This is a genomic window from Lentzea sokolovensis (genome assembly GCF_033949975.1).
Taxonomy (GTDB): domain Bacteria; phylum Actinomycetota; class Actinomycetes; order Mycobacteriales; family Pseudonocardiaceae; genus Lentzea; species Lentzea sokolovensis.
The window spans coordinates 1-57,221 of record NZ_JAXAVU010000012.1 but is presented as its reverse complement, the minus strand read 5'-3'; the positions used below and the strand labels follow the sequence as shown (position 1 = coordinate 57,221).

General features: G+C 68.9%; 56 protein-coding genes (1 of these 56 running past the window's edge). 29 read left to right on the top strand and 27 right to left on the bottom strand.

Translation table 11 applies throughout. The features are described from left to right. The 5 genes from SK854_RS28825 to SK854_RS28805 all read right to left on the bottom strand — a co-directional run. Positions 1-613, bottom strand: partial view of a radical SAM/SPASM domain-containing protein gene (locus SK854_RS28825; protein ID WP_319978257.1) — the 5' portion only. 233 nt of this gene lie to the left of the window's left edge; only the first 613 of its 846 coding nucleotides appear in the window; it begins with the start codon at positions 611-613; its stop codon lies beyond the left edge, outside the window. Positions 614-784: 171 nt separating this feature from the next. Beyond that, on the bottom strand, positions 785-1,366 hold the full coding sequence (locus tag SK854_RS28820) for a class I SAM-dependent methyltransferase (RefSeq protein WP_319978256.1): 582 nt from the start codon (positions 1,364-1,366) through the stop codon (positions 785-787). Positions 1,367-1,435: 69 nt separating this feature from the next. After that, on the bottom strand, positions 1,436-2,941 hold the full coding sequence (locus tag SK854_RS28815) for an aldehyde dehydrogenase (NADP(+)) (RefSeq protein ID WP_319978255.1): 1,506 nt from the start codon (positions 2,939-2,941) through the stop codon (positions 1,436-1,438). Next, entirely contained in the window at positions 2,938-3,765 is an 828-nt protein-coding gene (locus tag SK854_RS28810; protein WP_319978254.1) for an NAD-dependent epimerase/dehydratase family protein, read from the bottom strand. Before SK854_RS28810 ends, SK854_RS28815 begins: the two co-directional genes overlap by 4 nt. A gap of 41 nt (positions 3,766-3,806) precedes the next feature. Continuing rightward, positions 3,807-4,595: an IclR family transcriptional regulator gene (locus tag SK854_RS28805; RefSeq protein WP_319978253.1), complete on the bottom strand. Its 789-nt coding sequence runs from the start codon at positions 4,593-4,595 to the stop codon at positions 3,807-3,809. A 126-nt stretch (positions 4,596-4,721) separates the two neighbouring features. Here SK854_RS28805 and SK854_RS28800 point away from each other — a divergent pair, with 126 nt between their 5' ends. From SK854_RS28800 to SK854_RS28765, 8 genes are all read left to right on the top strand, one after another. Then, positions 4,722-6,041 carry a sugar ABC transporter substrate-binding protein gene (locus SK854_RS28800; protein ID WP_319978252.1) on the top strand — a complete coding sequence of 440 codons (1,320 nt, stop codon included), beginning with the start codon at positions 4,722-4,724 and terminating at the stop codon, positions 6,039-6,041. Positions 6,042-6,118: 77 nt separating this feature from the next. Next, positions 6,119-7,009 (top strand): carbohydrate ABC transporter permease, encoded by an 891-nt coding sequence (locus tag SK854_RS28795; protein ID WP_319978251.1) that lies wholly within the window; start codon positions 6,119-6,121, stop codon positions 7,007-7,009. Continuing rightward, positions 7,006-7,884, top strand: a complete 879-nt coding sequence (locus tag SK854_RS28790) for a carbohydrate ABC transporter permease (protein ID WP_319978250.1) — start codon at positions 7,006-7,008, stop codon at positions 7,882-7,884. Before SK854_RS28795 ends, SK854_RS28790 begins: the two co-directional genes overlap by 4 nt. A gap of 8 nt (positions 7,885-7,892) precedes the next feature. Next, positions 7,893-8,795 (top strand): 5-dehydro-4-deoxyglucarate dehydratase, encoded by a 903-nt coding sequence (locus SK854_RS28785; protein ID WP_319978249.1) that lies wholly within the window; start codon positions 7,893-7,895, stop codon positions 8,793-8,795. A gap of 13 nt (positions 8,796-8,808) precedes the next feature. After that, complete coding sequence (locus SK854_RS28780) at positions 8,809-10,068, top strand: glucarate dehydratase family protein (RefSeq protein ID WP_319978248.1); 1,260 nt, start codon at positions 8,809-8,811, stop codon at positions 10,066-10,068. Then, entirely contained in the window at positions 10,065-11,192 is a 1,128-nt protein-coding gene (locus SK854_RS28775) for a hypothetical protein (protein WP_319978247.1), read from the top strand. Before SK854_RS28780 ends, SK854_RS28775 begins: the two co-directional genes overlap by 4 nt. A gap of 53 nt (positions 11,193-11,245) precedes the next feature. After that, on the top strand, positions 11,246-11,716 hold the full coding sequence (locus SK854_RS28770; protein WP_319978246.1) for a hypothetical protein: 471 nt from the start codon (positions 11,246-11,248) through the stop codon (positions 11,714-11,716). 137 nt (positions 11,717-11,853) lie between these two features. Then, entirely contained in the window at positions 11,854-12,390 is a 537-nt protein-coding gene (locus SK854_RS28765; protein WP_319978245.1) for a hypothetical protein, read from the top strand. A gap of 182 nt (positions 12,391-12,572) precedes the next feature. Here SK854_RS28765 and SK854_RS28760 read toward each other — a convergent pair whose 3' ends face one another. From SK854_RS28760 to SK854_RS28735, 6 genes are all read right to left on the bottom strand, one after another. After that, positions 12,573-12,935 carry a VOC family protein gene (locus SK854_RS28760; protein WP_319978244.1) on the bottom strand — a complete coding sequence of 121 codons (363 nt, stop codon included), beginning with the start codon at positions 12,933-12,935 and terminating at the stop codon, positions 12,573-12,575. A gap of 74 nt (positions 12,936-13,009) precedes the next feature. Further along, on the bottom strand, positions 13,010-14,674 hold the full coding sequence (locus SK854_RS28755) for a fumarate hydratase (protein WP_406601840.1): 1,665 nt from the start codon (positions 14,672-14,674) through the stop codon (positions 13,010-13,012). A gap of 282 nt (positions 14,675-14,956) precedes the next feature. After that, positions 14,957-15,946, bottom strand: a complete 990-nt coding sequence (locus SK854_RS28750; protein ID WP_090073384.1) for a sigma-70 family RNA polymerase sigma factor — start codon at positions 15,944-15,946, stop codon at positions 14,957-14,959. A gap of 250 nt (positions 15,947-16,196) precedes the next feature. Next, positions 16,197-16,622, bottom strand: a complete 426-nt coding sequence (gene dtd, locus SK854_RS28745; protein WP_319978242.1) for a D-aminoacyl-tRNA deacylase — start codon at positions 16,620-16,622, stop codon at positions 16,197-16,199. Continuing rightward, on the bottom strand, positions 16,619-18,088 hold the full coding sequence (locus SK854_RS28740; protein WP_319978241.1) for a DUF7782 domain-containing protein: 1,470 nt from the start codon (positions 18,086-18,088) through the stop codon (positions 16,619-16,621). The genes dtd and SK854_RS28740 overlap by 4 nt, the downstream gene beginning before the upstream one ends. Before the next feature lie 28 nt (positions 18,089-18,116). Continuing rightward, a complete protein-coding gene (locus SK854_RS28735) occupies positions 18,117-19,601 on the bottom strand; it encodes a PucR family transcriptional regulator (RefSeq protein ID WP_319978240.1) in 1,485 nt (494 codons plus the stop codon). A gap of 77 nt (positions 19,602-19,678) precedes the next feature. On the opposite strand from SK854_RS28735, the gene SK854_RS28730 reads away from it, so the two are divergent. Beyond that, positions 19,679-19,993, top strand: coding sequence for a DUF3099 domain-containing protein (locus tag SK854_RS28730; RefSeq protein WP_319978239.1), 315 nt, complete (start codon positions 19,679-19,681; stop codon positions 19,991-19,993). Between the two features lie 284 nt (positions 19,994-20,277). Here SK854_RS28730 and SK854_RS28725 read toward each other — a convergent pair whose 3' ends face one another. Then, positions 20,278-21,156, bottom strand: coding sequence for a carbohydrate kinase family protein (locus SK854_RS28725; RefSeq protein ID WP_319978238.1), 879 nt, complete (start codon positions 21,154-21,156; stop codon positions 20,278-20,280). Continuing rightward, positions 21,153-22,043, bottom strand: a complete 891-nt coding sequence (locus SK854_RS28720; RefSeq protein ID WP_319978237.1) for a pseudouridine-5'-phosphate glycosidase — start codon at positions 22,041-22,043, stop codon at positions 21,153-21,155. The genes SK854_RS28725 and SK854_RS28720 overlap by 4 nt, the downstream gene beginning before the upstream one ends. 31 nt (positions 22,044-22,074) lie before the next feature. Here SK854_RS28720 and SK854_RS28715 point away from each other — a divergent pair, with 31 nt between their 5' ends. Then, the gene (locus SK854_RS28715; protein WP_090006425.1) at positions 22,075-22,326 is read left to right on the top strand and encodes a DUF3039 domain-containing protein; all 252 of its coding nucleotides are present in this window, start codon (positions 22,075-22,077) and stop codon (positions 22,324-22,326) included. A gap of 76 nt (positions 22,327-22,402) precedes the next feature. Here the strand turns inward: SK854_RS28715 and SK854_RS28710 are convergent, their stop codons facing one another. Beyond that, entirely contained in the window at positions 22,403-23,506 is a 1,104-nt protein-coding gene (locus SK854_RS28710) for a YihY/virulence factor BrkB family protein (protein ID WP_319978236.1), read from the bottom strand. A gap of 141 nt (positions 23,507-23,647) precedes the next feature. On the opposite strand from SK854_RS28710, the gene SK854_RS28705 reads away from it, so the two are divergent. Beyond that, positions 23,648-25,333, top strand: coding sequence for a DEAD/DEAH box helicase (locus tag SK854_RS28705; protein ID WP_245822203.1), 1,686 nt, complete (start codon positions 23,648-23,650; stop codon positions 25,331-25,333). A gap of 24 nt (positions 25,334-25,357) precedes the next feature. Here SK854_RS28705 and SK854_RS28700 read toward each other — a convergent pair whose 3' ends face one another. Next, positions 25,358-26,146 carry a class I SAM-dependent methyltransferase gene (locus tag SK854_RS28700; RefSeq protein WP_319978235.1) on the bottom strand — a complete coding sequence of 263 codons (789 nt, stop codon included), beginning with the start codon at positions 26,144-26,146 and terminating at the stop codon, positions 25,358-25,360. 246 nt (positions 26,147-26,392) lie between these two features. Here SK854_RS28700 and SK854_RS28695 point away from each other — a divergent pair, with 246 nt between their 5' ends. From SK854_RS28695 to SK854_RS28680, 4 genes are all read left to right on the top strand, one after another. Then, positions 26,393-27,517 (top strand): sugar ABC transporter substrate-binding protein, encoded by a 1,125-nt coding sequence (locus SK854_RS28695; protein ID WP_319978234.1) that lies wholly within the window; start codon positions 26,393-26,395, stop codon positions 27,515-27,517. Between the two features lie 77 nt (positions 27,518-27,594). Beyond that, positions 27,595-28,368 carry an ATP-binding cassette domain-containing protein gene (locus SK854_RS28690; protein WP_319978233.1) on the top strand — a complete coding sequence of 258 codons (774 nt, stop codon included), beginning with the start codon at positions 27,595-27,597 and terminating at the stop codon, positions 28,366-28,368. Beyond that, positions 28,368-29,822: a sugar ABC transporter permease gene (locus tag SK854_RS28685; RefSeq protein ID WP_455032266.1), complete on the top strand. Its 1,455-nt coding sequence runs from the start codon at positions 28,368-28,370 to the stop codon at positions 29,820-29,822. The genes SK854_RS28690 and SK854_RS28685 overlap by 1 nt, the downstream gene beginning before the upstream one ends. A gap of 4 nt (positions 29,823-29,826) precedes the next feature. After that, positions 29,827-30,981 (top strand): ROK family protein, encoded by a 1,155-nt coding sequence (locus SK854_RS28680; RefSeq protein WP_319978232.1) that lies wholly within the window; start codon positions 29,827-29,829, stop codon positions 30,979-30,981. Positions 30,982-31,052: 71 nt separating this feature from the next. Here SK854_RS28680 and SK854_RS28675 read toward each other — a convergent pair whose 3' ends face one another. The 5 genes from SK854_RS28675 to ppgK form a co-directional block, all read right to left on the bottom strand. Continuing rightward, positions 31,053-31,232 carry a DUF7455 domain-containing protein gene (locus SK854_RS28675; protein ID WP_231642793.1) on the bottom strand — a complete coding sequence of 60 codons (180 nt, stop codon included), beginning with the start codon at positions 31,230-31,232 and terminating at the stop codon, positions 31,053-31,055. Between the two features lie 417 nt (positions 31,233-31,649). Next, positions 31,650-32,192: a helix-turn-helix domain-containing protein gene (locus SK854_RS28670; RefSeq protein WP_319978231.1), complete on the bottom strand. Its 543-nt coding sequence runs from the start codon at positions 32,190-32,192 to the stop codon at positions 31,650-31,652. Between the two features lie 113 nt (positions 32,193-32,305). Further along, entirely contained in the window at positions 32,306-32,932 is a 627-nt protein-coding gene (locus SK854_RS28665) for a nucleotidyltransferase family protein (protein WP_319978230.1), read from the bottom strand. A 68-nt stretch (positions 32,933-33,000) separates the two neighbouring features. Continuing rightward, on the bottom strand, positions 33,001-34,323 hold the full coding sequence (locus SK854_RS28660; protein ID WP_319978229.1) for an RNA polymerase sigma factor: 1,323 nt from the start codon (positions 34,321-34,323) through the stop codon (positions 33,001-33,003). Positions 34,324-34,541: 218 nt separating this feature from the next. Continuing rightward, positions 34,542-35,303: a polyphosphate--glucose phosphotransferase gene (gene ppgK / locus SK854_RS28655; protein WP_319978228.1), complete on the bottom strand. Its 762-nt coding sequence runs from the start codon at positions 35,301-35,303 to the stop codon at positions 34,542-34,544. A gap of 115 nt (positions 35,304-35,418) precedes the next feature. Between ppgK and SK854_RS28650 the strand changes: the two genes are divergently transcribed. Then, entirely contained in the window at positions 35,419-36,225 is an 807-nt protein-coding gene (locus SK854_RS28650; RefSeq protein ID WP_319978227.1) for an inositol monophosphatase family protein, read from the top strand. A 104-nt stretch (positions 36,226-36,329) separates the two neighbouring features. Here SK854_RS28650 and cei read toward each other — a convergent pair whose 3' ends face one another. Beyond that, on the bottom strand, positions 36,330-37,058 hold the full coding sequence (gene cei / locus SK854_RS28645) for an envelope integrity protein Cei (protein WP_319978226.1): 729 nt from the start codon (positions 37,056-37,058) through the stop codon (positions 36,330-36,332). 421 nt (positions 37,059-37,479) lie between these two features. Here cei and SK854_RS28640 point away from each other — a divergent pair, with 421 nt between their 5' ends. Then, positions 37,480-37,779, top strand: coding sequence for a DUF4193 domain-containing protein (locus SK854_RS28640; RefSeq protein WP_030474775.1), 300 nt, complete (start codon positions 37,480-37,482; stop codon positions 37,777-37,779). A 63-nt stretch (positions 37,780-37,842) separates the two neighbouring features. Here SK854_RS28640 and SK854_RS28635 read toward each other — a convergent pair whose 3' ends face one another. Continuing rightward, complete coding sequence (locus SK854_RS28635) at positions 37,843-38,304, bottom strand: DUF3093 domain-containing protein (RefSeq protein ID WP_319978225.1); 462 nt, start codon at positions 38,302-38,304, stop codon at positions 37,843-37,845. A 24-nt stretch (positions 38,305-38,328) separates the two neighbouring features. On the opposite strand from SK854_RS28635, the gene dut reads away from it, so the two are divergent. Together dut and SK854_RS28625 are read left to right on the top strand one after the other, a co-directional pair. After that, a complete protein-coding gene (gene dut / locus SK854_RS28630) occupies positions 38,329-38,802 on the top strand; it encodes a dUTP diphosphatase (protein ID WP_319978224.1) in 474 nt (157 codons plus the stop codon). A gap of 4 nt (positions 38,803-38,806) precedes the next feature. After that, the gene (locus tag SK854_RS28625) at positions 38,807-39,424 is read left to right on the top strand and encodes a DUF3710 domain-containing protein (RefSeq protein WP_319978223.1); all 618 of its coding nucleotides are present in this window, start codon (positions 38,807-38,809) and stop codon (positions 39,422-39,424) included. On the opposite strand, the gene SK854_RS28620 is transcribed toward SK854_RS28625, so the two are convergent. Continuing rightward, positions 39,421-40,077 (bottom strand): alpha/beta fold hydrolase, encoded by a 657-nt coding sequence (locus tag SK854_RS28620; protein WP_319978222.1) that lies wholly within the window; start codon positions 40,075-40,077, stop codon positions 39,421-39,423. The two genes, SK854_RS28625 and SK854_RS28620, sit on opposite strands and share 4 nt — an antisense overlap. Before the next feature lie 69 nt (positions 40,078-40,146). On the opposite strand from SK854_RS28620, the gene SK854_RS28615 reads away from it, so the two are divergent. The 3 genes from SK854_RS28615 (at position 40,147) to SK854_RS28605 (ending at position 41,812) form a co-directional block, all read left to right on the top strand. Further along, positions 40,147-40,527: an OB-fold nucleic acid binding domain-containing protein gene (locus tag SK854_RS28615; RefSeq protein ID WP_030474780.1), complete on the top strand. Its 381-nt coding sequence runs from the start codon at positions 40,147-40,149 to the stop codon at positions 40,525-40,527. Continuing rightward, a complete protein-coding gene (locus SK854_RS28610; RefSeq protein WP_319978221.1) occupies positions 40,524-41,288 on the top strand; it encodes a DUF3159 domain-containing protein in 765 nt (254 codons plus the stop codon). Before SK854_RS28615 ends, SK854_RS28610 begins: the two co-directional genes overlap by 4 nt. 104 nt (positions 41,289-41,392) lie before the next feature. Then, a complete protein-coding gene (locus tag SK854_RS28605) occupies positions 41,393-41,812 on the top strand; it encodes a DUF4259 domain-containing protein (protein WP_319978220.1) in 420 nt (139 codons plus the stop codon). Between the two features lie 158 nt (positions 41,813-41,970). On the opposite strand, the gene SK854_RS28600 is transcribed toward SK854_RS28605, so the two are convergent. Both SK854_RS28600 and SK854_RS28595 read right to left on the bottom strand, forming a co-directional pair. Further along, a complete protein-coding gene (locus SK854_RS28600) occupies positions 41,971-44,517 on the bottom strand; it encodes a LuxR C-terminal-related transcriptional regulator (RefSeq protein WP_319978219.1) in 2,547 nt (848 codons plus the stop codon). A 43-nt stretch (positions 44,518-44,560) separates the two neighbouring features. Beyond that, positions 44,561-47,107 carry an AAA family ATPase gene (locus tag SK854_RS28595; RefSeq protein ID WP_319978218.1) on the bottom strand — a complete coding sequence of 849 codons (2,547 nt, stop codon included), beginning with the start codon at positions 47,105-47,107 and terminating at the stop codon, positions 44,561-44,563. An 89-nt stretch (positions 47,108-47,196) separates the two neighbouring features. On the opposite strand from SK854_RS28595, the gene SK854_RS28590 reads away from it, so the two are divergent. Next, positions 47,197-47,691, top strand: coding sequence for an RICIN domain-containing protein (locus tag SK854_RS28590; RefSeq protein ID WP_319978217.1), 495 nt, complete (start codon positions 47,197-47,199; stop codon positions 47,689-47,691). Here the strand turns inward: SK854_RS28590 and SK854_RS28585 are convergent. Both SK854_RS28585 and SK854_RS28580 read right to left on the bottom strand, forming a co-directional pair. Then, positions 47,688-48,344, bottom strand: coding sequence for a potassium channel family protein (locus SK854_RS28585; RefSeq protein ID WP_319978216.1), 657 nt, complete (start codon positions 48,342-48,344; stop codon positions 47,688-47,690). The genes SK854_RS28590 and SK854_RS28585 overlap by 4 nt on opposite strands. Beyond that, on the bottom strand, positions 48,344-49,006 hold the full coding sequence (locus SK854_RS28580) for a potassium channel family protein (RefSeq protein ID WP_319978215.1): 663 nt from the start codon (positions 49,004-49,006) through the stop codon (positions 48,344-48,346). Before SK854_RS28580 ends, SK854_RS28585 begins: the two co-directional genes overlap by 1 nt. An 82-nt stretch (positions 49,007-49,088) precedes the next feature. On the opposite strand from SK854_RS28580, the gene SK854_RS28575 reads away from it, so the two are divergent. The 6 genes from SK854_RS28575 (at position 49,089) to SK854_RS28550 (ending at position 56,973) form a co-directional block, all read left to right on the top strand. After that, a complete protein-coding gene (locus SK854_RS28575) occupies positions 49,089-51,077 on the top strand; it encodes an APC family permease (RefSeq protein WP_319978214.1) in 1,989 nt (662 codons plus the stop codon). Continuing rightward, a complete protein-coding gene (locus SK854_RS28570; RefSeq protein ID WP_319978213.1) occupies positions 51,074-52,279 on the top strand; it encodes a class I SAM-dependent RNA methyltransferase in 1,206 nt (401 codons plus the stop codon). The genes SK854_RS28575 and SK854_RS28570 overlap by 4 nt, the downstream gene beginning before the upstream one ends. Before the next feature lie 62 nt (positions 52,280-52,341). After that, a complete protein-coding gene (gene dxs / locus SK854_RS28565; RefSeq protein ID WP_319978212.1) occupies positions 52,342-54,246 on the top strand; it encodes a 1-deoxy-D-xylulose-5-phosphate synthase in 1,905 nt (634 codons plus the stop codon). Positions 54,247-54,470: 224 nt separating this feature from the next. Further along, a complete protein-coding gene (locus SK854_RS28560) occupies positions 54,471-55,112 on the top strand; it encodes an SPFH domain-containing protein (RefSeq protein WP_319978211.1) in 642 nt (213 codons plus the stop codon). Between the two features lie 46 nt (positions 55,113-55,158). After that, entirely contained in the window at positions 55,159-55,842 is a 684-nt protein-coding gene (locus SK854_RS28555; protein ID WP_093599437.1) for a response regulator transcription factor, read from the top strand. 3 nt (positions 55,843-55,845) lie between these two features. Further along, the gene (locus SK854_RS28550; protein ID WP_319978210.1) at positions 55,846-56,973 is read left to right on the top strand and encodes a sensor histidine kinase; all 1,128 of its coding nucleotides are present in this window, start codon (positions 55,846-55,848) and stop codon (positions 56,971-56,973) included. Positions 56,974-57,221: the final 248 nt, after the last annotated feature.

The window sequence follows — 57,221 nt, the reverse complement described above, 5'->3', positions numbered from 1 at the left end:
TGGGCTGGTCAGAACTGGGCTGGTCAGAACCCGGTGAAGCGTTTGCGCCGCGCCCGATGCGGCGCAGCCGGTCGATGCCGACCTTTGAGACGCCCAGCGACGAAAGGTCGGCTTGGGCGGCGCGGGTGCGCTGGAGGCCGATGCGCTCGGACGAGCTGACATCGATGACGCCGGCGCGCAGCGGGATGTCCCGGCGCAAAGCCTCGGCGATGTTCGCGCGGGTGCGGGCGTGGCTGCCACGGCGGCGGGTGATCGCCTCGTGCTGGGACGCCGTGTCGGAGTAGTAGCTCGTCGCGAGGCGCACGCCGGGACGGGAGAAGGTGTCCCACAGGCGTGGGCTGATGTGCACGAGATTGCTGAACACCTCGACCTCGAGTCCGGCGGTGAGCGCGCGGTCGACGAACTCCGGTAAATCGGGATGCAATGTCGGCTCTCCGCCGATGAACTGAATCGAGTGCGCGCCGAGTTCGGCGACGTCATCGATGGTCCGGAACCAATCACGAGTTCTGAGGACGCCCTCGTCGCCGCGCGGTCCGGACTCCGCGTAGCAGTGCGTGCAGCTCAGCTGACATTTGCCGGTGATCTCAAGCCATGCGAAACGCAGGTCGGTCATGTCCCGCTCCCCTGGACGACGCCGTGCGATAACCATCTTGCCCCGGCGGGCCGCGAAAGGAGCTGTCGAATTCATTTAAACATCGGTCTGCTGTTGGTGTGGTGACATGTCACCAACACGAATACGGCGTGCGCCTCGCCGTATTGGTATTAACCGACTAATCAATCCCGATCAGGAGCGTCTCATTAGGAAGCAGGCGAAACCGCTCCCGGAAGCGGGCTCCGGCAGCCTCTCGATGTCGAACGACGCCCCGAACAGCCGCTGCTCGTCACCCACGGCAAGACCGGGGAACCGGGCTCCGCGACGCTTCCACCACGGGATCTCGTCGTAGAAGCACCACATGACGAACATCGAACCGGGGTGCGACAGCTGCAGCACGGTCGCCGCCATCGCCTCCTGGGCCGGCCCGCCCAGGTCGTCCAGCACGCCGTAGTCGACGAGCAGGTCGAACGTCCCGGAGACGCCGGGGATCGAGGTGGCCGTCAGGTCCCCTGGCAGCCATTCGACCGACAACGACGGCGGCGTCGCGCGCCGGGCCTTCTCCAGTCCGACGGGGGAGAAGTCCACGCCCGTCACGTCGAAGCCGTGCTCCGCCAGGAAGATCGAGTTCGCTCCGCTGCCACAGCCGAGATCGATCGCGCGGCCGGGAGAGATCCGGCCTGACGTCACCAGTTCGACCAGTTCGGCACGGGGCCCGCCCTCCCACGGCGCCCAGGTCCGGTACATGAAGTTGTAGGCCCGACGACCGACCATCCCATGTCCTCCCAACGAAAAACGGGGCCGCCGACATGAAGTCAGCGGCCCCGCTCATAGAACGACCTTTCAGTGCACGCCGAGCACTCCGTCGATCCGGCGCGGAATGCCGAGCGGGTTCGCGTCCTGCAACTCGGCCGGCAGCAACGCGTCCGGCCACGACTGGTACGTCACCGGCGCGATCCAGCGGCGAATCGACGTGGCGCCCACCGACGTGTGCAGCGGGTTCGTCGTCGACGGCCACGGACCACCGTGGTGCTGACCCCACGCCACCGCGACACCGGTCGGCCACGCGTTGAAGATGATGCGACCCGCGACGTGCCGCAGGACCTCGGCGATCTCACCGGCCTCCGCGTGGTCCGACTCCTCCGCGTGCACGGTGCCGGTCAGCGTGCCCGGCAGCTTCGCCAGCACCGAGCGCAGTTCGGCGGGATCGGAGTAGGTCACGGCCAGGGCGGCCGGGCCGAAGTGCTCCTCGGTGAGCTTCTCGAGGTTCTCCTCGAACACCGACACAGGCACGCTGAACAGGCGTGGAGCCACGGCCCACGCCTCGTCCGGGCGCGTGCCCGCGGACACGACGGTGACCAGGTCCGACGCGGCCAGGGCGTCCGTCGACGCCGTGTAGGAGTCGCACATCCGCTCGTTCAGCATCGCGCCACCGGCCGTCGCCGCGACGGCCTCACCCAGCGCGGGCACCAGCGCCTCGGGCGTGAAGACCAGACCGGGGTTCGTGCAGAACTGGCCGACGCCCATCGTCAGCGACGCCGCGAATCCGGCGGCGATGTCCTCGCGCCCGGCCGCGCCCGGCAGGATCACCGTCGGGTTGACGCTGCCCAGTTCGCCGTAGAACGGGATGGGGTCCGGCCGGCCCTGCGCCAGGTCGAACAGCGCCCGCCCGCCACCGGTCGAGCCGGTGAAACCGACCGCGCGCACCGCAGGATGCTTCACCAGCGCGACACCCGACTCGGTGCCGTACACGATGCCGAACACACCCTCGGGCGCACCGGCTTCGCGAAGAGCGTCCACGACGACCCGCGCGGTCTCGCGCGACGTCGAGGGGTGCGCCGAATGTGCCTTCACCACAACGGAACAACCGGACGCCAGCGCGGAAGCCGTGTCACCACCGGCGACCGAGAACGCGAACGGGAAGTTCGACGCGGAGAACACCGCGACCGTCCCCAAAGGACGGAGCACGCGCCGCAGCACCGGGCGCGGCGGGATGATGTCCGGGTTCGCCGTGTCCAAAGTGGCCTCGACGTAGCTGCCCTCGCGCAGCACCTCCGCGAACAACCGCAGCTGGTTCGTCGTGCGCTTGAGCTCGGTCGTCAGCCGCGGCACGCCCAGCGCCGTCTCGCCGTCCGCCGTCTCGACGAGCAACGACGACTCGGCGTCCAGCGCGTCCGCGACCTTCTCCAGCACCACGGCGCGATCCGCCGCCGGAGCGACCGACCACGCCGAGAACGCGGTGGCCGCGGCGGAAGCGATCCGGTCCACCTCGCTGTCGGGGGTCTTCGCAACCGGCTCGCCGAACGGCTCACCGGTGCGCGGGTTGTATCCCTGAACGACGTGGCTCAACGCCCTGCCTCCTTGACTGCCGTGTCGAAATCGGGGCCACACCAGGCCCCGCCCACGTACCTCGCCGCGTACGACGAGGGATCGAGCTCACCGCCGTGCTGCTCCAGCACCGCGGCCGCGTACTCCTCGGAGTCGTCCTGGGGCTCGTAGCCCAGAGCGCGGGCCTCGTCGAGCGAGAACCAGCCGCGCTTGTTGTCCGACACGCCCCACACGATCCGGAAACCGGGGGAGGGGAAGGAGAGTGCCGCCTCGAACAGGCGCGCGCCGTCGTCCGGCGACATCCACGTCGACAGCATCCGCACGTCGCGCGGCTTCTCGAAGCAGGAACCGATGCGGATCGCGATCACGTCCATGCCATAGCGGTCGGCATAAAGCGATCCCAACGCCTCCAGCGCCACCTTGGACACGCCGTAGTAGGTGTCCGGACGCGGGAACGCGTAGTCGCCGGCCTCGCCGTCGGCGCGTTCGACGTAGCCGACCGCGTGGTTCGAGCTGGCCAGGATCACCCGGCGAACTCCCTGGCGGCGCGCGGCTTCCAGCAGCGTGTGCGTGCCGTCGATGTTGACGCTGAGGATCTTCTCCCACGGCTCCTCGAGGCTGTGGCCACCGAGGTGGATCACCGCGTCGACGTCCTTCAGCGCCGCTTCCATCGCGGCCATGTCGGTCACCGACGCCTCGACGAGTTCGACGTTCTCGCCGTCGGCGGCCGCGGGAAGCTCCGCGATGTCCAGCAGCCGCAGGACACGGCCCTCCGCCGCGAGGCGGGTACGCATGAGCGTGCCCACCCCGCCACCGGCGCCGGTGATCAGGATGCGTGCGGTCACGGGTTGGAGCCCTCCGTCTTGTTCAGGTGTGTCGGCAAAGCTCAGCGACCGAACTGGCGGAGGAGTTCGGTGATCTGCCGGGCGGCGTCGAGCAGAGCGGAGATGACCTGCCGCTCGTGCTCGGGGTCCAGTCTGCCCAGAGGAACCGAACAACTCATAGCGTCCAGAACGGGATTTCGGTAAGGCAACGCCACCGCGAAACAGCCCAGCCCGGGCGTGTTCTCCTCGCGTTCGTGCGCGTAGCCGACGTTCCGGAACCCGGCGAGCTGCTCGTGCAGCGCCGCCCGATCGATCACGGTGTTCGGCGTCAGCGGTGCCAGCTCGGCCGGAAGGATCAGGTCGACCTCCTCCGGCGTCCGCGTCGAGAGCACGGCCTTGCCCAGCGACGTCGAGTGCGCGGGCAGCCGGCGGCCGACGCGCGAGACGACCCGGAGGTGGTGCTCGGACTCGCGACTCGCCAGGTAGACGACGTCCGCGCCGTCCAAACGGGCAAGGTGGACGGTCTCGTTGATGTCCTGACGGACCTGCTCCATCACGCGGATCGCCGCGCGCACAACGGGGTCGTGGTCCAAATAGGACGTACCGACGAGCAGTGCGCGCACGCCGATGCCGTAGGTGCCGCGGTCCGCGTCGACCTCGACCCACCCGCGCGCCACCAGCGTTTGCAACAACATGTAGAGGCTGGACTTGGGATAGCTGAGTTCGCGGTGCAACTCCGTGAGCGTGAGCCTGCGGTCCGACGCGGACAACACCTCAAGCAACTCCACCGTGCGGTCGGCGGACTTCACCGCACCGGGACGAGCCGTGCCCTTGCCGATCGGCGACGCCACCTGCAGCCTCCTCGAAACAGGGAAGAAACTTTCCCTTGACACGTTGCTGTGCTGATTCTTACAGTCCTGACTCAGGTTCACAAGTACGACCCACGTTCACATATCTGAACACGAAGGGCTCCGACGATGCGCCGTAGAACAGCCACGACACTTGCCACACTCGGTGTGGCAGCGCTGCTCGCAGGATGTGGCAGCGGTGGCACCACGGCGACGTCGTCCAAGGACCCGAACAAGCCTCTCGAAGTGTGGACCCGCTCGACCGAGGCGACCGCGAAGGTCTACGAGAAGATCTTCAAGTCGTTCACCGAGAAGACCGGTGTGCAGGTCGACTACAAGCCGATCTTCAACGACTTCGACAAGCAGGTGCAGCAGCGCGCCGCGTCGAAGGACCTCCCCGACGTCGTCATCACCGACACCGGCTCGCTCGGCAACTTCGTCAAGCAGGGCTGGACGACCGAGGTGAACCGCGACGACGTGGCGGGCAGCGGCGACATCGTCGACCGCGCGTGGAACAACGGGAAGGGCGCGGACGGCAAGTTCTACGCCATCCCCTACTCCACCCAGGCGATGGTCACGCTGATCCGCAAGGACTGGCGCGAGAAGCTCGGCAAGCCGATCCCCACCACGTGGGAGGAGCTCGACGACCTCGCGAAGGCCTTCACCCAGAACGACCCCGACGGCAACGGGCAGAACGACACCTACGGCATGCTCGTGCCCGGCACGACCGACCGCGGCTACCTCGCGTGGTGGGCGGCCAGCTACATCTGGCAGGGCGGCGGCGACATCCTCGAGGACGAGGGCGACGGCAAGTTCCGCGTCGGCATCGACTCACCGGAGTCGACCAAGGCCGTCGAACGGCTGCGCAAGCTCTTCTGCGAGGACAAGGTCATGCAGCCCGGCTCGCTGACCCTGGGCACGAACGACGCGCACCCGCTGTTCGAGTCGGGCAAGAGCGGCATCTACCTCACCGGCCCGTACATGATCGGCCGCTTCGACAAGTCGGTCGGCAAGGACAAGTACGAGGTCATCGCCTCCCCGAAGGGCCCGGCCGGCGCCACGGTGCTCGGCGAGGGCGAGAACATCTACCAGATGGCCGGCTCCGCGAAGACCGCCGACCAGAAGAAGCTCGCCGAGTACCTGATCACGCCAGAGGCGCAGCAGGCCGGTATGAAGGGCGACCCGCAGCCGGTCGTGCGCCTGCCCGTCAACAAGACCGTCGACGTCAACGCGACGTACAAGGACCCGCGGTGGGCGACCGTGGCGGGCGTGTACTCCAGCGAGGCGCGGCCGTTCCCCAGCGTTCCGAACTTCGCGCCGTTCCGGCAGAAGACCTCGGAGACCCTGAACTCCATCTTCGCGAAGTGCCCCGCTGACTCCTCGGCCGAGCTGAAGACGCTGGCGGAGGCGCTGAAGAAGGAGCTCGAGAACCAGAAGGCGTCGAAGTGACGGCAGTTCAGTCACTCGGCGACACCCGAGACGTGGGCTCGACGGCTAGTGGCGGCGGTGCCGTCGAAACCCACCCCGTGAGGCGACGCCGCCGGCGTCGCCTCACGGGAGCCACCTTCGTCCCGTGGCTGTTCCTGCTTCCCGCCGTGCTGATCTTCCTGGTCTTCAAGTTCATCCCGATGGGCGAGGGCATCCGGCTCTCGTTGTTCGAGGTCCGGCCGTTCCTCGGGGACATCTTCGTCGGATTCAAGAACTACGCGACGATCCTGCAGGACGAGAAGTTCCTGACCGCCAGCTGGCACACCCTCGTGCTGGCCGGCGGTCAGACCGTTGGCGCGATGCTGATCGGCTTCTTCCTCGCGTTGCTGCTCGAAGGCCACACCAAGTCGCTGTGGTTCGTGCGGTCCGCGGTGTTCCTGCCCGTCGTGGCGGCCACCGCGGTCATCGGCGAGATCTGGCGGCTGTTCTTCTACCCGGCGCCGGAAGGCTTCCTCAACGAGCTCATCTCGTGGGTCGGCCTCGGGCCCTGGGAGTACATCCACAGCACGGACACCTCGCTGGTGTCGGTCATGTTCGTGGGCATCTGGAAGCACGCCCCGTACGACATGGTGCTGATCCTCGCCGGGCTCGCCGGCATCGACCGCCAGCAGTACGAGGCCGCCGCGATCGACGGAGCGTCGACGCCGCAACGGATCTGGAACGTCACGCTCCCCGCGTTGCGGCCCGTCATCACCATCCTGCTGACGCTGGCGGCGATCCGCGGCCTGCGCGTCTTCACCGAGGTGTACGTGCTCACCGGAGGTGGCCCCGCGGGGTCGACCGACGTCTGGATGACCCGCGTCTACACCACGGCGTTCGAACAGTCCGAAGCCGGACTCGCCTCGGCTGGTTCTGTGCTCTTGTTCCTGGTTACCTTGATTTTGACGGTCAGCGTGCAGTGGTACCGCCGGAGGAAGGAGGCGCGATGAGCGTCAACTCGAGCCGCTTCGACAGCGCCATCGGCTGGTCCACCAGGCCGGACGCGTGGGGCAGCAGGGCCACCCGCTTCCTTTTCAGTGCCCTCGCTGTAATCCTTTTCTGCGGCCCGCTGCTGGTCATCTTCTCCGGCGCGTTCGACCACAACCCGGACCCGACCAAGCTGTCGGTCATCCCGGCGAACCCGTCGCTGATCAACTTCCAGGTCGCGGCGGAGAACAAGATCTGGCACTACCTGATGAACTCGTTGATCATCGCAGGTGGTGCGCTGCTGCTGCAGCTGACGGTGAGTGTGTTCGCCGCCTACGCGTTGGCGCGCAAGAAGTTCCGCGGTCAGGCCATCGCACTGTTGGTCATTCTCGCCACGATGATGTTGCCGGAGGAGGTCATCGCGATCCCGCTGTCGCTGGTGATCGGAGACCTACCGCTGGTGCACGTGAGTCTCAAGGGCACCCTGCTCGGCGTCATTCTCCCGTTGGGGGCTTGGGGTTTCTCCATCTTCGTCATGACGGAGTTCATGAAGGAGATCCCCAGCGAACTGGAGGAGGCGGCCAAAGTGGACGGTGCCGGGGAGCTGCGTCTCTTCGCGCAGATCATCCTCCCGCTGTGCAAACCCGCGCTCGGCGTCATCGCCGTGTTCGGCTTCAACATGATTTGGGAGCAGTACCTGCTCCCCCTGATCGTCGCCGCTGACCCCTCCGATTACACGCTCACGGTCGCACTTCTCGCGCTTCGATCCGACGACCAGGTCGGAACGGGCATCGTGCTGGCCGGAGCGTTGCTGGCGCTGGTACCGAGCCTGGTCGTGTACCTGTCGCTGCAGAAGTCCTTCCTGCGTGGGATCACCACCGGAGCGATCAAGGGATGAGTCTGGTTATGCAACTCGATGGTGTGCTGTTCTTTCCGGTGACCCCGTTCGACAGCGAGGGGAACATCGCGTACGACGTGCTCGCCGAGCACGTCAAGCACGGTGTCTCCGCCGGGCCGGGCGCGGTGTTCGCCGCCTGCGGCACCGGCGAGTTCCACGCCCTGGGGCTGGAGGAGTTCGAGCGCGCGGTGGCCGTCGCGGTCGAGGCGACCGCGGGCAAGGTGCCGGTGTTCGCCGGTGCGGGCGGCTCGGTCGTGGCGACCAAGCAGTTCGTCCAGGCGGCCGAACGTGCTGGTGCGCAGGGCATCCTGCTGCTGCCGCCCTACCTGGTGACCAACCCGGCCGCCGGACTCGTGCGGTACGTGGCCGAGGTCGCGGGCGTCACCGAGCTGCCGATCATCGTGTACCAGCGCAACAACGCGCGGTTCACGCCGGAGACCGCCGTCGAGGTCGCGCAGATCCCGAACGTCGTGGGCTTCAAGGACGGCATCGGCGACCTCGACCAGATGCAGCGGATCGTGCTTTCCGTCCGTGCCAACGTTGACAAGCCGTTCCAGTTCTTCAACGGCCTGCCCACCGCGGAGATGACCCAGCTCGCGTACCGGGGCATCGGCGTCGAGCTGTACTCGTCGGCGGTGTTCTGCTTCGCGCCGGAGATCTCGCTCGGCTTCTACAACGCCGTGCAGTCCGGTGACATCGAACTGGTGAACCGCTTCCTCTTCGAGTTCTACAAGCCCCTCGTCGAGCTGCGGGACAAGGTGCCCGGCTACGCGGTCGCCCTGGTGAAGGCCGCGGTGCGCGCGAACGGGCTCGATGTGGGCGGCGTGCGGCCGCCGCTGATCGACCCGCTGGACGAGCACCTGGCCGCTCTCGACAAGATCATCGCTGCGGGCAAGGCTCTGCTGAGCTGAGAGGGCGTTCGGAATGAAGATCACCGAGATTGTTCTGACACCGATCGCGTTCCGGGACCCGCCGCTGCTGAACTCGGCCGGTGTCCACGAGCCGTGGGCGCTGCGCACCATCGTCGAGGTGCACACCGACGAAGGCATTTCGGGACTGGGGGAGACCTACGGCGACCTTGGGCACCTGGAGCGCTCGAGGTCCGTTGTGGACTCTCTGATCGGCCTCGACGTGTTCGCGTTGAACGAGATGCACGCGCGGGTCTCCGCCGTTCTCGGTGGCAAGGCCGGGCAGGACAAGCACGGCCTGACCGGGAAGATCACGGCGGAGAGCACCGTCGACCGCGTGTACTCGCCGTTCGAGGTCGCCTGCCTGGACATCCAGGGCAGGGCGCTGGGCCGTCCGGTGCACGACCTCCTGGGTGGCGCGGTTCGCTCCGCCGTCCCGTACTCGGCGTACCTGTTCTACAAGTGGGACGGGCACCCCGGGGCCGAGCCGGACGAGTGGGGCGAGGCGATCGACCCCGCCGGCGTCGTGGCGCAGGCGACCAAGATGATCTCGCGGTACGGGTTCGGGTCGATCAAGCTCAAGGGCGGTGTCTTCCCTCCTGAGCAGGAGATCGAGGCCATCCGCGCCCTGCGTGAGGCCTTCCCGGAGCACCCGCTGCGGCTGGACCCGAACGCGGCCTGGTCTACGGCGACGTCGCTGAAGGTCGCCGAGGAGCTCGACGGCGTGCTGGAGTACCTGGAGGATCCGACGCCGGAGATCTCCGGGATGGCGGAGGTGGCCGCGAAGGCGCCGATGCCGTTGGCCACCAACATGTGCGTGGTCGCGTTCGAGCACCTCAAGCCGTCGGTGGAGCAGGACGCCGTGCAGGTGCTCCTGTCCGATCACCACTACTGGGGCGGCCTGCAGCGGTCGCGTCAGCTGGGGATGATCTGCCAGACGTTCGGCATCGGCCTGTCGATGCACTCGAACTCGCACCTCGGCATCTCGCTGGCCGCGATGACGCACCTGGCGGCGGCGACGCCGAACCTGAACTACGCGTGCGACACGCACTACCCGTGGAACGCGGCCGACGAGGTCGTTGAACCAGGGGTTCTGTCCTTTGTGGATGGTGCGGTGCCGGTGCCCGTCACGCCGGGCCTCGGTGTGACGCTGGATCGGGACGCGTTGGCGCGCATGGCCGAGAACTACGTTCGTTGCGGCATCACGGCTCGTGACGACACGGGCTACATGCAGAAGTTCGACCCGAGCTACGAGAGGAAGCGTCCCCGGTGGTGAAGTCGGTTGTCCACGCCTATCCGTGGGACCTGATCGGAGACCCTGAGGCCGTCACGCGGTACCAGGAGCTCGGAGTCGACGCGATCGCCGTTGCCGCGTCGTATCACACGGTGCGGGCCGCGACGCCTCTGCACCCTTCGCATCGGATGGTCGACGCACGCCACGCGGCGTTCTACCTGCCGGTGCGTTCGGAGAAGTACGGCCGTCTGGTGCCCGCCGAACCGTCCTGGATGGACGGTTCGGACTCGTTCGGTGCCGCGGCGGCGTTGGTTCGTGCCGCCGGACTGCCGGTGTACGCGTGGACCGTGCTGACGCACAACTCGCGGCTGGGCGACCTGCATCCCGATGTCACCGTGGTGAACGCGTTCGGGGATCGCTACCCGTACGCACTGTGCACCGCGCAGCCCGACGTCGTCGAGTACGCGTCGGTGCTGGTGTCCGAGGTGCTGGAGCTCGGCGCGCCGGACGGGATCATCCTGGAGGCCTGCGGGCCGCTGGGGTTCTTCCACGGCGGGCACCACGAGAAGACCGACGGCACGGACTGGAACGCGGTGCAGCAGAAGCTGTTGTCGCTGTGCTTCTGCTCTGCCTGCACCGCCCTGTACGCCGACCCGGATGCCCTGCGTGAAGCGGTCCGGGCCGGGGTCGATCGCGGTGCACCCAGCGTTGAGGAAGCGTTGGGTGCGCTCGCGGACGACGTTCAGGCCGTGCGCACCGGCGTGGTGCGGTCGTTGCGGCAGAAGCTGGTCGGCGAGATTCGTGCCGCGGCGCCTTCGATCCGGGTTGGAATGCACGTGACGGCAGACCCTTGGGGCACTGGGCCGTTCGCGACCGTGGCCGGGGGAGTCGGCGCCGATGTCGACGTCCTGACGACGATGTGCTGGCCTGGCCCGGAGATCGCGGTTCCCGGCATCGAGGCTCTTCGTTCCGCCGCACCGGACACGCGGATCGCCGCGTACGTGCTGGGGCTGCCGCCCAAACCTGCCGACGGCGCGGCGTTGTCGAAGGAGTGGCTCGCCTATCTGGATGCCGGTGTGGAGGAGTTCCACCTCTACCACGGAGGCCTTGCGTCCGCGGCACGGTTGGAAGCTCTGCGAGAGGCTGTGGCGGCCGTCAGCCGCTAACTGTGAAGAGAAGTCACTGCAACCCGCTGTGAGCGCGGTTCCGTCCTTTGAACATGAGGCACATAGGAACCGTAGTTGGCACTGGCGTCCTGCTGCTCGTCATCTCGGCCTGTGGCAGCGCGCAGAACGCGGGCACCGGGGCAGGTGGCGGTCAGGAGTTGCCGACCGCCACCTCACCCTCAGAGCTGCCCCCGAACATCGCACCCGGAGAAGTGCCGCCGGACGGCAAACCCGTGACGAAGCTCGATGCCAACGGTCTGACGCCGGACCATCCGCGCACCGTCTGGACACAGGGCGACGGGAAGACCGTCGGAGTCGTCGCCCAGGAGGGCGGATGCGGCAAGGCGAGCGCGTCCGTGCTGGAGCAGAACGCTTCCACGGTGAAGATCGAGCTGCTCGAGACGCTGCCGCTGACCAAGCAGATGTGCACCATGGACATCCGCTTCCCTCCGCTGACGATGCAGCTCTCCGAGCCCCTTGGTGAGCGCACGGTCGTGCTTACGTCGCGGCAGGAACAGAAGTAGACCTTCCTCCCCGCGGTGCCCGGCCGGCATCTGCCCCGCCGGCCGGGTACCTCTTTCCTTCCCGGTGAAAGTTCGACCGGACAGGTCGCAGGACATTTGACAGGGACTTCCCGTCCCGGTTTGCGAGGATGGTCCGCATGAGAAACGCCGTCGCAGCCGTTGCTCTCGCCGTCGTGCTCGTCGGTTGCTCGTCCGGCACGCAGTCCGGCGCACCCGGCTCCAGCTCGTCGGGCGGGGCGCCCACGGGCACGACCGCGCCCGGTTCGAGCGGCACCCCCGGCACGGGCTCGTCGAGCGGGAACCCCACCGCTCCCGTCCAGCCTCCGGTCTCGATCTCGGAGCAGAAGCCCGTCGTGCCGCCCGGCGTCACGTCCGTGGCGAAGGACAAGGTCGACACGACATCGTTGTCAGACACCTACCGCGACGAGGCCTATGTCTTCGGAGACGGCCGTGACATCGAGGTCTTCGGCGTCGGCGGCGGCTGCAAGGAGGCCCGTGCCGAGATCACCGGCCAGTCGGCCGACGTCGTCCAGATCACGCTGGTCACGATCACCAAGCAGCCCTCCGGCACCGTGTGCACCCAGGAGATCCGTGAGGTGCCGCTGACCGTCCGCCTGGACGCGCCGCTGGGCAACCGCCGTCTGGTCCTCGAAGCCCGCGAGGAAACCGGCTGAGCGTCCGGCACCCCGCAGTTCGCGGTCGTCCGGCACTGAGGTGGCGCACCACACGCCCTCGCGTGCGCCCCCAGTGCTCGGCCGCCCCTCTCACCTGCTGCTTAGCAATGACTCTTTGGACTTCGTTCGCAAATGACTCGTTGCAAAGGCCGGGAAGCGACCGGCATGACCGAGCCGATATATCAGTTTCCGGCGTGGGCGAGGAACTCCACGCGGTTGCCGGCGGCGTCGAAGGTGTGGAAGCGGAGACGGCCGGGGATCTCCGCGGGATCGGCCCAGACGACCGGGTGGCCCGCTGCCGCCACGGATTCGGCCACCGCGGTCACGTCGACCACGAACGCCGGGTGTGCCTTGCGCGCGGGGCGGAAGTCGTCCTCGACGCTGACGTGGATCTCGCCGCCGCCGGGTACCGCGAACCAGCAGCCGCCTCGCGCGGCGAGCAGTGGTGGCTTGGGCAGTTCGGTCCAGCCCAGCACGCCTGTGTAGAACGCGCGCTGCTCGTCTTCGGCTCCTGGCGGACAGGTGACCTGCACGTGGTGGATCAACGCGAAACCCCCGATCGAAACGAATACGGGACAACCGTACTGTTTGATCGGGGCTTCGGGGTTGCTGAGGGAACCTAGCGGCGGAAACTGATCTGCAGGGTCGGGGTCGACGTCTCCGCGAAGAAGTCGTTGCCCTTGTCGTCGACGACGACGAACGCGGGGAAGTCCTCGACCTCGATCTTCCAGACCGCCTCCATGCCCAGTTCGGGGTACTCGAGCACCTCGACCTTGCGGATGCAGTCCTGCGCCAGCCGCGCCGCCGGGCCACCGATCGAGCCCAGGTAGAAGCCGCCGTGCGACGAGCAGGCGTTGGTCACCTGCTGGGAGCGGTTGCCCTTGGCGAGCATCACCAGCGATCCGCCCGCCGCCTGGAACTGCTCGACGTAGGAGTCCATGCGGCCGGCGGTGGTCGGGCCGAACGACCCGGAGGCGTAGCCCTCGGGCGTCTTGGCCGGGCCGGCGTAGTAGACCGGGTGGTCCTTGAGGTACTGCGGCATCTCCTCGCCGGCGTCGAGGCGTTCCTTGATCTTGGCGTGCGCGATGTCGCGGGCCACGACCAGCGGACCGGTCAGCGAGACGCGGGTCTTCACCGGGAGCTTGGTGAGGATGTCGCGGATCTCCGCCATCGGGCGGGTGAGGTCGATGTGGACGACCTCGTCGGACAGGTCCTCGCCCTCGATCTCGGGCAGGAACCGCGCCGGGTCGCTTTCCATCTGCTCCAGGAACACGCCCTCGGCCGTGATGCGGGCCTTGGCCTGGCGGTCCGCCGAGCACGACACCGCGATGCCGACCGGGAGGGACGCGCCGTGGCGGGGGAGCCGGATGACGCGCACGTCGTGGCAGAAGTACTTGCCGCCGAACTGGGCTCCGATGCCGAAGTTGCGGGTCAGTTCCAGAACCTGCTGTTCGAGGTCCGTGTCGCGGAACGCGTGGCCCAGCGCCGAGCCCTCGGACGGCAGGTTGTCCAGGTAGCGGGCGGAGGCGAGCTTCGCGACCTTCAGGTTCTGCTCGGCGGACAGGCCACCGACGACGACCGCGAGGTGGTACGGCGGGCACGCGGCGGTGCCGAGCGAACGGAGCTTCTCGTCCAGGAACGACGCGAGGCGCTTCGGGTTCAGCACCGCCTTCGTCTCCTGGTAGAGGAACGTCTTGTTCGCGCTACCGCCGCCCTTGGCCATGAACAGGAACTCGTAGACGGGCTCCTGGCCGGGCTTGTGGAACACCTCGATCTGCGCGGGCAGGTTCGTGCCGGTGTTCTTCTCGTCCCAGAACGTCACCGGAGCCATCTGCGAGTAGCGCAGGTTGAGCTCCTGGTAGGCCTCGTAGACGCCGCGGGCCAGCGCCTGCTCGTCGTCGCCGCCGGTCAGGACGGTCTCCGAGCGCTTGCCCATGATGATCGCCGTGCCGGTGTCCTGGCACATCGGCAGCACGCCACCGGACGAGATGGCGGCGTTGCGCAGCAGGTCCATGGCGACGAAGCGGTCGTTGCCGGAGGCCTCGGGGTCGTCGATGATCTTGCGGAGCTGGGCGAGGTGCGACGGGCGCAGCAGGTGCTGGATGTCCCGGATCGCTTCCTTCGCGAGCAGCGTCAGCGTCTCGGGCGCGATCTGGAGGAACTTGCGGTCACCGGCCTCGATGAGCTTGACCCCGTCGGAGGTGACGAGGCGGTACTCGGTCTCGGTGTCCTTCGCGAGGGGGAGGACGTCGGTGTACTCGAATGTGGTGGGCACGGGGTACACAACTCCAACGGTGTGCAGTTCGGATCAGAAAACCGTACCGCCACCAAAGGGACGTACTGGTCCCCGTCCACCGTGTTCTTCGCAACCGTTTTCGCAGGGGTCCCGCAAACGCGGAAGGCCGAGGCGGCCCCCGGCCGTCCCGACCTTCCTTCGCGTGCTAACCCGACTCACGACGGGCGTCGCGTGGCTCTGGTAACGCCCGACCGTGCCGTGAGTTGAGTCACAAGTCAATACTGCTCGGCGGGTGAGACCCGACCGTAACGCCACCAGGGACGATTCCGGCTACGAGGCGTAGGCCCGCAGCTTCGCGGCGCGTTCGCCCTGACGGAGCTTGGACATGACCTCGCGCTCGATCTGACGCACTCGCTCGCGCGACAGGCCGAACCGCTTGCCGATCTGGTCGAGCGTGCGCGGCTGGCCGTCCTCGAGGCCGTAGCGCAGCCGGATCACGGCCTGCTCGCGCGGCTCCAGCGTCGCGAGAACGCGGCGCAGGTCGTCCTGCAGCAGCCCGGAGATGACGGCGCTCTCGGCGTCGGTGGCGTCCGAGTCCTCGATGAAGTCACCGAGGGGAGCGTCCTCCTCCGTGCCGACCGGCATGTCGAGCGATACCGGGTCACGCGCGTGGTCGAGCAGGTCGGCGACCTTGTCGGGGTTGAGACCGGCTTCCTTCGCGAGCTCCTCGTTCGTCGCCTCGCGGCCGAGCGTCTGGTGCAGGTCGCGCTTGATCCGCGCGAGCTTGTTCACCTGCTCGACGAGGTGGACGGGGAGGCGGATGGTGCGGCCCTGATCAGCCATGCCGCGGGTGATGGCCTGGCGGATCCACCACGTCGCGTACGTCGAGAACTTGAAGCCCTTGGTGTAGTCGAACTTCTCGACCGCCCGGATCAGGCCCAGGTTGCCTTCCTGGATCAGGTCCAGCAGCGGCATGCCACGGCCCGTGTAGCGCTTGGCCAGCGACACGACGAGGCGCAGGTTGGCCTTGAGCAGGTGGTCCTTGGCGCGGCGGCCGTCGCGGACGAGCGCCCCCATCTCGTCGCGGCGGGTGGGGGTGAGGCGCTTGGCCGTCTCGAGGACGTGCTGCGCGAACACACCTGCCTCGATGCGCTTCGCGAGCTCCACCTCCTCCTCAGCCGTGAGGAGCGCGGTCTTGCCGATTCCGTTCAGGTAGACTCGAACGAGGTCGGCTGCTGGTCCCTGCGCGTCGAGTTCGTGCTCGACGACGGTGGGCGTGTTCTCTCCGACTTCACGGTCGGAGATCCTCGTGACGGTCATGGATCTCCCTCCCCCTGGTGCGGGCGACGCTGCTGTCGGTCAGGACAGTCGCGCGTGGCGGTCAAGGCGGCGCGGCGCTGCGCCCTGGTTGCCGGTTGCGGCGGGCCCGCTCGGGATCCCATCGCTAGCTGGCTGATACCTGGGTAACGAAGACGATTCCGAATTCGTTCCCGACTTCCATGACCTGAAGACGTCATCGCTGTCACAGCGGTTGCGCGACTAATCTGAGGATTGCCTGAGAACCGTTTAGTCAGAGCTCGACGATCACCGTGAACGGACCGTCGTTCACGCTCCGTACCTTCATCTCGGCTCTGAATCGTCCCGTTTCGACGCGCGCGCCCTTTTGGCGTAGTTCCTGCACGACGGCGTTCACCAAGGGTTCCGCGTGCTCGGGCCGGGCGGCCGCCGTCCAGGACGGACGGCGGCCCTTGCGAGTGTCCCCGTAGAGCGTGAACTGGCTGACGACCAGCAGTGGAGCACCTGTGGACTCACATGACTGCTCGTCGTCGAGGATGCGCAGACCGTGCAGCTTCTGCGCCATTTTGCGAGCGTGCTCGGCCGTGTCGTCGTGATGGACGCCGAGCAGCACCAGCAATCCGGGCTCGTCGATCGCGCCGACGATGTCCCCTTCGACTTCGACACTCGCTTCTGTGACGCGCGCCACAACTGCTTTCACGCGGGAATCAACATTCCGTGCCGGATGAGATCACGAACGATCGGCAAGGCGGCTTCCGCGTCGATTTCTCCGTAAGCGAACTCGAGCAGCGCGAGCAGGTCCTCCAACGGCAGAGAGCCGTTGCAACCGGCGACGAGCTTGGCGGTCGCCTCGTCGACCTCGTGCTGCCAGCCGGGCCCGTCGGTGCGGTGCAGACGCGCGACGACCTTGCGCCAGCCCTCGTCGCCCGGCTCGGACACCTCTTCGAGCAGGACGGTGTCGGCGACCCGGAACCGGCGGCTCAGCAGGTCCGGGTTCGCGCGCAGCCACGCGACGTTGTCGAGCCAGCGCGCCGCCTCCGGGCCCAGCGGGTCGTCGTAGGCGTGGCGCAGGTCTTCACAGATGACCTGGGAGTGCATCTCGTCGGTGCGACGCAGCGTCACGTACCCGAAGCCGACGCCCTGGACGTCGTTCTCCTCGAACCAGTCCAGCCACGCCGCGGCCTTCTGCCGCCCCTCGGGGCTGCGCGGGTCGACGCCCGCGTCCTTGAGCCACGTGCCGACGTACAGGGCGGGCTCGGCGATGTCGCGCTGCACGAACCACGCGTCGATGCCGCCGCGAGGAAGCCAGCCGGAGACGCGCTCCTCCCAGTCCTCGCCCCTGCGGTGCACCCACGACGCGAGGAGCTGGCCGACGCCACCCTCGTTGAGGAACGCGGGCAGCTGCCGGATGACCAGTGCCGACGCGTCGTCGCCGCCCAGGCCGGAGTCGCGGTAGACGAAGTCCACGCGCGGCGGGCCGACGACGAACGGCGGATTACAGACGACCTGGTCGAACCGCCGGTTGCGGACCGGGCCGAACCACTCGCCCTGCAGCGTCTCCACGTCGAGCCCGTTGATGCGGAACGTGCCCTGCGCGAGCCTCAGCGCGCGCTCGGACAGATCGGTCGCGGTGATGCGCTCGGCGTGCGTGCTGGCGTGCAGCGCCTGGACGCCGCAGCCGGTGCCGAGGTCCAGCAGCGTGCCGACCGGTGTGCGCTTGGTCGCGCGGGCGAGGCTGATGGACGCGTGGCCGACGCCGAGCACGTGGTCCTCGGGGACGGCGCTGCCGCGCAGGTCGGAGTCGAGGTCGGCGATGACCCACCAGTTGTCCTCGTACGGCCGCACGTCCAGGCCGGCCTTCAGGTTCGCGGCGTCGAGGGCGGGGGCCAGGACCTCGTTGGCGACCAGGTCGTCGATGCCGACGCCGTCGAGCGCCTTGCGGACGTCCTGCTCCGGCTCGTGGTCACCCAGCAGGAAGAGGCGGATCAGCGTGCCGAGCGTCCCGGCGTCCTTGCTGGCGCGGCGGGCCGGTTCGGGCTCACCTCGGCCGAGGGCGGAGTGGGCCTGGGCGCCGAGCGCCTCCACGACGCCGTCCGCGGTGTAACCGGCGGTCTCGAACGCCCCGCGCAAACGGGCGCAGAGGTCAACAGAAAGATCGGGGTGCACGGGTGGAGATGCTTTCACGCCGCCTGGGTCATCGCGTGATCTGGAGGGCGATGGCCATCGCGAGCCGCTGGTCGGGGTCGTCGAGGGGGAGAGGCGTCACCTCGGACATCTTCTGCATGCGGTACCGCAACGTGTTCGGGTGCACGTTGAGCTCCTTCGCGGCCGCCCGCACGTCGCCCTGAGCCGCGAGCCACGCCCTCAACGTCGTCGCGTACTGCGTCCCGTACTCGGCGTCGTAGCGCAATATATTGGATATCGGCCCGCGGGTCGGCAGTCGCCCGGCCTCGGCGACGGCGGCGAGCCGGTGCAGCAGGACCTTCGCCCAGGCGTCGTCGTACACAACGGGTGTACCGGTGGAGAGCGCGAGGCATTCATCCGCTTCCTGCCGTGACGTCGGCAGTTGCGTCGCCTCGGCCGGACCTCCGATTCCCGCCAGCACCGTCGCCTCGGCGGGCAGCTCGCGCACCAGCGAGCGCACCCATCCGGCGGCGTCGTCGGCGGCCGGGATGACGGTGTAGAGGACGTTGCCGAACAAGGCGCTGCGCCCAGGCCGCGACCAGCCGAAGCCCGCGGTGGCCCGCTGGAACGCGAGCACCGCTGCCCCGTGCTCGCCCTCGCCCGCGTGGGCCTGGACCGCGATCACCCGCAGGTCGGCCGTCGGCAGACCGAGGCGCGCGACGTCGGCGGACTCCGGGTGTTCGAGCAGCCGGATCACCAGGTCCGCCTCGGCTTGGCGTTCGAGGTCGGTCGACGCCCGCGACCGCAGCAGGTGCAACGCCGCCGTGCGTGCCCCGTCGACCAGCGCGGCACTCCGGGCGGCGTCGACCGGCCCCGTCACCTCGACCCAGACCGAGCCGAGAAGTTCACGACCCGCCCGCACCGCGGCGACGAGCCGGTTGCCCAGCTGCGGGGTCAGCTTCGGCACGAAGATCGGCTCGTCCGACGACGCGAGGTGCGTGAACACGCCGAACTCGTCCAGCGCCCGCCGCGCCTCCTCCGGAACACGCCGCCCCAGGATGGTCTGCACCCGGACGGGGTCGACGTCCTCCTGCCGGTAGGAGTAGGCGAGCACCCGTGACTGCTGGTCCTCGATCGTCACCGGCCCGCCCACGACACCCGCGATGACGTCCGCCAGACCGAACAGGTCGCCGGTCCGCGTACCGCCGTTGACCAGCGTCTGCGTGACGTTCGCGAGCTGCCCCCACGGCACCGACGGATCCACGAGCAACACCGCCGCGCCGGACTTCTTGGCGGCGGCGATCACCCGCTCGTCGAGCGGCGGCTTCCCGTGCAACACCACGGCGGAAGCCGCGGTGGAGGACACCAGACGCGCGGCGGCGGCCACCGACGGCGTGCCCAGCCCCAGGAGCACATCGCCCGCCGCGGCCGGCGTGTTCTCCGCCGGATCGTGCAGGGCCACCCCGCGCAGTTCGGCGTCACGGCCCCTCGGCGCGCAGGCCAGATGCGTGCCCAGACTGCCGAGCACGTCCACGAGGCGATCAAGGGCGACCACCCGCGGATGCTAACCGCCGACCGGGTGTCCCGGCGGTCACTCGGACGTGGGACCATGAGACACGTGGAGGTGGTGTCGTGAGCAGTCCCGACCGGAACGACACCCCGGTGTTGATCACCGAGGCGGCCCCGTCCTACGAGCAACAGCACGCCGCTCGGCGCCGCAAGTACGCGATCATGATGAGCCTGCGCTTCCCGTGCCTCATCCTCGCGGCGCTGTTCGCTCAAACCTGGTGGCTCGCCCTGTTCTTCATCGTGCTGTCCGTGCCGTTGCCGTGGATGGCCGTGCTGATCGCGAACGACAGGCCGCCGCGCAAGACCGAGAAGGCCAACCGCTACGAGGTCGAGCGCCGCGCCATCACCCAGAAGAGCACCACCGTCATCGACGGCTGATCCGCCGCCGACTCCCGCACGATCAGGGCGTCGCCGGACGCCGCCCATCCCTGTGCAATGACTCTTTGGACTTCGTCCGCAAACGAGTCATTGCTAGGGCTGCACCCGCGCCGCCCCGCCTTTGCAATGAGTCTTTTGCGGACGTCCGCAAACGTTCTTTGCATCCGGCTGGGCCGAGGAAAGCGTGGTGAACTGGGCTGATGGCCTCGGCGGCGAGGTCGGCGGGCATGCGGAGGTCGCCGATATATCAGCTCGCGAGCTGATATATCGGCTGGACCGAAGGGCTAGCGCGGTGGTTGGGCGCCTACGACGCTGACCGCGCGGGAGCCTGCCCGGACACCGCCGAGGAGCGCGTCACGCTCCGACGCACCGGACAGCCAGGCCGCGAGGAAGCCCGCGTCGAAAGCATCGCCGGCGCCGGTCGAGTCGACGCACTCGGTGACTTCAGCGGGGACTGAGACCAGCTCGTCGGCGTCGACCCATGCCGCGCCGTCCGGGCCTGAGGTGACCACGACGGCACCGACGTGGGACAGCAGGGACTTCGCCGCGGCCGGTTCGGAGGAGCCGGTGAGGGCGAGGAGTTCGTCGGCGTTGGGGAGCAGGAAGTCGACGCCGCGCACGTCTTCGAGGAACGCCTCGGCCGAGTGGATCAGGACGGCCGCCTGGGGGTCCACGGACGTCGTCCAGCCGGCGGCGCGGGCGGCTTCGAGCACGGCCAGGCCTGCCGGGCGTGAGGTGGCGTCGAGCAGCACGTAGCCGGACAGGTGCAGGTGGCCGTCGGTGCCGGTGAGCAGGCCCGGGTCGAGATCGGCGGGGGAGAAGCGGGCGTTCGCGCCGCGGTCGGGCAGCATCGAGCGCTGGCCGTTCTCGTCGACCAGGACGACGACGCAGCAGGTCGCCAGGTCCTGGTCTACCGCGAAGGCGCACTGGACGCCGGCGTGGGTGAGTTCGGCGTGGACCTGGCGTCCGGCCGAGTCGGCGCCCACGCGGGCCACCAGGACCGGTGAGGCACCGCACGCGGCCAGCCACACGGCCGTGTTGGCGCCGGCACCGCCTGGCTCGATGGTGACCTTCGCGCGCACGTCGCCGCCGTGGGCGATGGGGCCGGAGTGGCGGGCGACCACGTCGAGGCCCGCGTCACCGACGACCACGATCGGCCTCATCGGAACAGCTCGACGGCGACAGCGGCGGCGACCGAGGCGTTGTTGACGACGAGTTCCTCGTTGGCGTCGAGGCTGACGCCCTCGCTCGCGGTGTGGAAGTGCTCCAGCAGGACGGGCGTGACGTCCTTGCCGCGCACGTCGCCGTCGACGAGCTTCTGCAGGCCCTCGGCGAGCAGGCGGTCGTGCAGGGCGGTGTCCATCTCGAACGCGGCGGGGATCGGGTTCGCCAGCAGCATGCCGCGACCACCGGCCGCGAACACGGCGGCGGCCTCGGCGGCGGTCTCGACGCGCCACGGGACGTCGAACTCCGACTCGCGGCGGTAGAAGGCGGGGAAGCGGGACGTCCGGTAGCCGACGACCGGCACCGAACGGGTCTCGAGGACCTCCAGGGTCGCGCCCATGTCCAGGATCGACTTCACGCCGGAGCAGACGATCAGCACCGGCGTCGTCGCCACCACGTCGAGGTCGGCCGACACGTCCCACGTCTCGCGTGCGCCGCGGTGCACGCCGCCGAGGCCGCCGGTCGCGAAGACGCGGATGCCCGCCTGGTGGGCCAGGGCCGTGGTCGAGGCCACGGTCGTCGCGCCGCTGCGGCCCAGGGCGTAGGCGGGGCCCAGGTCGCGCAACGAGAGCTTCACGAGGTCGCCCTGGTTGCAGACGCGGTCGAGCTCGGCGGAGGTGAGGCCGACGTGCGGTACGCCGTCGAGCACGGCGATCGTGGCGGGAACGGCACCGGCCTCCCGCACGACCTTCTCCAGGCGTGCGGCGACGGTCAGATTGCGCGGCGCGGGCAGGCCGTGGGACAGGATGGTGCTCTCAAGAGCGACGACGGGCCGGTTCTCGGCCAGTGCGGCGGCAACTTCATCGGCGATGTGCAGCGTGGTCACGAGGGGACATCATCCCAGGTACCCTGGGCGCGTGAGCACCCAGACTCTTCCTGAGGTCGACGTACGGCCGGACGAGACCGACCAGTCTTCGGACGACACGCCGAAGATGTTCCACTACGTGCGCAAGGCGAAGATCGCCGAGAGCGCCGTGATGGGCACGCACGTGGTCGCGCTGTGCGGCGAGGTCTTCCCGGTCACGCGGTCGCCGAAGCCCGGTTCGCCCGTGTGTCCGGACTGCAAGAAGATCTACGAGAACCTGCCTCCCGGCGGAGACGGCGACTGAGCCTCGCCCCCAGAACTTCACCCGCCCGGCGTCTCGAGTCGACTCGAGACGCCGGGCGTTGCTGTTCTCGTGCCTGCTAGCCCCGCTGTTTCTCTTCTTCGGAGTGCTGGCGCTGCTCCTGGATCTTGAGCGGCGTCGTCAGCTGCGTGTCGGCGGGGGAGGGCGCGGAGTAGACCGTGTCGTCCGTTTCCGGTGCGGGCTGCGCGGTCTCCTCGCGGATGCGGGACGCCGCGCGTTCCATCTCGAGCCTGCGCCAGCGGCGGCGCTGACGGCGGGTCATGCGGGCGGGCCACATGTCCTGGATGGCGCTGTTGAAGTACGCGCCGATCGTGATGGCCAGGCCGATGAAGAACACGAACAGCAGGAACGCGATCGGTGTCGCCAGCGCGCCGTAGGTGTACCCGGTGGTGGTGATCCACTGGATGTACAGGCGCAGGCCGATGGACGACAGGATGAACACCGCCATCGCGAGGATCGCGCCGGGCAGCACGCGGTGGTACGGCAGCCTTCGCGGCAGCGCGACCTTGTAGAGCAGTGACAGCGACAGCACCAGCAGCAGGGCCACGCCGGGGTAGTAGAACCGGCCGACCCACGTCGCGATGTACGGCTGCCAGGACGTGGGGAAGAACTGCGGCAGGACGTCCGGGCCGAGTGCCAGCACCGGCAGGCCGATCACCAGCGCCACCAGGGACACCATGTAGAGCAGCAGGGCGAAGATCCGCTGCCACAGCTCGTTGCGCACGCCGTACTGGCCGTGGGCGACCGTGATCGCGTCGACGAACGACGACATGGCCGACGACCCCGCCCACAGCGAGATCAGGAAGCCGATGGAGACGATCTCGCCCTTGCCGGTCGAGAGGATCTCCGCGACGGTCGGCTGGATCACGTCGTTGACTACGTCGCCGCTGAAGATCGTCCGGGTGAATCCGATGATCTTCTCCTGGACGGAGAGGACGATCTCGGGGCCGAACCAGGTGCCGATCCAGCCCATCGAGCCCAGCACGCCGAGCAGCAGTGGCGGGAACGACAGCGTCTGCCAGAACGCGGCCTCGGCGGCTTCTGAGAAGATGTTGCCTTGCCACGCCTTCGACAGCGTGCGCGCGAGTAGACGCAGCGGCCCTTTGCGGCCGGACCTGCGTGCGTCGTTGTCGGAAGGCGAACCCATCGCAGTGACAAGCATGGTGCATACCGCCACGTTTCGCGGCATCGACGCTCGGAACAGGTACAGTCGCGGTGCCCTCGGCCATCGTCCGCCTGAGGGTATTGCCTTGTTTGACCTGCATAAATGAGGAGAAACACGTCTGTGACAGCGACAGCAGCAATGCGACCGCTGCGGGCATGGCAGCGCCGCGCGCTGACCAAGTACCTGGCCGTGAAGCCGAAGGACTTCCTCGCCGTCGCCACGCCGGGCGCGGGCAAGACGACGTTCGGACTGCGCGTCGCCGCCGAGCTGCTGGCCGATCGGACCATCGAGGCCGTCACGATCGTGACACCCACCGAGCATCTCAAGCACCAGTGGGCGAAAGCGGCCGCCGAGCAGGGCATCCACATCGACTCGAACTTCCGCAACACCAACGCGATGACCTCCCGCGACTACCACGGTGTGGCCGTCACGTACGCACAGGTCGCCGCCCATCCGACGCTGCACCGGGTGCGCACCGAGAACCGCAAGACGCTCGTGCTGCTCGACGAGGTGCACCACGGCGGCGACGCCAAGTCGTGGGGTGACGCGATCCGTGAGGCGTTCACGCCTGCCGTGCGCCGCCTCTGCCTGACCGGCACGCCGTTCCGCTCCGACGACTCGCCGATCCCGTTCGTGCAGTACGAGGAGAGCAACGGCGGCTTCAAGACGTCCAAGGCGGATCACACTTACGGGTACTCCGACGCGTTGCGCGACGGCGTGGTGCGGCCCGTGCTGTTCCTGGCGTACTCCGGTGAGGCGTCGTGGCGGACGAGTGCGGGCGAGGAGTTCACCGCGCGCCTGGGCGAGCCTCTGACCCAGGAGCAGACCGCGCGGGCGTGGCGCACCGCCCTGGACCCGGCCGGCGACTGGGTGGCGTCCGTGCTGCGCGCCGCCGACCAGCGGCTGACCCAGAAGCGCGAGAACGGCCTGCCCGACGCGGGCGGCCTGGTGATCGCCACCGACCAGACCGTCGCGAAGGCCTACGCGCAGGTGCTCCAGCGCGTCACGGGCCACATCCCCACGCTCGTCCTCTCCGACGACCCGAAGGCGTCCGGCAAGATCGCCGAGTTCGCCGCGACGAACGAACGCTGGATGATCGCCGTCCGCATGGTGTCCGAGGGCGTCGACGTGCCGCGGCTCGCCGTCGGCGTCTACGCCACGTCGTCGTCGACGCCGTTGTTCTTCGCCCAGGCCATCGGCCGCTTCGTGCGCAACCGGAAGCCCGGTGAGACCGCCTCGGTGTTCCTGCCCTCGGTACCGGTGCTGCTGGCGCTCGCGTCCGAGCTGGAGGCCGAGCGCGACCACGTCCTGGGCAAGCCGCACCGCGAGAAGGACGGCTGGGACGACGAGCTGATGGCGGCGGCCAATCAGACCAAGGACGAACCCGGTGAGGACGAACGCGCCTTCACCGCCCTGGGCACCACCGCCGAGCTCGACCAGGTGATCTTCGACGGCTCGTCGTTCGGCGCGCCGACCCTCGCGGGCTCCGAGGAGGAGCAGGAGTACCTCGGCCTGCCGGGACTGCTGGAGCCCGACCAGGTGCGGACCCTGCTGCTGCAGCGGCAGGAGGAGCAGATGGCGACCGCAGCCAAACGCCCCAAGCCCGAGGTCGCGGTGCGGGAGGCGAGGCCCGTCGGCGTGCAGGAACGCCTCGCGTCACTGCGCAAGGAGCTCAACACTCTCGTCGCGATGCACCACCACCGCACGAAGAAGCCGCACGGCAAGATCCACAACCAGCTGCGCGAGTACTGCGGTGGGCCACCGACCGCGATGGCCACCATCGAGCAGCTCGAAGAGCGGATCTCGACCCTGCGCTCCTGGTAGAACAGGTTCCCGATATCCGATATATCAGTTGCGGGTGACGGCGACGGCCAGCGTGTCGTAGTGCGTCGTGAAGCGGCCGCCGATCGCGTCGATCGCGCCGCCGACGTCGTCGAGGAGTCCGGTGACCTGCTCGGTGCCGAGCAGGGCCATCGGGCCCATGGTGAGCATGAGGTCGAGGTAGTCGGCCGTCGTGTAGGTCTGCTCCCAGCTCGCCCGCCACTGGTCGGTGTGGGAGAACGCACCGGTGCCGACGAACGCCTCACCGGTGCGCACGCAGCCCGCCTGATAGGCCTCGAACGCCTCGTCACGGCTCTGGCCGACGCGGAACGGGATGTCCGGCGCCGCCTTCCGGTAGGCGTCCATGAAGGCCTGGGCGATCGGCTCCGGCGGCGCGAACACGTGCCAGAGCGCCACGAACACCCCGCCGGGCCGCAACGCCCGTGCCACCTGACGGGGGCCCGCCTCGGGGTCGACCCAGTGCCACGACTGCCCGGCGACGACGGCGTCGAACTCGCGGCCGGCGGGATCCCAGGTCTCGAACTTCGACACCTCGACGGGCACCCCGGTGCCGCGGGCGAACTCGGCCATCCGCTCGTCGTGCTCGACGCCGAGCACCTCGCACCCACCCGCGAGCAGCGGGCGGGACAGGACGCCGGTGCCGCAGCCGACATCGACCACGCGGGGCCCCGGACTGACCTCGATGATCTTCCGCACCAGCTCGTCCGGGTAGGCCGGGCGGGTGCGGTCGTAGCGAGCCGCGTCGGCACCGAACGAGTTCGCCAGCCTTTCGGCGGCTTCCTTGTCGACGGTCATGCACCCAACCTAGGGATGTCCGGGAGGTGACAGGCGAGTGTTCGCCGCGGGCGATATCCGATATATCGCCGCTGGAATCAGTAGCGTGGTGGTAACGCTCTCACGACTCTCAGTGACTAAATTTCGCCAGGGTTACCGCATCGTTGCGACTTAATCGATCCAGTGTGGTTCCGGTCACGCATATGTCAGGCATACGTTGTGCGCCACAACATTCTCTGTGACACAGCGCAGTGAAAGGGATGGCGGATGCGCAGCAAGACTCTCGCTTCCATCGCTGTTACCGCGGGCCTCGCCCTGGCGGTTACGGCGTGCGGCGCCAACACGTCCTCCAACACCGGAGGAAGCACCGAATCGAACTCTGGCAGCGGCACGGGCGCGAAGGTCGGCGTGATCCTGCCCGAGACCAAGACCTCCGCCCGCTGGGAGGGCTTCGACAAGCCCCTCCTCGAGGCGGCTCTGAAGGCCGAGGGTCTCGACCCCGACATTCAGAACGCCCAGGGCGACGTCCAGAAGTTCAGCACCCTCGCCGACGGCATGATCAACAACGGCGTCAAGGTCCTGATCATCGCCACGCCCAACAGCGAGGTCGGTGCCTCCGTCGCCAAGAAGGCGCAGGCCCAGGGCATCCAGGTCATCGACTACGACCGCCTGAACCTCGGTGGCTCCTCGTCCTACTACGTGTCGTTCGACAACGTGAAGGTCGGCGAGCTGCAGGGCCAGGGTCTGGCCGACGCGCTCAAGGACAAGCCGCAGGGCGCCAACGTCATCGAGATCGAGGGCGCGCCGACGGACAACAACGCGACCCTCTTCGCGGACGGCCAGAAGAAGATCCTCAAGCCGCTGTACGACTCGGGCAAGCTCAAGCTCGTCCAGTCGCAGCCGATCGACGACTGGGACAACCAGAAGGGTGGTCAGGTCTTCGAGCAGATCCTGACCGGCAACGGCGGCAAGGTGGACGGCGTCGTCGCCGCGAACGACGGCCTCGCCGGCGCTGTGATCACGGTCCTCAAGAAGGTCGGCCTCAACGGCAAGGTTCCGGTCACCGGTCAGGACGCCACCCCGGACGGTCTGCAGGCCGTGCTCCGCGGCGACCAGTACATGACGGTGTTCAAGCCGATCAAGGAAGAGGCCGAGGCCGCCGCCAAGCTGGCCGGTCTGCTGGCCAAGGGCGACACCGCCGGCGCCGACAAGCTGGCCTCAGGCGTCACCAAGGACGCCAAGGGCAACCGCGACGTCAAGTCCGTGCTGCTCACGTCCCAGCTGATCACGAAGGACAAGGTCAAGACCGTCGTCGACGCCGCCTTCGTCAAGGCCGCTGAGATCTGCGTGGCCGACACCCAGGCTGCCTGCACCGAGCTCGGCATCAAGTAAGACCGCTCGCGGTGAAGGCGGGGTGCGCATCTGACGCACCCCGCCTCTCGCCGCGTGGTAACCACGGAGGAAACCCAGTGAGCGAGCCGATTCTCGAGCTGCGCGGCATCAACAAGAGCTTCGGTCCCGTGCACGTCCTGCACGACATCGACCTCGACGTCCAACCCGGCGAGGTCACCGCTCTCGTCGGAGACAACGGCGCGGGCAAGTCGACGCTGGTCAAGTGCATCGCGGGCATCCACCCGACCGATTCGGGCGAGGTCCTGTTCGCCGGCGAGCCGGTGCACATCAAGGGCCCGCGCGACGCCGCGGACCTCGGGATCGAGGTCGTCTACCAGGACCTGGCCCTGGCGGACAACCTCGACATCGTCCAGAACATGTTCCTCGGCCGAGAGCGCACCAAGGGTGGCCTGCTCGACGAGACGGACATGGAGCAGGCGGCGCGCAAGACGCTGGCGTCGCTGTCCGTGCGCACGGTCAAGTCGGTTCGCACGCAGGTGTCGTCGCTGTCCGGCGGTCAGCGCCAGACCGTGGCGATCGCCAAGGCCGTGCTGTGGAACAGCAAGGTCGTGCTGCTCGACGAGCCCACCGCCGCACTCGGCGTCGCCCAGACGCGGCAGGTGCTCGACCTGGTCCGCAGGCTCGCGGAGCAGGGCCTGGGGGTCGTGCTGATCAGCCACAACATGAACGACGTCTTCGAGGTCGCCGACAAGATCGCGTGCCTCTACCTCGGCCGCATGGCCGCCGTCGTGTCGTCCAAGGACGTCACCCACGGCCAGGTCGTCGAGCTGATCACCGCCGGTCGTTCCGGCGACCTGGGCATCGCCCGCCCCGAGGCGGCGACGATCTGATGAGTACCGAAGAGGCGAAGAGCATGACCGACACCACCGAAACGCACGAGTCGGAGGCTGCCCAACAGGGCGCCATCTCCGACTTCGGCATCGACACGACCTCCCGTTCCACCAGCGAGGCCGTCAGGGACTACTGGGCCAGCGTCCGCGGTGGCGAGCTCGGCTCACTGCCCGCACTGCTCGGACTGATCGTGCTTCTCATCGTGTTCAGTTCGCTGTCCGAATCGTTCTTCACCCTCGGCAACCTCGCCAACCTGCTCCAGCAGGGCGCCAGCATCACCATCATCGCGATGGGCCTGGTGTTCGTGCTGCTGCTCGGCGAGATCGACCTGTCCGCCGGCACCGCGTCCGGCGTGACGGCCTCGGTGATGGCGCTGGACCTGATCCACGGCGGCAACCTGCTCGGTGGCATGGGCGACGGGGTCTTCTACGTCTTCTGCGGCTGGCTGGTCCTCGCGGTCGGCCTCTCGCTGCTGATGCGCCTGTGGACCGGCGTCGTGCTGTCCGGCATCGCGCTGGTCATCGCTCTGCTCGGCGTGCCCGCGAACGCGTGGATCGGCATGCTGCTGGCGATCTGCGTCGGCGCGTCGATCGGCTGCATCACCGGCTACCTGGTCGCGAAGATCGGCATCCCGTCGTTCGTGGTGACCCTGGCGCTGTTCCTCGTGTGGAGCGGTGTGGTGCTGCAGTTCATCGGCCAGGGCGGCACGCTCGGCCTGCGTGACGACACGATCTTCCAGGTCGCCAACGGCAACATCGGCACCGCCGGGTCGTGGATCCTGTGCGTGGTCGCGGTCGGCGGCTACGCGGCCCTCGTGCTCAACCGTCACTTCACCCGGCTGCGCAAGGGACTCGTCGCCCAGCCGACCGCGCTGGTCCTGACCAAGATCGGCGGCCTCGCGCTGCTGGCCGCGGTCGCCACGTTCGCGCTGACGCAGAACCGGTCGCCCAGCACCCTCGTGGTGATCGCGGGCGTGCCGTACGTCGTGCCGCTGGTGCTCGTCCTGCTGGTGATCGGCACGTTCGTGCTCGACCGCACCAGCTACGGCCGTCACCTCTACGCGGTCGGCGGCAACAAGGAGGCCGCGCGCCGCGCCGGCATCAACGTGGAGAAGATCCGGATGAGTGTCTTCGTGATCGCCTCCTCGGCGGCGGCGATCGGCGCCATCGTCTACTCCTCGAAGGTCGGCTCGGTCGACCCGAACGCCGGTGGCGGCAACACCCTGCTGATGTCGGTCGGTGCGGCCGTCATCGGTGGCACGTCGCTGTTCGGCGGCAAGGGCCGGCTGCGTGACGCCGTCATCGGTGGTGCGGTACTGGCGGTCATCGCGAACGGCATGGGCCTGCTCAAGCAGCCCTCCGCCGTCGTGTTCATGGTGACCGGCCTGGTCCTGCTGCTCGCCGCGAGCGTCGACGCGTTGTCCCGCCGCCGGGCGGCCACGTCGGCTCGCTGACGAGGTGACAGGACCTACGTCCGGCACTCGTCCCGACGAGATCCGCAGGCACAACAGGACGGCGTTGCTGCGCCGCCTGCACATCGACGGACCGTCCACCAGGGCGTCGCTCGCGGCTGAGCTCGGTCTCAACCGCAGCACGATCAAGGCCCTGGTGGACGGCCTCGCCGAAGCCGGTGTCGTCGCCGAACGCGTGCCCGCTCTGCGCAGCGGAGCGGGCCGCCCGTCCCTTCTCGTGCTGCCCCAGCCCAGCGCCGCCGTCGTCATCGCGATCGACGTGCGCGTCGAGCACGTCGCGATGGGGTTCGTCGGCCTCGGCGGGGAGATCCTCGGGCGGGACAGCTGGAACCTGCACCGGACGCGTGATCCGGGGGAGGTCATCACGCACATCGTCGAGTCGGCGCGCCTCATGGCCGACGACCTCGACGCCACCGCGGTCGGGGTGGGCGTCTCGGTGCCCGGTGTCGTGCGACGCGCCGACGGGCACGTGCACGAGGCACCCAACCTGCACTGGACCGGTGTGGCACTCGGCAAGCGCCTGGAGGCGGTGCTGAAGCTGCCGGTCCAGGTCGGCAACGACGCGGAGCTCGGCGCACTCGCGGAACACGTGCGCGGGGCGGCGCGGGAGTCCGCGGACATGGTCTACATCTCCGCGGACGTCGGCGTCGGCGGGGGAGTGATCCTGTCCGGGCAGCCGTTGCGCGGCTCCGGCGGCTACGTCGGCGAACTCGGGCACATGGTCGTCAACCCGCGCGGCCTGCGGTGCTACTGCGGCTGCGACGGCTGCTGGGAGACCGAGGTGGGCGAACCGGCGTTGTGCCGGGCCCTGGGCCTTCCCGACGACGCACCACGCGGCGCCGTCGTCGCGGCACTGCGGGCGCTGGACGACCCGTCGGTGCTCGACGAGTTCGCCGACTGGCTCGCACTGGGGCTCGCGAACATCGTCAACGTCCTCGGCCCGGAACTCGTCGTGCTCGGCGACCTGTACACGGCGCTGCCGGCGTCGGTGGTGGACTCGGTGAGCGCGGCCGTGCAGGTGCGCAGCCTGGTCTCCCGCGCGGTGGGCGGAACCCAAGTCGTGACCTCTCCGCTGGGCCGCGACGCGAAGCTCGTCGGAGCGGCCGAACTGGCCTTCGAACCCGTCCTGGACGCTCTGTGAAGCACTGGAAAAGCGAAGGGGGCGGAGATCCCTGGAGGATCTCCGCCCCGAGCGGCTAGGTGGGGTGGAAGTCAGCCCTGCTGAATTTCAGCAGCGAGTTCGCGCAATTTCTCACTGTGCGCCCGGGCGTGGTGCCCGCAGAACAGCAGCTCGCCCCCGGACGGGAGCAAAGCGCGAACCTGGGCAGCAGCCCCGCAGCGGTCGCAGCGGTCGGCAGCGGTCAACTCGGGGCGGGTGAGTGCTGCAGTCATGATGAATCTCCCTCCGTCCCGGCAACGGAACTGAGGTGTTCCGGTGCCCTCTTACCAAGCTGCGACCACAGCGCCCCTGGCAGGTGCGCGGTGCTCGCTGGCTCCACTCTGACAGACGTTTCGGCGATAGTCAGTGTTCCCGTGTACGTGGCGACTCGCGTCACTATCGGATTTACCCGCCTGCAGCAGGACTACACCTGGGTTTGCCACCGGTTCACCGTCTTGACACGCACGCTGAGCAACCAGAAACCCGCTGGTGGAGCAGCACGTTCGGGCCATCCGGTCGGTTGCGTGCGGCCGGGAGTGTGATATCGGTTGCCCTTGTCCGCCCTCCGCGAACAGGTCACGAACGTCCCACGATTCGGACGCGGAACCGTGATCAAAATCCCGATCGAGCGCTTGTTCAGGCCTGTCCGATCAGCTCGCGAGGGCTGCGCTGATCGCACGTGCGGCGTGTCCCACGGCCTCCCTCAGAGCCGTGGCGCTGTGTCCGTTGTCGAGCACCGCGCACACCGTGCCGATGACGCTGCTGGACGGCGTGCGCACCGGAGCGCTGACGAACTCCATGCCCGCCGGCACCGTCGCCCCAGGCCGCAACCGGGCCACGTCCTCGGCCCGCACGATGCTCGCCGCCGCGACCAGCACCCGGTCCCGCCGCGGCACCGCGAGGATCGTCGACGTCCTGATCGTCGCCGACAACGCCCGCAACGGCTGCCGAGCCACCAGCAGAATGCCCGGCGCGGGTTCCCAGGCCTGTCCGAACCGGAACATCTGTGCGCCGATGCGGTAGCGGCCACGCACGTTCTCCACCGCGCCGAGGACTTCCATCTGCTCCAGAAGGCGATGCACCGTCGTCTTCGGCATGTCGCAGCGATCAGCGAGCTGCGTGAGCCCCAGCTCACCGTCGTCCGTCAGCTTGTCCAGCAGGGAGAAAGCCCCTTCGAGTACCGACCTGCCCATGTTTTCCCGCCCCCTCGTTCCGTTGTCCGGAACTGCCCCTGTGCACCCCTCCGGCACAGCCACACACTTGATGGTGTCGCGGACGCATGGGCGGCACATGAGTACAGGGGTACTCATCTTTCGGATGCGTTCGATCTCGGCTGCTCAGGCCAGGGCAGCACGGTGAGCTCCGGCCACTGCCCGCGCCACCGCGCGGTCTTCGCCTCGTAGACGTCGCGGGGAGCGAGCACGGGGTTGGGGCGGACGACGAGGTTGAACACGTCAGCGAGACCGTGTGGCGCGTAGACACGCCACTTGCCGCTGGATTCGAGACGGATGCCCAGGCAGCACGTGGTCGCCGCGAACGAGTCGATGGCCGCTTCGGTGGACGTGTGGGGCGCGCAGGGAACGCCGAAATGATCCTCGTACCAGAGGTGCACCCGTGCCTCGTTGCGGATCTCGACGACCGCGGGCAGATCGGTGAACGCGCGCTCACCGGCCTGGATGACCTCGTTCTCGGCGTCCCAGCCGAGATCGGAGTCGTCGAAATAGAACAGGTCGTAGTCCCTGATGCCTTCGGCCGGTGGACGGCCGGTGACCACGTTCCACACCGTCTGGAACACGCACCCGGCGGTCAGGTACCACCTGGGGAGGTCCAACTCCGCGGCGCCGCGCAGCACCTCCACGAGGACCTCGTTGTGCGCGAGGGTGGCACACAGCGCGTCGACCTGTTCGTCCACCGGCAGCCGGCCGAGAATCATGCCGCAGCAAAACACAACAGCCCCGCACCGAACCGGTGCGGGGCTGTGTGCGTATGACTGGGTAAGACCTAGTCGAGGTAGTCGCGCAGAACCTGCGAGCGCGACGGGTGACGCAGCTTCGACATCGTCTTGGACTCGATCTGGCGGATGCGCTCACGCGTGACGCCGTAGACCTGACCGATCTCGTCCAGCGTGCGCGGCTGGCCGTCGGTGAGGCCGAAGCGCAGCCGGACGACGCCCGCCTCGCGCTCGGACAGCGTCGCGAGCACGGACTGGAGCTGGTCCTGCAGCAGCGTGAACGAGACGGCGTCGACAGCGACGACGGCCTCGGAGTCCTCGATGAAGTCACCGAGCTGGCTGTCGCCCTCGTCGCCGATCGTCTGGTCCAGCGAGATGGGCTCACGCGCGTACTGCTGGATCTCCAGCACCTTCTCGGGCGTGATGTCCATTTCCTTGGCGAGCTCCTCCGGGGTGGGCTCGCGGCCCAGGTCCTGGAGCAGTTCGCGCTGGATGCGACCGAGCTTGTTGATGACCTCGACCATGTGCACCGGGATGCGGATGGTGCGGGCCTGGTCGGCCATCGCGCGGGTGATCGCCTGCCGGATCCACCAGGTGGCGTACGTGGAGAACTTGTAGCCCTTGGTGTAGTCGAACTTCTCGACAGCGCGGATCAGACCCAGGTTGCCCTCCTGGATCAGGTCCAGGAACGCCATGCCACGGCCGGTGTAGCGCTTGGCCAGCGACACGACGAGACGGAGGTTCGCCTCGAGCAGGTGGTTCTTGGCGCGCTCGCCGTCACGGACGATCCAGCGCAGGTCACGGCGCAGCTGCGGGGTGAGCTTCTCCGCGTCCTCCTCGGAGCGGCGCACGCGCTCGGCGGCGTAGAGACCCGCCTCGATGCGCTTGGCGAGCTCGACCTCCTCCTCTGCGTTGAGGAGGGCGACCTTGCCGATCTGCTTGAGGTAGGCGCGGACCGAGTCGGCCGAGGCGGTGAGCTCCGCGTCCTTGCGCGCCTGGCGCAGGGCCTCGGACTCCTCCTCGTCCCAGACGAAGTCGCCCGTCTTGCTGTCGGCGGTGTCCTCCGCCTCCTCGGGCTCGTCCACGACGGGCTCGTCGACGATCTCGACGTCCTCGACGAGGTCCTCGGCGCCGGGAGCGCCTTCGATGTCATCAGGCTCGTCGCCGCTCTTGGCGGCGCCCTTCGCGGCAGGATCGGCCTTGCCGGCCGTCTTGCGCGGGGCCTTGGCGGCGGCTGCGGGCTTCTTCGCTGCCGCAGCGGTCGTCTTGCGCTTCGGCTTCTCCTCGGCCTCGCCGGCCGCGGTCGCCTTGGTGGTCCTGGCGGCGCTCGCGGCGGAGCTGGAGCGTCGGGTTGCGGATTCTGCGGCTGCCACGTACGCCCTTTCGCGACGGTCGTTCACGGCAAACCAGAGGGCGCGAAACCTCGGTCGCCAGAGTTCGGGGGATCTCCCCGCCGATCTTGCTTGGCGGGTGTGCGTTCCATTGTAACGACGTCCGTGACTCGGTGTTGCGCCCCGAGGTGCTTCGAGGCGCTCTCACCTGCGTTCTCGCAGCTAGATCGAGTCGGACACGTTTCGGTGTCGAACGCTCGTCAAGGCCTGACGCCGTGCGCGGCGGCCCACGCGGCACCGACGATGCCCGCGTCGTTCTTGAGCGCTGCGGCGACGACCTCGGTGCGGACCTCGAGCAACGGCAACCACTTGTGCGCCTTCTTGCTCACGCCACCGCCCGCGATGACGAGGTCCGGCCAGATGAGGTCCTCGAGCACATTGATGTACCTGGTCACCCTGGGCGTCCACTCCTCCCAGGACAGGCCCTTGTCCTCCTTCACGGAGGCGGCCGCGCGCGATTCCGCGTCGTGCCCGTCGACCTGGAGGTGGCCGAACTCGGTGTTCGGGACGAGCTTGCCGTCGAGGAACACCGCGCTGCCGATGCCCGTGCCGAACGTCAGCAGCACCACGGTCCCGTTCTTGCCGACGCCCGCGCCGAACGACATCTCCGCGATGCCGGCCGCGTCCGCGTCGTTCATCACGACGATGTCCTCGGGCTTGCGCTTGAGGCGCTCGGCGAAGAGCTGCTGGGCGTCGCAGTTGATCCAGCCCTTGTCCACGTTCGCGGCGCTGAGGGCGACACCGTGCTTGACCACGCACGGCAGCGTGACGCCGACCGGGCCGTCCCACTGGAACTTCTCGACGATCTCCGCGACGACCTCCGCCACCGCCTCCGGTGTCGAAGGCTGGGGCGTGGGGATCCGCAAGCGTTCGCCGTCCAGTGCTCCTGCTTCGAGGTCGACCAGGCCGCCCTTGACGCCCGAGCCGCCGATGTCCACACCGAACCCGCGGGTGATGCCCATCCCCGTGGTCCTTCCTACTCGATCCTGCTTGCTTCGATTCAGTACCTGTGGTGCGCAGACATTAGCCTGACGGTCTCCGATAGTCCCGTGCTAGTGACGCAGGAGGGAACCGGTCGTGTTCGATCCCCGGCCACTCGTCGACATCGCGACGGCCATCGGACGGGAAGCGGGCGCTCTTGTTCAGCGCATGCGTGCTTCCGCCGTCGTCTCGTTCGACACCAAGAGCACATCGACGGACGTGGTGACCGCCGCGGACCGCGCCTCAGAACAACTCGTCCGGACGCGTCTTTCCGAGTTGCGTCCCGGCGAGCCGGTGCTCGGCGAGGAAGAAGGCGGTCCAGGAGACGGTGCTGCCGTCGAGGGCCTGACCTGGGTGGTCGACCCCATCGACGGCACCGTCAACTACCTCTACGGAATCCCCTGGTACTCGGTGTCGATCGCAGCGCAGCTCGACGGCGAGTCCGTCGCGGGCGCCGTGGTGGAACCGGCGACCGGCCGCGTGTGGACCGCCGCACGCGGCTACGGCTCCTACTTGGACGGTGCGCCGTTGCGCGTCTCCGCGACGACCGACCTCTCCCTGTCGTTGCTGGGGTACGGGTTCGCCTACCGGCCGGAACGGCGTCAGCGGCAGGCGGACGCGTGGGCGCGGATGTCGACTCGGGTGCGTGACCTGCGCCGGGCCGGTGCGGCGTCGCTGGACCTCTGCTCGGTGGCCGCCGGAAGGCTCGACGCCTACACGGAGCACGGTCTCGGCCGGTGGGACTGGGCGGCCGGCGCGCTGATCGCCGCGGAGGCCGGCGCGGTCGTGCGGCTGCCGGGTTCCTCTCCCGAACTGGGGGAGGACGCGACGTTCGCCGCCGCGCCCGGCATCGCCGACGCCCTGTACGGCGCACTCTCCGAGTCGGGCTTCGGCGAGGTCTGAATCAGCAGGTCAGAGCGCTAATATACTGGTTGTGCAAGGAACGTTTGCGGACGTCCGCAAACGTTCCTTGCATGAAGGGGTGGTGGTGCGGTGCTCGCAGATGATCAGGAACAGGTGACGTCGCGCGCGCCGGCCAGGTTGTCGGCGCTGAGCGTCGGCGGGGCGGCCGCGGCCACCTGACCGCCCTGCTGCTCCGGCTGCTGCTCGGCCCACTCCTTGAGCTGGTCGAGCACCTTGCGGGCGTCGCTGTTCGGCTTGACCTCGTCGAACTTCTTGCCGATCGCGATGTCGAGAGTCGCGTCCTGGCGGTCGTCGCGCACCAGTTCCAGGCACGGCTCCAGCAGCGACAGCGTCCTCGCGGCCGACGCACCGGGCGCGCCGAAGCGGATCTGGCCGCGGCAGTTCATGTCGCCCGCCGGGTACACCAGGTCGTTGCCGGGGTCAGCCGCCTGCTTCAGGCCGAGCTCGGTGAACATCGTGGCGACGGCCTTGGCGTGGTTGCGCTGCGTCGAGGCGTTGACGACCTTGAAGTTGACCTCGCCGACCGGCACCGGGTTCGTGCGGTCGAGCGCGTCGTGTTCCAGGACGGTGCCGAGCGCGGGCGGCGGTGCCGTCGACGTGGCGCCGGCCGGATCGGCCCCCGCGACCGCCGAGGTCGTCGTCGCGACGTTGCCAGGCACGTTGCACTTGATGGCCGCGTCCACGTCGCTCGCGTTGCCGAGCACCTTCACCCACACGAACACGGAACTGACCAACAGCACCGCGAACAGGACGAGCGCGGGCACGGGCCGACGCCTCTTGTAAGGCGTCAAGCTTCCCGATGCGGATCCCACGTTCGAGTCCTCCCCGTGATCCGTCCCCTGAGGTCAGCCTAGGCCCTGCCCGGCTGTTGCGCGCCCTGACGTGCGTGACCGAACGCACCGGCCTGATTGCTCACAGTCAGGACGGTATCGGCCCGGCGTCAGGTTGCACGCCAGAGCACACGTGCTCCCGCACAGGGTATCGGTCCAGCGTAGAAAGGTCGTGTCACCCGTCCGGTCGGTAAGGGGTAACCCGATGACGAGCCACCTGGACAATGAGCTACCCTCTGCGCGCTCCGCACACATTTCGATCAAGCCGACGGTCACGTCAAGGGGGTTGGCTTGCCCGCCGGGTGTGCGAGACCTACGTCACCTTGACGTGGGGCACAAAAGAGGTCGCTGGAGCGTTAACCAGCGACACGAACAGTCTCCGTAGACCGCAGGGGTGAAGAAGATGGCGACCGACTACGACGCGCCGCGTCGCAGCGAGGCGGACGAACTCGCTGAAGACTCCCTCGAGGAGTTGAAAGCCCGGCGGAACGAGACGCAGTCCGGCGTCGTCGACGTCGACGAGGACGCGAGCGCGGAGAACTTCGAGCTTCCGGGCGCCGACCTGTCCGGCGAGGAGCTCACGTTCAAGGTCCTGCCCAAGCAGGCCGACGAGTTCACGTGCTCGAAGTGCTTCCTGGTGCACCACCGCAGCAGGCTCGCCGAGGACAACGGCGGCACGTACATCTGCCGGGACTGCGCCTGAGTTCAGTCCTCCGAAGAAAGAACTGGGCGCTCACCCTCACGGGTGGCGCCCAGTTGTGTTCTTTCAGGACTTGATCGCGGCGGCGAGCTCGTTCGGATGCCGTGTGCTGATCACCCAGTAGGGCGTCGGGTCCTCCGGGTCGGTCACGCGCACCCGCACGAGCGGCTTGACCCAGCCCCGGTGCACGACGAACGCCGCCGGGTCCAGTTCGCGGCCCATGACCCTGCGGCGGTCCTCGGCGGCGATGATCTCGACCTCGCCGAGCAGTTCCAGCGGGATGTGCGCGTCACCGGCGCGCAGTTCGCCGTCCGCGACCTCCACCTTCGTCGATCCCATCCGCACGATCAGCACGATCGTCAGCGGCAGCAGGATCACGTAGGGCAGCCAGGAACGGACGCCGGGAAAGCCCATGTGCACCTCGGCGGCCAGCAGCGCGGCCGCGAGCAGCGGCAGCGGCCAGATCCACCACGTCACGTACAGGCGTTCGCGGAAGGTCGTAGTGGCGGTCACGGCAGTCTCACTCACGTCGTCAGGGTAATCTCGGCCGCCGTGTCCAGCGTCGAGGTGTTGCTGACCCGGCTCGATCCGGGGGTTCCCGTGCCCGCCTACGCCCGTCATGGCGACGCGGGCGCTGATCTGGTCACCACGTCGGACGTGGTCATTCCACCAGGTGAGCGCGCCGTGGTCGGAACCGGTGTCGCGATCGCGCTGCCCGACGGGTTCGCCGGGTTCGTTCACCCGCGGTCCGGACTGGCCGCGCGGGTCGGCCTGAGCGTGGTGAACACGCCGGGCACGATCGACTCCGGCTACCGCGGTGAGATCCGCGTTTGCCTCGTGAACCATGATCTTCGTGAGCCGATCGCGCTGTCGCGTGGCGACCGGATCGCCCAGCTCGTCGTGCAACGCGTCGAGCACGCGGTGTTCCGCGAGGTCACCGAGTTGCCGGAAACGGAGCGCGGTGCGGGAGGCTATGGCTCGACCGGCGGGCACGTGGTGCTCGCCCGGATGAAGGCGGAGGGGTAGGGGCATGTTCGGAAGGCGCCGCAAGCGCGGTCGTCACTCCTCGGGGGCGGTCGAGACCGGTCCCGAGCACGACGAGGTCTTCGACGACGTCGACGGCCCGTGGGACTCGACGGTCGCGCCCCAGGACGACGTCGAGCGGCTCGACCTGGGCTCGGTGCAGTTGCCGATGCCCGACGAGGCCCAGCTGCAGGTCGAGATGGACCAGCAGAACGGCTCTGTGCGCGCCGTGCACGTCCTCACGTCCGTCGGCCAGCTGACGGTCAGCGCGTTCGCCGCGCCGAAGTCGGGCGGCCTCTGGCGCGAGGTCGGCGCCGAGCTGATCGACGGCCTCAAGGAGGACGGCGCCCGCATCAACCGGGAGAACGGCGAGTGGGGCGAGGAGATCACCGCGCGCAACCAGGGCGTGCGGATCCTCTTCGTCGGAGTCGACGGCCCGCGGTGGATGCTGCGCGGCGTCGCGGCTGGCCCCGAGGAGCACTTCGAGCAGAACGCGCAGGCGCTGCGCGAGATGCTGCGCGGCACCGTGGTCGTGCGCGGCGAGCAGCCGATGCCGCCCCGCACCCCGCTGCCGGTCGAGCTTCCCGAGGCGATCGCCCGGCACATCCAGCAGCAAGAGGGCTAACGAGCCCGCTGCCACGCCTGCACCGCGCGCCCCAGTGCGTGCGGGTAGGCGTTCAGCGTCGTTGTGACGAGCACGGCGCGCGGGATGGCTTCCGCCCAAGCCCGCGCGACCGCGATCGGGTGCACCGGGTCATCGGTGCACCCGACGATTCCCGTCGGCACGTCCAGCGACCTCAGCTCGTCCAGCGTGGGCGCGAGCGACTCGGCGGCTTCTTCGAGGTGCGGCACGAGCTGCTCGCCGTAGCCGCGCCAGGCCCGGTTCAGCTCGTCGTGCAGCCAGCCGGTCGTGCCCGCGAGCGCCGTCGTGAGGCCCTGCGTCCGGACGATCTCCGCGCTGGCTTTGGCCGCGAGCGCCGCCGGTGCCTCGTCCGGGGCCCCTGACCACGCCGGCAGCGCCAGGATCAGCCCCGCGCACCGGTCCGGGTTGGCCACGGCCCACCGCGCGGCGACGTGCGCGCCGAGTGAGACGCCACCCACCACGATCGGGTGGCCTGCCGGGGCATTTTCGAGTGCCGTCAACCGTTCACCGAGTGTGCGAACGCGTGGTGCGTTGAGAACGGCACCGACCTGCGACAACGGCTCGGTGAACACGGATCGGACGAACACCTCGTCGGAGGCGGTTCCGGGCAGCAGGAGGACGGTCTCGGCAGGCACGCCCGAGATTGTCGTTGCCCGTGCGTACCCTCACTGTCAGACGGCCCACACCACGGGGCCACCAGAGCAATGCAGGAGTCGGGGATGAGCGGCTATTGGCGCCGCTTGGTGCGTCGCTTGACCAGCGACGTCACCGAGCTCGACGCGGACGACCTCTCGCGAAAAGCGGAGGCCGTCGGCGCGGTGAAGGCCTGCGACTGCAAGTCCGGTGAGGAGGTCACCGTCCTCGGAAGGCTCCGCAGCGTGGAGCTCTGCCCCCGGGACGCGGCCGCCACCCTGGAAGCCGAGCTCTACGACGGCACCGAGGGCGTCACGCTCGTCTGGCTCGGTCGCCGCCGCATCGCGGGAATCGAGCCTGGTCGGACGATCAAGGCCCGGGGCCGCATCGCCGTGCGCGACGGGCGCAAGGTGCTCTACAACCCCTATTACGAGTTGCAGAACGCTTCATGACCTCAGCTGAGACCGAAGAAAAGCAGCCCACCGTCCTAGAGCAGATGGGCGGCGTGAGCGGAATGCTCTACTCGTCGCTGCCCGTCCTGGTCTTCGTGATCATCAACTTCGCGACCAAGAACCTGATGGCCGCGATCATCGGCTCGCTCGCCGCCGCCGTCGTCATCGGCGTGATCCTGGCCGTGCGCAAAGGCACCATCCAGCCCGCGATCTCCGCAGTCTTCGGCGTGGGCATCGCGGCGTTCATCGCCTACAAGACCGGCGAGGCCAAGGGGTTCTTCCTCTTCGGCATCTGGCAGAGCGTCGTGTACGGCAGCGCCTTCCTGCTGTCGATCGTCGTGCGCCGGCCGCTCGCCGGCGTGATCTGGACGTTCCTCAACGGCAGAGACCGCTCCTGGCGCGAGGACAAGGCCTCGGTCCGCGACTACGACATCGCGACCTTCGTGTGGGCCCTGGTCTTCTTCGCCCGCTTCGTGGTCCAGCGCTGGCTCTACGACGAGGACCAGGTCGGCTGGCTCGCCGTCGCCCGCCTCGGCATGGGCTACCCGTTGATGGCCATCGCCCTGCTCGCCACGGTCTGGGCGGTCCGCCGCGCCGACAAGCGCCTCAAGGCGGCCGAGGAGGCCGCCGAGGCCAAAGCCACGGCGGAGGCCGAGGTCGAGGACGTGCTCGCACGTACGGCCGACGACCTGCTCACCCCGGACATGGACGAGCTCAAGCGCGTCGTCGACGCCGAGTCCCGCGACAAGTCCAGAGACTGACCCGCTCCACTTCGAACGCGGCCGGCGCCTCCCACTGGGGGCGCCGGCCGCGTTTGTTCTGGGCGTGACACAGCCGGCCACAACGCAAAGGAGAAGACGGAGTCATGGGCACCTTCGGCACCGGCCCGTTCGACAGCGACGGAGCCCTGGACCTGCTGGACGACCTCGCCGCCCGGCCGGCGGACAGCCGCGCCGACGTGCTCGCCGCGCTACTCGGCCGGCCGATCGCCGACCCGGAGAGCATCGGCCGCGAGTTGTTCGCCGACGAAGTCGTCGCAGCGGTCGCCGTGGTCGCGTCCGGACTCTCCGGGCATCGCGCCGGCGAGCAGTGGTGGCACGACGTCGCCGGGAAGGCCGCCGCGGTTCTGCCCATCCCCGACCTGGACCGGTTGGTGCCGACGGCGACGGCCGCGCTGGCGATCGTCGCCGAGCCGTGGGGCCGGGACTGGACCTCGCCGGACTACGCCGTCGCCGCCGAGGAGACCGCGCGGCGACTGGCCGAGGCGCTGTCCGCGGCCGACTGAACGCCTGGCCCGTCGCTCGCTCCGCTGCCCACCCGGATGCAAAAGACGTTTGCGGACGTCCGCAAAAGACTCATTGCAAAGGTGGTCCGAAGGGCGGGCGGAGGCGTAAGTCCAGGTCGGGTGCGCGATATATCGGATATTGGGGTATCGGCGAGGCGTCAGGACGGGCCGAGCACGGTTCGCAGTTCGTCGCGCCCCGTCACGCCGAGAACCCCGTAGATCGCGTGCAGGTGGTTGTCGACCGTGCGTTTGGACGTGTGGAGCTGTTCGGCGATCTGCTGGTTGGTGAGCCCGGACGTGGCGAGGCGGGCGACCTCGGCCTGGCGCCGGGTCAGGTGGGTGAGGTCGTCGGCGCACAGGGCCGGGGTGCGGACGCCGTCGAAGTCGCGCATCAGCAGGGCCTGGCGGGCGGAGGCCTGGGAGGCGGCGCGGGCGTTGCCCTGGGTTCGGTGCAGGCGGGTGGCGGCGGCGAGGGCTTCGGCGGCGTAGAGGGTGGCGCCCAGGCGCTGGAAGTCCGTTGCCGTGGCCTCCAGCGCGGTCGGTGCGGCGTGCGCGAGGGCGGTCGCGTGTGCCGTGTAGGCCGCTGTCATCGGGTCGTCCATCGTGGACGTGAGGGCGGTGAGGCGCTGGGACGTGTCCACGCCGAGACGGGCGGCGTTGTGCAGGGCCATGGCTTCGTTGCCGTGCGCGCCCAGTTCGGCGCATTCGTCGGCGGCGGCCATCGCGGCGTCGGCGGCGGCGCGGAGGTCGCCGGTGCAGGCGAGCACCTGGGAACGGGTCACCGAGACCGTGGTCCCGGTCAGGCGCCACGCCGGGCGGCGGGCCTTCTCGGCGCGGGCCAGGGCTTCCTGGGCCAGGGTGGCCTCGCCGCAGATCGACGCGGAGCCGGCCAGGTTCGCCAGCGCGATGGCGTCGAAGATCAAGGGACGCGACGGGGATTTCGGGCTGCCTTCGCGGGCCAGGCGCAGGGCTTGGGAGCCGTGGCCTCGCATGCGCGCGCAGAACGACAGCACGCCGTAGAGCGACGTCGCGCCGGTGAAGGCCAACTCGTCGAACGCCCGGTCGTGCATCGTCAGCGCGAGGGCTTCCGCTTCGGCGAGGTTGCCGGCGAACGCCAGCGCGAAGCAACGCATGCGCAGAGTGCCGTCGTCGGGCTCGGACAAGTCCTCCAACGCCTCGTAGGCGGCGATCTCCTTCGAAACCTCGCGATAGCGGCCCGCGTGCAGGAGGCACAACGCTCTGGTGCGTCGCAAATGGACGCTCAGATGCGGCGCCACGGGCTGATAGGTGCTCTCCAGCACTGTCGTCACGTGGCCGTGTTGCGCGGCCTCGATCACCCGGACGACCTGAAGCCAGTCGCGCAGGTCGGCGGGGAGGCCGGGCACGTCGACGCGGTCGAGCACCGCGGCGGCGGCGTTCGCGTCGCCCAGACCGAAGTGGAGGTTCATCGACCGGGTGGCGCCGAGGCGGCTCAGATCCTCCGGCGACAACGGGCCCGCCATGACGTCCGCCAGTGTCGCCTCGGCCTGGTCGGGTGCGCGGCCGTGCATCAGGACCTGGCCGAACACGTGCCCGACGCGGGTCAGCCCGCCCGCCTCGACGGCGCCGCGGCACAGGCGTTCGGCGAGCGCGACGTCCTGTGCGGCCCAGGCCTGTTCGGCGGCCGCGGCCAGCAGGTGCACCGAGATGGGCGAACCGCCGTCCAGTCGCCAGGTGGCGATGCGCATCAGGTCTTCACGGCGGCGTGCGCCTGTTGCTTCCAGAGCGGTGGCCAACGCGCGTTGGTGTGACTGCGCGCGCAACGTCGGGCACGTCGTACGAAGCAGGCTGCCGTACAACGGGTGCCCGAGCCGCACGACCATGCGGCGCCCCGACGGCACGACCCGGATCAACCCGCGCGTCTCCAGGTCGTCGAGTGTCTCCTCCCGCACCAGTGACGCCAGCAGGTCCAGTTCCACCGGCTCGGAATACGCGAGCAGTTCCAGCGCGTGCCGGTGCGGCGGTTCCAGCCGGCCGAGGTTGGACTGCACGAGTTCCGCGAGCCGTCCGCCGAGCTCGATCGCGCCGTGCCACGACCAGATGCCGTCCTCCGCGCGCAACACCCCCACCGCGCGGCCCGACACGACGAGTTCCCTGAGGTACAAGGGGTTTCCCGCGCTGCCCGACCACAGCAGCGACGCGGACCGGGTGTCGATCGGCCCGTCCAGCGCGCGTTCGAGCAGCAGATCGGATTCGGCCCGTGACAGGTCGCCCAGCGGGTAGCGCCGCAGCAACCCCTCCTGCCACAGCTCCGTGCGCTCACCGGGCCGCGAGGTCACCAGCACCCGCGCGTGTCCGTGCCGGATCACGTGGTGCAGCAACGCGATGGAGGCGTCATCGAGCAGATGCGCGTCGTCCACCACGATCGTCAACGGCCGCGGTGAAGCCAGAAGGTGCTCCACGGCGCGACCGAGCGGGTTCGCCGTGCGCATGTCGGCGGGCAGCATCGCGGCCATCGCCCCGAACGGGATCGTCGACGTCGCCACCGTCGCGTAGCAGCGCCGCACGGTCAGACCGGTGTGCTCCAGCCGTGCCACGACCTCGTCCGTGAGCCGGGTCTTGCCCACACCGGCGGGACCGACGAGTGCGGCGCCTTTCTCGTCGGCTCCGGTGAGCGCGGACATCACGTCCTCGAGCTCCCGCACTCTGCCCACGAACGGCCACACAACTCGCAGTGTGCCGAAGGTCCGGCTCACCGCGCACATCGATTTACGCGCCTTGGCCGAACAACGCGCGCAAGCCACCCCGTCCCGTCACGCCCACCGCCGCGTACGTCGTGTGCAGATGGTTGTCCACGGTGCGTTTGGCGATCGCGAGCCGTTCGCCGATCTCCACGTTCGTCAGCCCGGCCACGGCCAGCCGCGCGATTTCCAACTGGCGTGGCGTCAACGCGGCGAGCGTGCTCGTCACCACCAGACCGGGCGTGGTCGCGCCGTCGAACGACTCCGCGAGCGCCGCCGCCTGCCGCTCCAGCCGGTCCGCGTCACGAGGCCGGTCGTGCAACCGCGAGAGCCTGCTGGCCTCCGCGAGCGCCTCGGCCGCGTACAACGTGGCACCGCACGCCGTGAACGCCGCCGCCACCTCCTCCAACCCCGCCGGGTCACGCAACGCGCGCGCCTGGGCGTGCGAGGCGTACGCGGTCGTGAGCGGATCCTTACGCGACTTCGCGAGCTCCAGAAGGCGAGGCGAGGTGTCCGCACCGAACCGTGCGGCGTCGTGCAGCGACCCGATCTCCTCGGAATAGGCACCGTGCGCCCGAGCCAAGGTCGCGTTGTCCAACGCGGTTTGCATCGCCTCGTTGACGCGCCCGGCGCCCGCGAGCACCCACGACCGTGCAGCACCCACGGCGAACTGCGCGATACGCCACGCGGGACGCAACCCGGCTTCGGCGCGAGCCAAGGCACGGAAAGCGCGATCCGACTGCCCCTGCAACGCCGCACCGGCCGCGAACTCGGCCAGCAGCAACACGTCCCACATCATCGGCTGCGCGGCCGGGTCCGGAACGCCCTCGGCGGTGATCCGCACCGCCGACGCGGCCCTTCCCCGCAACCGGGCGCTCTGACTCAGCAGCACCCGCGGCGGCACCTGCGTGACCGACCAGCGGTCCTCCTCGATCACCTCGGCCAACGCCTGCGCGCCACGCTTCTCCGCACCTACGAGATCACCGCACCGCAGAGTGCTCTCGTTGCGGACACCGTTCGCCGCGCTCATCAACGACGGGAACCGTCCCGCTGTCGCCAGCACGGCCTCATGGTTGTCCTCGACCCGTGCGATGGCCTCGGTGTAGCGGCCCGCAAACTGGTCGGCGAACGCCAGCACCTGTCGTCCCGCCGTCGCCGCCCAGCCGCCCTCGGCGATCAGCAGCTCGGCGCCGAGCCGTGCGATTCCCAACGGCGCGGCCTCCAGCGCGAACGTCAGCGCGAAGAACAGCACCGCGTGCTCCGACTCGGCCGGCAGCTCCCGTGCGGTGACGAGATCCAGCACGGCCACGGCGGCGTCCTCGTCACCGAGGCCGAAGAACAGGTTGTACGCGCGCGCACAGCCGACCTGGATCACCGTCAGCACGTCGCCGCCCGCCGCCATGGTCTCGGCGAGCACTTCCTCAGCCTGTGCGCACTGACGTTGGTACATGAGCACGAGACCCAGCACGAGCCCCACTCGTGATGTCGCCCCACGCGCCATGGCGGCGCGCGAGAGCCGTTCCGCGAGCTCCCAGTCCTGAGCGGACAGTGCGTGCTCGGCAGCCCGGGCCAGCACGTCCGGCGACTCGGCCGTCCCGCTGTCGAGCCGCCACGTCGCGACGCGCACCGCGTCATCAGGCCGGTTCGCGCCTTCCGATTCCAGCCGATCGGCCAACGCACGGCGGTGCGCTCGCGCCCGTAAAGTCGGGCACGTCGCTCGTAAGCGCGCGCTGTAGAGCGGATGCGCGACGCGTGCGCGTCCGTCGTCACCGACGCGCACGAACCCCATGTCGACGAGGTCCTGCGGAACTGGCAGCAACCTGGGTTCGAGCGGTTCGCCGTACGCGAGCAGCTCCAACGCCCGCCGCTGCGGTTCCGCGAGCCGTCCCAGCGTCAGGTCGACGAGCTCGGCGAGCCGCCCGGACAGCTCCAGCGGTCCGCTCCAGTTCCACCCGCCCACGGTCTCCGTCAGCGCGCCGGAGTGCCGGCCCGCGGCGACGAGTTCCTTGAGGTACAACGGATTTCCCTGGCTGTTCGCCCACACCAGGTGCCGCGTCGAGGTGTCGGCAGGTCCGCCGAGAGCCGTCGCCAGCAACGCGCCCGCACGTTCCTGGTCCAGCGCGTCCACCCCGACGACGGCCAGCCCCTCCATGCCCCAACCGGGCCTCGCGGTGCAGATGACCCGCGTCAGCCGGTGACGCACAAGATGCTGCAACACCAACAACGACGCGTCATCGAGCAGATGCGCGTCATCGACCGACAACACTCGCCGCCCGCCACGAGAGAGATGCTCAGCGGCCGCGCGCACGGACGACGACGGCAGGATCGACCCCCGCGAGGCAGACAGATCGGTGGGCACGAGCGACGCGATCGCGCCGAGTGGAATCCGGGACGTGGCGACCGTGGCGTAACAACGCACCACCGGGTGCGGCACGGCGGTGAGAGCCTCGGCGGCCAGACGTGTCTTGCCCACGCCCGGAGGGCCGGACAGCAGCACCGCGCCGTCCACGGCCAGCGCACGCAACGCGGTCCGAAGCTCTCTCTCGCGCCCGACCAGGGGCAGCTGATCGCTCACAGGTGGTAAGTGCTCGCTTCCGATGCGCAGATACCGGACCGGACGAGCATGCCCTGTATCAGGCGGTGAGCGGCAGGCGTCGAAAGTCCATGAACCTTCTCAAACGCAAGGCCGCGATCCTGGCGGCACTGACCCTCGTCGCCGGTGGCGTTTTTGTGACGTCCTCCGTGGCGCAGGCACAGAACACCATCTACGTCCAGTCGAAGTTCAACGGCCGGTGCATGACGGCGGCGACCGGGCAGAACGGTGCCGGCGTCATCATGGTCGACTGCCAGAACGCCCTCACCCAGCGCTGGTACTGGGACGGGCTGAGACTGCGCAACGCCGACGGCGGCAGATGCCTCACCGCCGCCTGGGGTAACCTCGACAACGGCGCCCACCTGCAGATGTACGACTGCCAGGCGAGCAACAACGCCTTCCAGCTGTTCTACCGACCCGCCTCGACGACCGCGGAGGTCGGCCGGATCCGGTCGTGGCAGTCCGGCAACCGGTGCGTCGAGATCGCGGGCGCGAACTGGTGGAACGGCGCCTCCGTGCAGCTGTGGGACTGCCACGGAGGCGGCAACCAGTACTGGTGGGCCTAGTACCCCAGTGCGGTCTTGATGTCCTGCTCGACGGCGGCGGTGGTGACGAACAACAGCTCATCGCCGCCTTCGAGCGTGTCGTCCGGCTGCGGCACGATGACCCGCCCGCCACGCAGGATCGTCACCAGAGCGGCGTCACGGGGCAGCTCCAGCTCCGAGACCGCACGGCCGGCGAACGGCGTCGACTCGTCGAGCGTGATCTCCACGAGGTTCGCCTGGCCCTGACGCAACGTCATCAGCCGTACGACGTCACCGATCGTCACGGACTCCTCGACCATGGCGGCCAACAGTCGTGGCGTCGACACGGCGACGTCGACACCCCACGACTCGGTGAAGAGCCATTCGTTCGTCGGGTCGTTCACACGCGCGATGACGCGACGGACCGCGAACTCCGTCTTGGCCAGAAGCGACACCACGAGGTTGACCTTGTCGTCACCGGTCGCGGCGATCACCACGTCGCACAGGTGCATGCCCGCGTCCTCCAAAGAGGACAACTCGCACGCGTCGGCCTGCACCCATTCGGCCTGCTCGACCGAGTTCGGGTCGAAGTGCTTGCGGTCCCGCTCGATGAGCATGACCTGGTGCCCGTCCGAGACGAGCTCCTGCGCGATGGACCGCCCCACCGCTCCCGCACCAGCGATAGCGATCCGCATCAGCTCTCCTCCGGTGCCTGCAGCGCCGCCGCCGCGACGTCGGTGATCGTGCCGGACAGCGCCGCCACGTAGATGGTGTCGTCGGCCTGCACGACGGTCTTGGCGTCCGGCAGCACGCCCGTGCCGAAGCGCATCACGAACGCCACGCGCGCGCCGATCGCCTCTTCCAGCTCGCGCACCGGCCGCCCGACCCAGGCCTCGTCGACCTCGATCGGCAGCACCGCCACGGTCCCGGACGGGTCGCGCCACGCCGTCGCCGCGCCTTCGGGCAGCAACATCCGCAGGAACCGGTCGGTCGACCACGGCACCGTCGCCACGGTCGGAATTCCCAGTCGCTCGTACACCGCGGCACGCTTGTGGTCGTAGATGCGCGCGACGACGTGCTCGACTCCGAACGTCTCGCGCGCCACCCGCGCCGAGATGATGTTCGAGTTGTCACCGCTGGAGACCGCCGCGAACGCGCCCGCGCGCTCGACACCCGCCTCGATCAGGACATTGCGGTCGAAACCATTGCCGACGACCTGCTGCCCGTGGAAGTCGCTGCCCAGCCTGCGGAACGACTGCGGGTCCTTGTCGATCACGGCGACCTGGTGTTCGAGTCGCTCCAGAGCCCTGGCCAGGGACGCCCCCACCCGGCCACACCCCATGATCACCACGTGCACGACATGCCTCCTCAGGCGAACTCTCCGCAGAACCTACCGAGCATTAGCCCGTCCCGGTGAGCGGACCCCTTACGCTCTGCCGGTGTCCAAGCTCGCCACCGCTGCCAAACGCCTCCTGGTAGGACGGCCGTTCCGCAGTGATCGCCTCGCGCACACCCTCCTGCCCAAACGCATCGCCTTGCCCGTGTTCGCCTCCGACGCCATGTCGTCGGTCGCGTACGCGCCCGAGGAGATCTTCCTGATGCTGTCGGTGGCGGGCCTGAGCGCGTACACCATGGCGCCGTGGGTCGGGGTCGCGGTCGTCGTGGTGATGCTCACCGTGGTCGCCAGCTACCGGCAGAACGTGCACGCCTACCCGTCCGGCGGTGGCGACTACGAGGTCGCGACCGTCAACCTCGGCCGCAGAGCGGGACTCACCGTGGCGAGCGCCCTGCTCGTCGACTACATCCTCACGGTCGCGGTGTCGATCTCGGCGGCCGCGGCGAACATCGGCTCCGCGATCCCGTTCGTCGCGACCCACAAGGCGGAGTTCGCGGTCGCGGCCATCGTGCTGCTGACGGCGGTGAACCTGCGCGGCATCCGCGAGTCCGGCAGCGCGTTCGCCGTGCCGGTCTACGCCTTCATGATCGGTGTCTTCGGACTGATCGGCTACGGCCTGTTCCGCGGTTTCGTGATGGGCGACGACATGCGGGCGGAGAGCTCGGGCCTCGAGATCCACGCCGAGCAGGACCACCTGATGGGACTCGCGTTCGTGTTCCTGGTGCTGCGGGCGTTCTCGTCCGGCTGCGCCGCCCTCACCGGTGTCGAGGCGATCAGCAACGGCGTGCCCGCGTTCCGCAAGCCCAAGTCCCGCAACGCCGCGACGACGCTGCTGCTGATGGGCACCATCTCGGTGGTCATGCTGATGGGCCTGATCATCCTCGCCCAGCTGACCGACGTGCGGATGGCGGAGTTCCCGGCGCAGCAGATCACCAACGCCCCGGCGGGCTACGAGCAGAAGACGATGGTCGCGCAGATCGCGCACGCCGTGTTCGACAACTTCCCGCCCGGCTTCTACTTCATCGCCGGCGTCACCGCGCTGATCCTGGTGCTCGCCGCGAACACCGCGTTCAACGGCTTCCCGGTGCTCGGCTCGATCCTCGCCCAGGACCGCTACCTGCCGCGGCAGCTGCACACCCGCGGCGACCGGCTGGCGTTCTCCAACGGCATCATCTTCCTGGCCGGGTTCGCGGTCGTGCTGGTGATCGCGTTCGACGCCGAGGTCACCCGCCTGATCCAGCTCTACATCGTCGGTGTGTTCGTGTCGTTCACGCTCAGCCAGCTCGGCATGATCAAGCACTGGCACCGGCTGCTCAAGACCGAGACCGACGAGCAGGCGCGCCGGCGGATGCGGCGTTCGCAGGCCATCAACACGTTCGGTCTCGCGCTGACCGCGACCGTCCTGATCATCGTGCTGATCACCAAGTTCACCAAGGGCGCGTGGATCGCCATCGCCGCGATGGCCGCCATCTACGCGTTGATGACCGCGATCCGCAAGCACTACGACACCGTCGCCGAGGAGCTCCGCAAGCAGGAGCGCGTGCGCACGATGCCCGCGCGCAACCACGCGATGGTGCTGGTGTCCAAACTGCACATGCCGACGCTGCGGGCGTTGTCCTACGCCAAGGCCGTGCGTCCGGACGTGCTGGAGGCCGTCACCGTCAACGTCGACGACGGCGACACGCGCCGGCTCGTCGCGGAGTGGGAGAAGGAGAACTTCAAGATCCCGCTCAAGGTGATCGAGTCGCCCTACCGGGAGATCACCAAGCCCGTTCTCGACTACGTCAAGCGCGTCAAGTCGGACAACCCGCGCGACGTTGTTACGGTGTTCATCCCCGAGTACGTCGTCGGCCACTGGTGGGAGCAGCTTCTGCACAACCAGAGCGCGTTGCGGCTCAAGGGAAGGCTGCTTTTCCAGCCGGGTGTGATGGTGACCAGTGTCCCGTGGCAGCTCGAGTCCTCGGTGAAGAAGGTCAAGGACAAGGACGTCATCGCGCCCGGCGCTGTCCGAAGGGGACTTGACGACCGATGAGCACCACCAAAGAAGACTGGACCGGACGCAAGTTCGAAGTAGAAGTAGGACCTGTCGCCCACGGCGGGCACTTCGTCGCACGGCACGAGGGGCGCGTTCTGTTCGTGCGTCACGCGCTGCCCGGCGAACGCGTTGTGGTGTCCGTGTACGAGGACAACGGCGGCTCGTTCTGCCGTGCGGACGCCGTGGAGATCCTGCAGCCGTCACCGGACCGCGTCGAGGCGCCGTGCCCGTTCAGCGGACCGGGGATGTGCGGCGGCTGCGACTTCCAGCACGTCTCGTGGGACGCGCAACGGGAGCTGAAGGCCGAGGTCGTCCGCGAGCAGCTGTCGAGGCTCGCCAAGATCGAACGCGACGTGGTCGTGGAGGCGCTGCCGGGCGGTCCGCTGGAGTGGCGGACCCGGATCCGGATGGCCGTCGGCCGCGACGGGAGGCCGGGCTTCCGGGGCCTGCGTTCCCACGATGTGATCCCGATCGACCACTGTGTGATCTCCAAGCCGGGCATGGTCGAGTCGGTGACCGACCGAAAGTGGCGGGCACAGGAGCTCACGATCGTCCAGGACGGTGACGGCAACCGTCATGTGGGTGAGGTGCGTGGCCGACACACCACGCGACGCGCCGGAACCGGTACGGCCGTCGAGACCGCCGCCCAACGAAAGTGGCGAGTTTCGGCGGATGGTTTCTGGCAGGTCCACCCGGCCGCCGCGGACACGTTCGCGTCCGTCGTGGGGGAGTGGGCCGCGGCCGAGCCGGGGCAACGCGCGTGGGACCTCTACGGCGGTGCGGGGCTCTTCGCGTCCGTGCTCGGACGGCAGGTCGGCGAAAACGGATCCGTGCTGGTCGTGGAGTCCTTCCCCGGTGCCGTGGAGGACGGCCGGCGCAACCTCCGCCGCATGTCCCAGGTGGAGTGGGTGGCGGACAAGGTGGAGCTCGCCGTGACCCGCAAACTGCCCGTCGAGAACCCTCATGTCGTGGTCCTCGACCCCCCTCGCAAGGGGGCGGGCAAGGTCGTTGTGGCTGAAGTCGCACGACGCCGTCCCGAACGGGTCGTCTACGTCGCCTGCGACCCCGCCGCTCTGGCCCGCGACCTGGCCGAATTCACAGTTCAGGGGTACCGGCTCGCGGAGCTGCGGGCGTTCGACGCGTTCCCCATGACCCATCACATGGAGTGCATCGCCCTGCTCGTGCCTGAGACGAGCTGAGGCAGCGTCTCAGTCGCGTCTCCGTAGACTGAGCCGAAGTCTTCAGGAGTGAGGTGGGCGTGGTGACCCTGCTGGAGTCCGTGCACGGACCAGCTGATCTGAAACGGATGGACGAGGCGCAGCTGTCGCGCCTGTGTGAGGAGATCCGGCGTTTCCTGGTCGACAAGGTGTCCAAGACGGGCGGGCACCTGGGCCCCAACCTGGGTGTCGTCGAGCTGACCGTGGCACTGCACCGGGTCTTCGACTCGCCGCAGGACCCGATCGTGTTCGACACCGGTCACCAGTCGTACGTGCACAAGATCGTCACGGGCCGCCGTGACGGATTCGACCGGCTGCGCAAGATGGGCGGCATGTCGGGCTACCCGTCGCGGTCGGAGTCCGAGCACGACGTGCAGGAGAGCTCGCACGCCTCGACGGCGCTGTCCTACGCGGACGGCCTGGCGAAGGCGAAGCAGATCAACGGCGCCCACGGCCACGTGGTCGCGGTCGTCGGCGACGGCGCGCTGACCGGCGGCATGTGCTGGGAGGCGTTGAACAACATCGCGGCGGACAAGACCCGTCCCGTCGTGATCGTGGTCAACGACAACGGCCGCTCGTACTCACCGACGATCGGTGGTCTCGCGGACCACCTGTCGTCGCTGCGGCTGCGTCCCGGCTACGAGCGCGTGCTGGAGAAGGGCAAGAGCGCGTTGCAGCAGACGCCGTTCTTCGGCAAGCCTCTCTACGCCGCGTTGCACGCCGCCAAGCGCGGCATCAAGGACGCGCTGGCGCCGCAGGCGATGTTCGAGGACCTCGGCCTCAAGTACATCGGCCCGGTCGACGGTCACGACATGGCGACGCTGGAAGCCGCACTGCAGCGCGCGAAGTCGTTTGGCGGCCCGGTGATCGTGCACGCGGTCACCCGCAAGGGCATGGGGTTCGCACCGGCCGAGAACCACGAGGCCGACCAGATGCACGCCACCGGCGTCATCGACCCGATCACCGGCGAGGACGTCAAACCGTCCAGCCGGACCTGGACGCACGTGTTCTCCGACGCGCTGGTGCAGGTCGGCCGCGAGCGTTCCGACATCGTGGCGATCACCGCCGCGATGCAGGGGCCCACCGGACTCGACCCGTTCGCCAAGGCGTACCCGGAGCGCTTCTTCGACGTCGGCATCGCCGAGCAGCACGCGCTGACGTCCGCCGCCGGTCTGGCGATCGGCGGTCTGCACCCGGTCGTGGCCGTCTACGCGACGTTCCTCAACCGAGCGTTCGACCAGTTGCTGATGGACGTCGCACTGCACAAGCAGGGCGTCACGGTCGTGCTGGACCGGGCCGGCGTCACCGGTCCGGACGGTGCGTCGCACCACGGCATGTGGGACATGTCGATCCTCGGCGTCATCCCCGGCGTCCACGTGGCGGCGCCGCGTGACGCCGGCACGCTGGTCGAGGAACTGCGCGAGGCCGTGGCGATCTCGGACGCGCCGTCGGTGATCCGCTACCCGAAGGCCTCGGTCGGCCCGGACCTGCCCGCGTTGGAGCGCGTGGGTTCCGTGGACGTGCTTCGGCGTTCGGGCAACGACGTGCTGCTGGTGACCGTGGGCGCGTTGGGCGGGCTTGGTCTCGAGGCCGCGCAACGGCTGGAGGACCAGGGCATCGGCGTGACGGTCGTCGACCCGCGGTGGATCTACCCGATGTCGGTGGACCTCGTGGAGATGGCCGCGTCGCACAAGCTCGTGGTGACGGTCGAGGACGGTGGCCGGCACGGTGGCTTCGGCTCCTCGCTCGCGGCCGCGCTGCGCGATGCCGATGTCGAGGTGCCGTTGCGCGACATCGCTCTGCCGCAGCGCTTCCACGACCACGGTGACCGTGGCGAAGTGCTGGCGTTGTGCGGCATCACCGCGCAGGACGTCGCACGGCGCGTGACGGAGTGGGCTGCTCGCCTGGAGTGCCTGCCTGTGGAAATCGACGCGCCCGCGGAGAAGTAGTTCGGCTAATCTCCACCTCGCGCCGCCTTCCGCGGCCCGGCAGGACTTCCTCGCCGGGTTCCGCTGTCGGGGCGAGCGCATGGCGCTGAGAGGCACCAGGTTCAACTCCTGAGCGCCACGACCCCGGTCGCACACGGGGGCGACGAGCTTTGCGAGTCCCTTGTGGACTCCCGTTCGCCGCCCCGCCGGCCGGGGTCGTGGTCTGTCCGGACGAGGTGGAGACGATGAAGCACACGTTGTACCCGTGGGAGCGGGGTGTTCGGTTCGATCGCGGTGTTCTGGCGGGTGAGGTGGAGCCCGGCCAGCACAAGTTCCCGCGGCACGTCGTGCTGCACCGTGTCGACGTTCGTCCGCGCACGATGACTCCTGCCGCACAGGACGTACCTACTTCTGACGGCGTGCTGGTCCGTGTGACCGTTGTCGTGCGCTGGGCCGTGTCCTCGGCGACGACGTTCGTGGTGGCGTCCGCTGGACCTGAGGCGGAGCTTTACACGGCCGTGCAGCTGGCGTTGCGCGGTGCGGTCCTCACGCGCGCACACTCCGCAGTTGACGCTGAGCGTGACGCCATTGCTGCCGAGGTACTGGCCGGTGTGGCCGCACGGGCTGCTGAGCTGGGTGTATCGGTTTCCGATGTGGCCGTGCGCGATGTCGTGATGCCCGGTGAGCTGCGTCGAGCCGCTCTGGCGGAGTTGGTGGCCGCGTCGGAGGGACGTGCGGCGTTGGAGCGGGCACGCGGGGAGACGGCGGCGCTGCGCTCGTTGCTCAACGCGGCCCGGTTGGCCGAGGAGCACCCGGCGTTGCTGGAGATTCGTGCGCTGCAGACGGCCTCTACCGTCGTTGTCGATCGGCCTGCACGGAGGTCGTGAAGGTGTCGTTAAGCGCCTTCTCAGGTGAATGTGGCACCTTTGAGGCGTGCGGATTCTGGTAGTCGAGGACGAGGCGCCTCTGGCCGACGCGATCGCTCGCGGCCTGAGGCGCGAAGGCATGGCCGTGGACGTCGCCTACGACGGCGAGAGCGGGCACGAGAAGTCGACCGTCACGCGGTACGACGTGGTCGTGCTCGACCGCGACCTCCCCGGGATGTCCGGCGACGAGCTGTGCAAGGAGATCCTCAGCTCCGGCGCGCTCACCAGGGTCATGATGCTGACGGCGAGCGGGTCCATCGAGGATCGCGTGTCCGGCCTGTCGCTGGGCGCGGACGACTACCTCGCGAAGCCGTTCGCGTTCCCCGAGCTGGTCGCGCGCGTGCGGGCGCTGGCCCGGCGCGCCACCCCGGCGACGCCGCCCGTGCTCGCTGCTCAGGACGTCGAACTGGACCCGGCGCGGCGCACCGTGTCGCGCGGCGGGCAGCCGATCGAGCTCACCCGCAAGGAGTTCGGGGTCCTCGAGGTGCTGCTCGCGGCCAAGGGATCGGTCGTCAGCAGCGAGGAGCTGCTTGAGCGCGTGTGGGACGAGAACGCCGATCCGTTCACCACGACCGTGCGCGTCACCGTGATGACGTTGCGCAAGAAGCTGGGCGAGCCGGGCATCATCGACACCGTCGTGGGCTCGGGCTATCGGGTTCCCAGTGCCTCGAACGGCTCTGCAGAGGACTGACCTGTGCGACGACGCGGGCCAGGACTGCGTCTCCGGATCACGCTGCTCACCACCGCGCTCGTCGCCGTGGTGAGTGCTGTCCTGCTCTTCCTCGGCTGGACGCTGGTCGGGCGGGTCTTCGACTCGTCACCGTCATTCCCCTCCGACACCCAGGTCACGGTCGACGGCGTCACCGTCACCGTGAAGGTGCTGACCGACGCGTTGACGGCCACCGCGCGTCAGGACCTGCTGCGCGCCGGGTTGATCGCGTTCGCGTGCATGGTCGTAGCTGCTGCTGTCCTAGCGTGGACGTTCACCGGCCGTGTCTTGAAGCCTCTGCACGACGTGACGGGTGCTGCCCGCCGGTTGTCGGCGGAGTCGCTGGGGTCGCGGCTGCGGCTGGAGGGTCCGCGTGACGAGGTCGCGGAGCTCGCGGACACGTTCGACTCGATGCTCGACCGGCTGGAAGCGGCCTTCGACTCGCAGCGCCGGTTCGTGGCGAACGCATCGCACGAACTGCGCACTCCTCTCTCGGTGGTGCGCACGGAGCTGGACGTGACTCTGTCCGATCCGGACGCCGACGTCGAAGAGCTGCGACGCATGGCCGGTGTCGTGCGTGCGGCGGGGGAGCGTGCCGAACAGTTGGTGTCGGCGCTGCTGCTGCTCGCACGTACGGACGGGATCGGGCTTGCTGTGCGTGAGCCGGTGGATCTGTCCGCTGTGGTCGAGTCCGCGTGGAAGGCGACACGGGCCGAGGCCGAGGCACGGAACCTGCGCGCGGTGTTCCGGTGCGTACCGGCGCTCGCGGTCGGGGATCCCGCGCTGCTGGAGCGCATCGCCGGCAACCTGCTGGAGAACGCCATCCGGCACAACCACGTCGGCGGATGGATCGAGACCGTGGTGGAGACGGGGCCGCAGTGGTCGGTGCTGCGGGTGTCGTCGTCCGGTCAGCTGATCCCGCCGGATCGCGTGGAGGAGCTGTTCGAGCCGTTCCGCCGCGGGGGCAAGGACCGGACCAGCCAGTCCGGCACGGGGCTCGGACTCTCGATCGTGCGTGCCGCGGTGGCCGCTCACGGCGGGTTTGCGCAGGCAGTGGCCGTGCCGACCGGTGGTCTGTCGGTCTCCGTGCACCTGCCGGCCGCACCCCGCTGAGCCTGGATACAAGATTGTCGGCGTGGTCCCGGTCACACTCTGCGTCGATCTTGGCAGGTTTGGGCCGTCCGCGTAGTGCCTGACCTGCGGTTACGCCGTTAGTGACCCCCGATTTGGATCTCCTGGGGGCCCCGTGTAAATTTCTCCATGCCAGCACGGAACGGGCCGGGAAACACAGCCGGAACGGAGTGCGGCGAAAGACTTCTAAGCTTGACACAGCCCCGGAAGTGACTCTCCTCGGAGATGAG

Coding starts and splice junctions, on each gene's coding strand:
- SK854_RS28780 (WP_319978248.1), top strand. CDS start 8,809: ATGAAGATCACCGAGATTGTTCTGACACCGATCGCGTTCCGGGACCCG.
- SK854_RS28820 (WP_319978256.1), bottom strand. CDS start 1,366: ATGGTCGGTCGTCGGGCCTACAACTTCATGTACCGGACCTGGGCGCCG.
- SK854_RS28790 (WP_319978250.1), top strand. CDS start 7,006: ATGAGCGTCAACTCGAGCCGCTTCGACAGCGCCATCGGCTGGTCCACC.
- SK854_RS28770 (WP_319978246.1), top strand. CDS start 11,246: ATGAGGCACATAGGAACCGTAGTTGGCACTGGCGTCCTGCTGCTCGTC.
- SK854_RS28700 (WP_319978235.1), bottom strand. CDS start 26,146: ATGACCGTCGACAAGGAAGCCGCCGAAAGGCTGGCGAACTCGTTCGGT.
- SK854_RS28785 (WP_319978249.1), top strand. CDS start 7,893: ATGCAACTCGATGGTGTGCTGTTCTTTCCGGTGACCCCGTTCGACAGC.
- SK854_RS28665 (WP_319978230.1), bottom strand. CDS start 32,932: ATGATTCTCGGCCGGCTGCCGGTGGACGAACAGGTCGACGCGCTGTGT.
- SK854_RS28695 (WP_319978234.1), top strand. CDS start 26,393: ATGCGCAGCAAGACTCTCGCTTCCATCGCTGTTACCGCGGGCCTCGCC.
- SK854_RS28765 (WP_319978245.1), top strand. CDS start 11,854: ATGAGAAACGCCGTCGCAGCCGTTGCTCTCGCCGTCGTGCTCGTCGGT.
- SK854_RS28710 (WP_319978236.1), bottom strand. CDS start 23,506: ATGCTTGTCACTGCGATGGGTTCGCCTTCCGACAACGACGCACGCAGG.
- SK854_RS28640 (WP_030474775.1), top strand. CDS start 37,480: ATGGCGACCGACTACGACGCGCCGCGTCGCAGCGAGGCGGACGAACTC.
- SK854_RS28625 (WP_319978223.1), top strand. CDS start 38,807: ATGTTCGGAAGGCGCCGCAAGCGCGGTCGTCACTCCTCGGGGGCGGTC.
- SK854_RS28750 (WP_090073384.1), bottom strand. CDS start 15,946: ATGACCGTCACGAGGATCTCCGACCGTGAAGTCGGAGAGAACACGCCC.
- SK854_RS28800 (WP_319978252.1), top strand. CDS start 4,722: ATGCGCCGTAGAACAGCCACGACACTTGCCACACTCGGTGTGGCAGCG.
- SK854_RS28685 (WP_455032266.1), top strand. CDS start 28,368: ATGAGTACCGAAGAGGCGAAGAGCATGACCGACACCACCGAAACGCAC.
- SK854_RS28590 (WP_319978217.1), top strand. CDS start 47,197: ATGAACCTTCTCAAACGCAAGGCCGCGATCCTGGCGGCACTGACCCTC.
- SK854_RS28585 (WP_319978216.1), bottom strand. CDS start 48,344: ATGCGGATCGCTATCGCTGGTGCGGGAGCGGTGGGGCGGTCCATCGCG.
- SK854_RS28605 (WP_319978220.1), top strand. CDS start 41,393: ATGGGCACCTTCGGCACCGGCCCGTTCGACAGCGACGGAGCCCTGGAC.
- SK854_RS28705 (WP_245822203.1), top strand. CDS start 23,648: ATGCGACCGCTGCGGGCATGGCAGCGCCGCGCGCTGACCAAGTACCTG.
- SK854_RS28670 (WP_319978231.1), bottom strand. CDS start 32,192: ATGGGCAGGTCGGTACTCGAAGGGGCTTTCTCCCTGCTGGACAAGCTG.
- ppgK (WP_319978228.1), bottom strand. CDS start 35,303: ATGGGCATCACCCGCGGGTTCGGTGTGGACATCGGCGGCTCGGGCGTC.
- SK854_RS28725 (WP_319978238.1), bottom strand. CDS start 21,156: ATGAGGCCGATCGTGGTCGTCGGTGACGCGGGCCTCGACGTGGTCGCC.
- SK854_RS28615 (WP_030474780.1), top strand. CDS start 40,147: ATGCAGGAGTCGGGGATGAGCGGCTATTGGCGCCGCTTGGTGCGTCGC.
- SK854_RS28560 (WP_319978211.1), top strand. CDS start 54,471: ATGAAGCACACGTTGTACCCGTGGGAGCGGGGTGTTCGGTTCGATCGC.
- SK854_RS28675 (WP_231642793.1), bottom strand. CDS start 31,232: ATGACTGCAGCACTCACCCGCCCCGAGTTGACCGCTGCCGACCGCTGC.
- SK854_RS28570 (WP_319978213.1), top strand. CDS start 51,074: ATGAGCACCACCAAAGAAGACTGGACCGGACGCAAGTTCGAAGTAGAA.
- SK854_RS28610 (WP_319978221.1), top strand. CDS start 40,524: ATGACCTCAGCTGAGACCGAAGAAAAGCAGCCCACCGTCCTAGAGCAG.